This window comes from Nanhaiella sioensis (genome assembly GCF_046557775.1).
GTDB classification, from domain to species: Bacteria; Bacillota; Bacilli; order Bacillales; family SM2101; genus Nanhaiella; species Nanhaiella sioensis.
This window is the reverse complement of sequence record NZ_JBKAEG010000001.1, coordinates 3794801-3852471: the sequence shown is the minus strand read 5'-3', so window position 1 is coordinate 3852471 and position 57671 is coordinate 3794801. Positions and strand designations below refer to the sequence as shown.

52 protein-coding genes and 1 other annotated feature (1 of these 53 cut by a window edge) are annotated in these 57671 nt (G+C 36.1%); of the genes, 1 reads left to right on the top strand and 51 read right to left on the bottom strand.

Translation table 11 applies throughout. The annotated features are described in order from the left end of the window. From priA to V1503_RS17940, 7 genes are all read right to left on the bottom strand, one after another. Window positions 1-764: the start of a primosomal protein N' gene (gene priA, locus V1503_RS17970; RefSeq protein ID WP_410628575.1), read on the bottom strand. 1648 nt of this gene lie to the left of the window's left edge; 764 of the gene's 2412 nt are visible here — the first part of the coding sequence; the start codon lies at window positions 762-764; its stop codon lies off the left edge, out of view. Further along, window positions 761-1966, bottom strand: coding sequence for a bifunctional phosphopantothenoylcysteine decarboxylase/phosphopantothenate--cysteine ligase CoaBC (gene coaBC, locus V1503_RS17965; protein WP_410628574.1), 1206 nt, complete (start codon window positions 1964-1966; stop codon window positions 761-763). The genes priA and coaBC overlap by 4 nt, the downstream gene beginning before the upstream one ends. 601 nt (window positions 1967-2567) lie before the next feature. After that, entirely contained in the window at window positions 2568-2762 is a 195-nt protein-coding gene (gene rpoZ / locus V1503_RS17960) for a DNA-directed RNA polymerase subunit omega (RefSeq protein WP_214482777.1), read from the bottom strand. A 4-nt stretch (window positions 2763-2766) separates the two neighbouring features. Continuing rightward, the gene (gmk, locus tag V1503_RS17955) at window positions 2767-3381 is read right to left on the bottom strand and encodes a guanylate kinase (protein ID WP_214482633.1); all 615 of its coding nucleotides are present in this window, start codon (window positions 3379-3381) and stop codon (window positions 2767-2769) included. A gap of 15 nt (window positions 3382-3396) precedes the next feature. After that, window positions 3397-3660, bottom strand: a complete 264-nt coding sequence (gene remA / locus V1503_RS17950; RefSeq protein WP_214482632.1) for an extracellular matrix/biofilm regulator RemA — start codon at window positions 3658-3660, stop codon at window positions 3397-3399. Window positions 3661-3725: 65 nt separating this feature from the next. Further along, complete coding sequence (locus V1503_RS17945; protein WP_320258963.1) at window positions 3726-4601, bottom strand: YicC/YloC family endoribonuclease; 876 nt, start codon at window positions 4599-4601, stop codon at window positions 3726-3728. Between the two features lie 156 nt (window positions 4602-4757). After that, window positions 4758-7430, bottom strand: coding sequence for a calcium-translocating P-type ATPase, SERCA-type (locus V1503_RS17940; protein ID WP_410628573.1), 2673 nt, complete (start codon window positions 7428-7430; stop codon window positions 4758-4760). A 182-nt stretch (window positions 7431-7612) separates the two neighbouring features. Here V1503_RS17940 and V1503_RS17935 point away from each other — a divergent pair, with 182 nt between their 5' ends. Continuing rightward, entirely contained in the window at window positions 7613-9322 is a 1710-nt protein-coding gene (locus V1503_RS17935) for an Rqc2 family fibronectin-binding protein (RefSeq protein ID WP_410628572.1), read from the top strand. 148 nt (window positions 9323-9470) lie between these two features. Here the strand turns inward: V1503_RS17935 and V1503_RS17930 are convergent, their stop codons facing one another. The 44 genes from V1503_RS17930 to mraZ all read right to left on the bottom strand — a co-directional run bounded on the left by V1503_RS17930 (window position 9471) and on the right by mraZ (window position 57517). Next, on the bottom strand, window positions 9471-10550 hold the full coding sequence (locus tag V1503_RS17930; protein WP_410628571.1) for an RNA-guided endonuclease TnpB family protein: 1080 nt from the start codon (window positions 10548-10550) through the stop codon (window positions 9471-9473). A gap of 4 nt (window positions 10551-10554) precedes the next feature. After that, window positions 10555-10953 carry an IS200/IS605 family transposase gene (gene tnpA / locus V1503_RS17925; RefSeq protein WP_214484953.1) on the bottom strand — a complete coding sequence of 133 codons (399 nt, stop codon included), beginning with the start codon at window positions 10951-10953 and terminating at the stop codon, window positions 10555-10557. 420 nt (window positions 10954-11373) lie between these two features. After that, window positions 11374-12846 (bottom strand): alanine/glycine:cation symporter family protein, encoded by a 1473-nt coding sequence (locus V1503_RS17920; protein WP_410628570.1) that lies wholly within the window; start codon window positions 12844-12846, stop codon window positions 11374-11376. A gap of 213 nt (window positions 12847-13059) precedes the next feature. Then, window positions 13060-13692 (bottom strand): orotate phosphoribosyltransferase, encoded by a 633-nt coding sequence (gene pyrE / locus V1503_RS17915; protein WP_214483276.1) that lies wholly within the window; start codon window positions 13690-13692, stop codon window positions 13060-13062. Continuing rightward, complete coding sequence (gene pyrF, locus V1503_RS17910; protein ID WP_410628569.1) at window positions 13689-14405, bottom strand: orotidine-5'-phosphate decarboxylase; 717 nt, start codon at window positions 14403-14405, stop codon at window positions 13689-13691. The genes pyrE and pyrF overlap by 4 nt, the downstream gene beginning before the upstream one ends. Continuing rightward, entirely contained in the window at window positions 14377-15318 is a 942-nt protein-coding gene (locus tag V1503_RS17905; RefSeq protein ID WP_214483274.1) for a dihydroorotate dehydrogenase, read from the bottom strand. Before V1503_RS17905 ends, pyrF begins: the two co-directional genes overlap by 29 nt. After that, complete coding sequence (locus tag V1503_RS17900; RefSeq protein WP_410628568.1) at window positions 15315-16091, bottom strand: dihydroorotate dehydrogenase electron transfer subunit; 777 nt, start codon at window positions 16089-16091, stop codon at window positions 15315-15317. The genes V1503_RS17905 and V1503_RS17900 overlap by 4 nt, the downstream gene beginning before the upstream one ends. Then, the gene (carB, locus tag V1503_RS17895) at window positions 16088-19300 is read right to left on the bottom strand and encodes a carbamoyl-phosphate synthase large subunit (RefSeq protein ID WP_410628567.1); all 3213 of its coding nucleotides are present in this window, start codon (window positions 19298-19300) and stop codon (window positions 16088-16090) included. Before carB ends, V1503_RS17900 begins: the two co-directional genes overlap by 4 nt. Further along, window positions 19285-20385: a carbamoyl phosphate synthase small subunit gene (locus tag V1503_RS17890; protein WP_410628566.1), complete on the bottom strand. Its 1101-nt coding sequence runs from the start codon at window positions 20383-20385 to the stop codon at window positions 19285-19287. The genes carB and V1503_RS17890 overlap by 16 nt, the downstream gene beginning before the upstream one ends. An 8-nt stretch (window positions 20386-20393) precedes the next feature. Next, window positions 20394-21668: a dihydroorotase gene (gene pyrC, locus V1503_RS17885; protein WP_214483270.1), complete on the bottom strand. Its 1275-nt coding sequence runs from the start codon at window positions 21666-21668 to the stop codon at window positions 20394-20396. Further along, complete coding sequence (locus tag V1503_RS17880) at window positions 21649-22566, bottom strand: aspartate carbamoyltransferase catalytic subunit (protein WP_410628565.1); 918 nt, start codon at window positions 22564-22566, stop codon at window positions 21649-21651. Before V1503_RS17880 ends, pyrC begins: the two co-directional genes overlap by 20 nt. 179 nt (window positions 22567-22745) lie before the next feature. Then, on the bottom strand, window positions 22746-24080 hold the full coding sequence (locus V1503_RS17875) for a solute carrier family 23 protein (protein WP_410629465.1): 1335 nt from the start codon (window positions 24078-24080) through the stop codon (window positions 22746-22748). Between the two features lie 160 nt (window positions 24081-24240). Further along, window positions 24241-24780 carry a bifunctional pyr operon transcriptional regulator/uracil phosphoribosyltransferase PyrR gene (pyrR, locus tag V1503_RS17870; protein WP_214483268.1) on the bottom strand — a complete coding sequence of 180 codons (540 nt, stop codon included), beginning with the start codon at window positions 24778-24780 and terminating at the stop codon, window positions 24241-24243. 198 nt (window positions 24781-24978) lie between these two features. Continuing rightward, window positions 24979-25887 (bottom strand): RluA family pseudouridine synthase, encoded by a 909-nt coding sequence (locus tag V1503_RS17865; protein WP_410628564.1) that lies wholly within the window; start codon window positions 25885-25887, stop codon window positions 24979-24981. Next, entirely contained in the window at window positions 25887-26351 is a 465-nt protein-coding gene (lspA, locus tag V1503_RS17860; RefSeq protein WP_214483266.1) for a signal peptidase II, read from the bottom strand. The genes V1503_RS17865 and lspA overlap by 1 nt, the downstream gene beginning before the upstream one ends. Window positions 26352-26473: 122 nt before the next feature. Then, complete coding sequence (locus tag V1503_RS17855) at window positions 26474-26776, bottom strand: TraR/DksA family transcriptional regulator (protein WP_214483265.1); 303 nt, start codon at window positions 26774-26776, stop codon at window positions 26474-26476. Between the two features lie 148 nt (window positions 26777-26924). Further along, the gene (gene ileS, locus V1503_RS17850) at window positions 26925-29693 is read right to left on the bottom strand and encodes an isoleucine--tRNA ligase (RefSeq protein ID WP_410628563.1); all 2769 of its coding nucleotides are present in this window, start codon (window positions 29691-29693) and stop codon (window positions 26925-26927) included. Window positions 29694-30067: 374 nt separating this feature from the next. After that, window positions 30068-30309, bottom strand: a binding site (T-box leader). A 66-nt stretch (window positions 30310-30375) separates the two neighbouring features. Next, the gene (locus tag V1503_RS17845) at window positions 30376-30867 is read right to left on the bottom strand and encodes a DivIVA domain-containing protein (protein ID WP_214483263.1); all 492 of its coding nucleotides are present in this window, start codon (window positions 30865-30867) and stop codon (window positions 30376-30378) included. 120 nt (window positions 30868-30987) lie between these two features. After that, the gene (locus tag V1503_RS17840) at window positions 30988-31761 is read right to left on the bottom strand and encodes a YlmH family RNA-binding protein (RefSeq protein WP_410628562.1); all 774 of its coding nucleotides are present in this window, start codon (window positions 31759-31761) and stop codon (window positions 30988-30990) included. A 71-nt stretch (window positions 31762-31832) separates the two neighbouring features. Continuing rightward, window positions 31833-32099 (bottom strand): YggT family protein, encoded by a 267-nt coding sequence (locus V1503_RS17835; protein ID WP_214483261.1) that lies wholly within the window; start codon window positions 32097-32099, stop codon window positions 31833-31835. A 6-nt stretch (window positions 32100-32105) separates the two neighbouring features. Further along, the gene (locus tag V1503_RS17830) at window positions 32106-32549 is read right to left on the bottom strand and encodes a cell division protein SepF (RefSeq protein WP_214483260.1); all 444 of its coding nucleotides are present in this window, start codon (window positions 32547-32549) and stop codon (window positions 32106-32108) included. A gap of 111 nt (window positions 32550-32660) precedes the next feature. After that, window positions 32661-33338 (bottom strand): YggS family pyridoxal phosphate-dependent enzyme, encoded by a 678-nt coding sequence (locus V1503_RS17825; protein ID WP_410628561.1) that lies wholly within the window; start codon window positions 33336-33338, stop codon window positions 32661-32663. Between the two features lie 7 nt (window positions 33339-33345). Continuing rightward, window positions 33346-34170: a peptidoglycan editing factor PgeF gene (gene pgeF, locus V1503_RS17820; RefSeq protein ID WP_410628560.1), complete on the bottom strand. Its 825-nt coding sequence runs from the start codon at window positions 34168-34170 to the stop codon at window positions 33346-33348. Window positions 34171-34274: 104 nt separating this feature from the next. Then, a complete protein-coding gene (locus tag V1503_RS17815) occupies window positions 34275-34535 on the bottom strand; it encodes a YlmC/YmxH family sporulation protein (RefSeq protein WP_214483257.1) in 261 nt (86 codons plus the stop codon). A gap of 362 nt (window positions 34536-34897) precedes the next feature. Continuing rightward, window positions 34898-35719, bottom strand: a complete 822-nt coding sequence (gene sigG, locus V1503_RS17810; RefSeq protein WP_413785390.1) for an RNA polymerase sporulation sigma factor SigG — start codon at window positions 35717-35719, stop codon at window positions 34898-34900. Window positions 35720-35784: 65 nt separating this feature from the next. After that, window positions 35785-36495 carry an RNA polymerase sporulation sigma factor SigE gene (sigE, locus tag V1503_RS17805; RefSeq protein WP_410629464.1) on the bottom strand — a complete coding sequence of 237 codons (711 nt, stop codon included), beginning with the start codon at window positions 36493-36495 and terminating at the stop codon, window positions 35785-35787. Window positions 36496-36550: 55 nt separating this feature from the next. Continuing rightward, the gene (gene spoIIGA, locus V1503_RS17800; protein WP_410628559.1) at window positions 36551-37474 is read right to left on the bottom strand and encodes a sigma-E processing peptidase SpoIIGA; all 924 of its coding nucleotides are present in this window, start codon (window positions 37472-37474) and stop codon (window positions 36551-36553) included. Between the two features lie 398 nt (window positions 37475-37872). Then, window positions 37873-39000, bottom strand: coding sequence for a cell division protein FtsZ (gene ftsZ / locus V1503_RS17795; RefSeq protein WP_410628558.1), 1128 nt, complete (start codon window positions 38998-39000; stop codon window positions 37873-37875). Between the two features lie 46 nt (window positions 39001-39046). Beyond that, the gene (ftsA, locus tag V1503_RS17790) at window positions 39047-40333 is read right to left on the bottom strand and encodes a cell division protein FtsA (protein ID WP_410628557.1); all 1287 of its coding nucleotides are present in this window, start codon (window positions 40331-40333) and stop codon (window positions 39047-39049) included. Between the two features lie 426 nt (window positions 40334-40759). Further along, window positions 40760-41122, bottom strand: coding sequence for a small basic family protein (locus tag V1503_RS17785; protein ID WP_214483251.1), 363 nt, complete (start codon window positions 41120-41122; stop codon window positions 40760-40762). Between the two features lies 1 nt (window position 41123). Beyond that, entirely contained in the window at window positions 41124-41846 is a 723-nt protein-coding gene (locus tag V1503_RS17780; protein ID WP_410628556.1) for a DUF881 domain-containing protein, read from the bottom strand. Window positions 41847-41964: 118 nt separating this feature from the next. Beyond that, window positions 41965-42669, bottom strand: coding sequence for a DUF881 domain-containing protein (locus V1503_RS17775; protein ID WP_410628555.1), 705 nt, complete (start codon window positions 42667-42669; stop codon window positions 41965-41967). Next, on the bottom strand, window positions 42653-43435 hold the full coding sequence (locus V1503_RS17770; protein WP_410628554.1) for a cell division protein FtsQ/DivIB: 783 nt from the start codon (window positions 43433-43435) through the stop codon (window positions 42653-42655). The genes V1503_RS17775 and V1503_RS17770 overlap by 17 nt, the downstream gene beginning before the upstream one ends. A 333-nt stretch (window positions 43436-43768) precedes the next feature. After that, window positions 43769-44677, bottom strand: coding sequence for a UDP-N-acetylmuramate dehydrogenase (gene murB / locus V1503_RS17765; RefSeq protein WP_410628553.1), 909 nt, complete (start codon window positions 44675-44677; stop codon window positions 43769-43771). 670 nt (window positions 44678-45347) lie between these two features. Next, on the bottom strand, window positions 45348-46448 hold the full coding sequence (spoVE, locus tag V1503_RS17760) for a stage V sporulation protein E (RefSeq protein WP_214483246.1): 1101 nt from the start codon (window positions 46446-46448) through the stop codon (window positions 45348-45350). Window positions 46449-46489: 41 nt separating this feature from the next. Continuing rightward, a complete protein-coding gene (gene murD / locus V1503_RS17755) occupies window positions 46490-47842 on the bottom strand; it encodes a UDP-N-acetylmuramoyl-L-alanine--D-glutamate ligase (RefSeq protein WP_410628552.1) in 1353 nt (450 codons plus the stop codon). Further along, window positions 47843-48817, bottom strand: coding sequence for a phospho-N-acetylmuramoyl-pentapeptide-transferase (gene mraY / locus V1503_RS17750; RefSeq protein WP_410628551.1), 975 nt, complete (start codon window positions 48815-48817; stop codon window positions 47843-47845). After that, complete coding sequence (locus V1503_RS17745; RefSeq protein WP_410628550.1) at window positions 48810-49235, bottom strand: hypothetical protein; 426 nt, start codon at window positions 49233-49235, stop codon at window positions 48810-48812. The genes mraY and V1503_RS17745 overlap by 8 nt, the downstream gene beginning before the upstream one ends. A 2-nt stretch (window positions 49236-49237) precedes the next feature. Continuing rightward, the gene (locus tag V1503_RS17740; protein ID WP_410628549.1) at window positions 49238-50701 is read right to left on the bottom strand and encodes a UDP-N-acetylmuramoyl-L-alanyl-D-glutamate--2,6-diaminopimelate ligase; all 1464 of its coding nucleotides are present in this window, start codon (window positions 50699-50701) and stop codon (window positions 49238-49240) included. A gap of 285 nt (window positions 50702-50986) precedes the next feature. Beyond that, window positions 50987-52921, bottom strand: a complete 1935-nt coding sequence (locus V1503_RS17735; protein ID WP_320257105.1) for a stage V sporulation protein D — start codon at window positions 52919-52921, stop codon at window positions 50987-50989. Window positions 52922-52992: 71 nt separating this feature from the next. After that, window positions 52993-55251, bottom strand: a complete 2259-nt coding sequence (locus V1503_RS17730) for a penicillin-binding protein (protein WP_410628548.1) — start codon at window positions 55249-55251, stop codon at window positions 52993-52995. A 4-nt stretch (window positions 55252-55255) separates the two neighbouring features. Beyond that, window positions 55256-55609: a cell division protein FtsL gene (gene ftsL / locus V1503_RS17725; RefSeq protein WP_214483239.1), complete on the bottom strand. Its 354-nt coding sequence runs from the start codon at window positions 55607-55609 to the stop codon at window positions 55256-55258. 256 nt (window positions 55610-55865) lie between these two features. Further along, window positions 55866-56798 (bottom strand): 16S rRNA (cytosine(1402)-N(4))-methyltransferase RsmH, encoded by a 933-nt coding sequence (gene rsmH, locus V1503_RS17720; protein ID WP_410628547.1) that lies wholly within the window; start codon window positions 56796-56798, stop codon window positions 55866-55868. A 287-nt stretch (window positions 56799-57085) separates the two neighbouring features. Continuing rightward, complete coding sequence (gene mraZ / locus V1503_RS17715) at window positions 57086-57517, bottom strand: division/cell wall cluster transcriptional repressor MraZ (RefSeq protein WP_320208603.1); 432 nt, start codon at window positions 57515-57517, stop codon at window positions 57086-57088. Window positions 57518-57671: the final 154 nt, after the last annotated feature.

The window sequence follows — 57671 nt, the reverse complement described above, 5'->3', positions numbered from 1 at the left end:
CCTTCAAACGGATTTCGATACACTTCTTTTTCACGCTCGATTAGGAAGCTTTTATCCAATAATGATTTAATAGCAGAAGTGTTCCCAAACATTTGAGCTAGCTCCTTTTTGGAGATCTCAAAAGAATGTTCACGAAAATAGCTGAGTATTTCCTTTTGCTTACCAGCTTGCTTTGGTAAACTCTCTACAATGCGATCAATTTCATCAATAGAGATTCCCAAGCTAATTACTTTGTTTTTTTTCATTTTGGCACGATCTTTGACTTGATAAATCACTTCTAAATTACCTTGCCGCACTTCATTTTGAATATCATACAATATATCTGATTGTTCAAGTTCTTTCCATAGCACTGTCTGTTTGCTGCTAAACAATTGTTGTAATTGGTTTGGTAAGTCCTTTAAGCTTGCTGACGAGCTCAACTTTATTTCTTTATCATATTTTGCCCTCAACGCTGCTGGGAGCATTGCTTGATAAGCTGAAATAGTATAACAAAGTGCATAATTCGATAACCAAGACCCCAAATTAAGTAACTCATTATTCAACACTGGCGTAACGTCTAATATTGTTTGAATAGGCTTTAATTTATCAAAGTCTGAGTGGTTTTTTATTTCTACTACAAAACCTTGTACCTTTCTTGAGCCGAACGGAACAATCACTCTCATCCCTGCTTGAATAATCACAGTCCATTTAGCAGGGATTTCATAATCAAATGTTTTGTCAGTTTGATGTGCTGGAACATCAACAATTACGCTTGCTATTTTCATAGATGAACATCAACCATGTTTCTTATTTCTAATAATAAAGATTCAGCAACCTCTTTTTTAGTTAATAAAGGGAGCGCTATTTTCGTATGATCTTGTTTATAAATTGTGACGATATTCGTATCTACACCAAAACCAGCACCGTGATCATCAACCTTATTCGCTACGATCATATCTAGATTCTTTTTCTTCATCTTGGCTAGGGCATACTCTTCAACACGATCGGTTTCAGCTGCAAAGCCAATTAGTAATTGATGCTCTTTTCTTTCACCTAATGTTTTTAAGATATCTGTTGTACGTTCCATTTCAACAATGTAATCATCAGGTTGTTTTTTTATTTTCTGCTTCCGCTCATTCTTTGGACGATAATCTGCTACAGCTGCACATTTAACGACAATATCACTTTGATCATATAATTTCAGTATCTCATTCAACATATCTTGAGCAGATTCTACTTTTATGGTTTCAACATTTAACGGTGGATCAATGTTTGTAGGTCCAGATATTAAAACGACGTCTGCACCTAAACGAGCTGCTTCTTCAGCAATTGCATAACCCATTTTCCCAGAAGAGTAATTTGTGAAATAACGTACCGGGTCAATTCTTTCCCGTGTTGGTCCAGCAGTCACAATCATTTTTTTCCCTTTTAAAGGCTTTTTACTGTTAGAAAAATGTTCAGTTAATAGTTTAACGATATTTTCCGGTTCTTCTAACCTTCCTTTTCCAACGTATCCACACGCTAAATATCCTTCACTAGGCTCAATAAATTCATATCCAAAGCTTGCTAACTTGCTAATATTTTGTGTTACAGCTGGATGATCATACATATGGACATTCATAGCTGGAGCAACCCACACTGGCACAGTGGTTGCTAATAACGTAGTAGTTAACATATCATCAGCTATCCCATTTGCAAGTTTGCCGATAACATTTGCCGTAGCGGGAGCAATTAAGACGATGTCAGCCCAATCAGCTACATCAATATGAGAAATCTTAGACGGGTTTTTTTCATCAAAAGTGTCAATATATACATCATTTCTAGTAAGTGCCTGAAATGTCAGTGGTGTTACAAATTCACAAGCAGATTCTGTCATTATAACTTTTACATTTGCCTCAGCTTGAGTCAGCTTACTAGCTAAAGCCGCTGCTTTATACACAGCAATGCCTCCACTCACACATAACAATATATTTTTATTTAACAACATAATTCTCGCCACCTTGGAATGAAATTACTATTTCTGTATTTAAAAAGGCTCTTTTTTTTGTACTTTGTACTAATATTACCAAATTGGCATTCTAAAAAGTGGTTTATGTGTAGGTCATCGTTGTATTGAAGAAAAGATGCCACGAATGCTATCTATATAAGTGTTAAGCTCTTAATACGAAAAACAATCAATGTTGAAAAAAGCCATTTAAAAAGGCTCTTTTCATATACTTTGTACTAATATTACCAAATTGGCATTCTAAAAAGTGGTTTATGTGTAGGTCATCGTTGTATTGAAGAAAAGATGCCACGAATGCTATCTATTTAAGTGTTAAGCTCTTAATACGAAAAAACAATCAATGTTGAAAAAAGCCATTTAAAAAGGCTCTTTTCATATATTTTGTACTAATGTTACCAAATTGGCATTCTAAAAGTGGTTTTATGAGTCATCGTTGTACTGAAGAAAAGATGCCACGATCGTTAGCCATATTCATGTTAAGCTCTTAAAAAAGCTAAGATAAAAATAAAAAATGTATGAAAAACTATTGTTGATAAAAAAACAACCTAAGAATATAGGTTGTCATTGATCTATTTGAAATTTCTTATTTATTCTTATATGTTAGAATACCTTCATTTATTTCTTCTAGCGCCTTACCTACATATTTCTCTGATACCGTCTTTTCAAGCATTGCATTATTATTTTCTTGCATATCACGAGCCCTCTTTGACGCAACAGTTACAAGGGTATATTTTGAATGTAACTTCCCCATTAAAGAATCAATAGATGGATATAACATTTTTTTATTCAACCTCCAGCATTTTTCTATATCGGTTAGCAATTCTATCTCTGCGACAATGTTCTGCCGTAACGATTGCTTTTATGCGTTCACACGCTAGTTCAACCTCATCGTTTTCTACAACGTAGTCGTAAGCGTTCATCATTTCAATTTCTTGCCTAGCAGCGTTCATTCGATTATTAATTACCTCATTTGATTCAGTACCTCGAGTAGTAATTCTATTTTCTAATTCAGTTAAACTCGGAGGCATAAGGAAAATAAACAAGCCCTCAGGAAATGCTTTACGAACCTGCATAGCACCTTGAACTTCAATTTCTAAAAAGACATCCTTACCTTCTTGAAGAGTCTTTTCAACATAATCTACAGGAGTTCCATAGTAATTCCCTACAAACTCTGCCCATTCGAGCAGTTTAGATTGTGCTATTAACGATTCAAACTCTTCTCTTGATTTAAAAAAGTAATCCACCCCATCGACTTCCCCTTCACGCGGCTTACGGGTAGTCATTGAAATTGAATAATGTAACTTTATATCAGATTGTGAAAATAATGCCTTACGTACTGTACCTTTTCCAACACCAGAAGGTCCCGAAAGTACTATTAATAAACCTCTTTCTTTCATAACTTATTTTTGAACCTACCCTTCATCAGATAAATCATCCTTGTTTATTAAACGTTGTGCCACTGTCTCAGGCTGCACCGCAGAAAGAATAACATGTTCGCTATCCATCACAAGGACAGCTCTCGTTCTTCTACCGTAAGTTGCATCAATAAGCTTTCCACGATCACGAGCTTCTTGAATAATCCTTTTTATAGGAGCAGATTCAGGGCTGACAATAGAAATGATACGATTTGCTGAAACGATGTTACCGAAACCTATATTAATTAATTTTATATACATAACGGTTCCTCCTATATGTTACTTAATTAGTTTAGCCGTCATAGCTCTGCTGTAACCACTGAAACTTATTCAATGTTTTGTACTTGCTCCTTTATTTTTTCCAGAAAGCTTTTCATTTCAACAACATGCTGAGCAATTAATACGTCATTTGCTTTTGAGCCAATTGTATTTATCTCACGATTTAATTCTTGCACGAAAAAATCTAGTTTCCTGCCAATTTCTTGCTTACGTTGCATCGTGTCGAAAAAATGGCTAATATGGCTATTAATTCGTGTTAATTCTTCATTAATATCCGCTTTATCGGCGAAAATAGCAACTTCAGTTAGTAGTCGCTGTTCATCGACTGTACCTGATAAAAATTCAGAAATACGTTTCGTTATTTTTTCTCGGTATAAATCATACACAATTTCTGATCTTTTTGAAACGACATTCACGCTATTTTGCATTTTTTCTAATTGAGTTGATATATCAATTAGCAGTTGCTGTCCTTCGGAATAACGTGTTCTTTTCAACTGTACTACAGCATCCTCAATCGCTTCAAGTACTGTGTTCTCAATTTGTTCATTTCCACCGTCTTTTTCTTTAATCATGACGACATCATGTAATGAAAACAATTGCTTTATCGTTATTTGCTCTGGAAGCTTATATTTATCTATTGCAGTTTTAATCGTTTCGTAATATTGATCTAGTAAATGCCAGTCAACTTGAAGCGACCGCTCTACTAATTCATCACCTTCTATAGTAATAAATACTTCTATACGACCACGTTTTACATATGTAGAAATTAATTTTTTAATTTTTTTTTCTAATGCATATATGTATTTTGGCCCTTTAATGCTAACATCACTAAACCGATGATTTACTGATTTCATTTCAACAGTTACAGAATAATGCTCCAACTCAACTGTCGCTCTTCCAAAGCCAGTCATACTGTATACCATATAAACACACACCCATTTCAAGAGAACTTGTCTAAGCAAAGTTTAATGGTAGAGCTAGCCTCTATTCCACTATTTTACACATATAGATTCACGCATTAAGATAAAAAGGTAATAGAGTACACTCCATTACCAATTGTATTATATCATATAATTAAATTATTTTCTTGAAAAATGTGTAGTAGCAAGTAAAAAAGTTGGAATTGCAGATAATCCTAAAATTAGCAACCAATCGATTAACATGATTGAGGAAGTGTGAAAAATGACTTGTAGAGATGGTAAATAGATAACAACCATTAATAGTAAAATTGAAGATAGTACTGCAAACACTAGATAAATGTTTTCAAATGGCTTCCGTTCAAATATTGATCGTTCAGAACGACAATCAAATACATGAATTAATTGAGCCATGACTAACGTTGCAAAAGCAATTGATTGTGCATATTGTAATTCATTTGGATTACGGGAATATGTGATGATAAATGCTATTAAAGTAACTATCCCAATTAAAAAGCCTCTACTAATCACCTTCCATGCTAAACCTCTTGCAAAGACACCTTCAGTAGCACTTCTAGGTCTCCTTTTCATCACATTTTCTTCAGGCTGATCTAATCCGAGCGCCATAGCTGGTAAGCCGTCCGTTACTAAATTAACCCATAAAATTTGTATCGGAACTAACGGTAGCGGAAGGGCTAAAATCATAGCAAAAAGCATAACTAAAATTTCCCCTACATTGGAAGCTAGTAGATAACGTATAAACTTCCTAATGTTCTCATAAATATTTCTTCCTTCTTTTATCGCAGCTTTAATCGTTGCAAAGTTATCATCAACGAGAACTAAAGAGGAGGATTCTTTAGCTACATCTGTGCCGGTAATACCCATCGATATTCCAATATCGGCCGCTTTAATTGCTGGTGCATCATTTACTCCATCACCGGTCATAGCTACAATGTGACCTTGTTGTTGTAACGCTTTGACTATCTTCAGCTTATGCTCAGGAGATACACGAGCAAAAACATAGACATCATCAACAATTTCTTCTAATTCTTCAACGCTCATAGATGATAATGATGAGCCATCGAGGACTAAACCATGCTCAGGTAAAATATTAATCTGTTTTGCGATCGCTTGTGCAGTATTTACATGATCCCCTGTAATCATAATTGTTTTGATCCCTGCTTCATGACATTCCTTCACAGCCTGCTTCACTTCCGGACGAGGTGGATCAATCATTCCTTGTAACCCTATGAAAACTAAGTCTTTTTCCGCTTCAGTCTCCATACTTATTTTGTTATTTGAAGGGATTGGCTTGTAAGCTATCGCAATTGTTCTTAAAGCTTGATTGGCTAAACGCGCTATCGACTTTTCCACTTCATTACGATAATTGTTATTTAGTAGCTGTTTTTTATCATTCCACAAAATTGAATCACATTGTTTTAACAGGACGTCAGGAGCACCTTTTGTGATTACATATTGTTTTCCTTGTTTATCACTAGCAATAATAGACATCATTTTCCGAGAAGAATCAAATGGGAACTCTTTAATTATCTTAAACTCTTCTTGTAGTTGGTGCTTTGAAAGCTTCCCTTTCATCGCAGCTACAGCTAAAGCACCTTCAGTTGGATCACCATCAACAATAAATTGATTATCCTTCTCATTAATTTGAGCATGATTACATAATAATCCGAACGTAAGTAGTTGATAAAATGATTTGCTGGTTGTTGGGTCTACCTCTGTATCCCCATCAAAAAAACTGCCTTTAGGCTCATATCCTGTCCCTGTTACATTCCAGGTTCCCCCACCTGTCCACAAATGTGTAACTGTCATTTTATTTTGTGTTAACGTTCCAGTTTTGTCTGAGCAAATGACTGATGCACACCCTAAAGTTTCAATTGCAGGTAGTTTACGTACAATTGATTTCTGCTTTATCATCCGTTGAACCCCAAGAGATAATGCTACAGTTACGATTGCAGGTAGTCCTTCTGGAATAGCAGCTACAGCTAAGGATACTCCAGCCAAAAACATACTGTATAGATCGTGCCCTTGAAGCACACCAACAATTACAACAAGAAAAGTTAATATTAATGCAACACCAATTAAGATTTTTCCTAATTGTTCAAGGCGGCGTTGCAATGGTGTTTCAAGCGTTTGTTGCGACTGGAGTAAATTGGCAATCTTCCCCATTTCTGTTTTCATTCCAGTACCAATTACAATGCCAGTTCCACTGCCCCTTGTTACCATCGTTCCCATAAATGCCATGTTGCTTTTGTCACCTAGTGCAGTTTTTGAACCTAAAATTGGATTTATATCCTTCATAACTGGTACAGATTCTCCAGTTAGAGCAGATTCCTCTATTTCAAGACTGTTTGATTGTAATAACCTGACATCGGCACCAATCCGATCTCCGCTAACAAATTGGATTATATCCCCTGACACAAGTTCCTTAGATGGAATTCGACACCATTGTTTATTTCTTAACACATGTACTTGTGGGGCTGCTAACTCCTTCAGTGCCTCCATTGACCTCTCTGCTCTTCTTTCTTGATAATAACCAAGAAAACCATTAATTAAGACAATAGCAATGATTGCAATGGCATCAATATACTCACCTAACAATCCAGAGATAAAAGTAGCAATCAAAAGTATTAAAACCATAAAATCTTTAAATTGTGCTAAAAACAATAAAAAAGCAGAAGGTCGCTCGGCTTCATCCAATTCATTCAAACCACTTTTTTGTTGCCGTTGATTTACTTCTTGCTCAGTTAAGCCTGTTTCAGAGTTGGAATTCATCACTTTTTCCACTTCTTCTAAGCGCATTTCATGCCAGTTCATCCAACCTTCACCCCTTATACTATACGGTTATTTCAATTATCTCTAAGGACAGCTTATTCGCACTTGTCCAAAAAAATGCTATACTTTTCATGTTAATGAGTATTCAAATGATGGACAGGGTTTGTTTTCATAGCTAAGAAATTACGCAAAACAAAATTAGAAATAGAATTGGGTGAATGACAATGTCCTTTGATGGTCTGTTTACATATGCGATAACTAACGAATTACAACAATTATTATTAAATGGCCGTATTAGCCGTATTTATCAACCTTTTCAAAATGAATTAATACTACAAATTCGTTCGCAAGGAAAAAATCATAAGTTACTGATTTCTGCCCATCCCACATACGCGAGAATACATTTGACAGAAGAGCAATACAACAACCCACCTGAGCCACCGATGTTTTGTATGTTGCTAAGAAAGCATATAGAAGGTAGTATAATCCAAAGCATTCGGCAGGTTGGGCTTGATAGAATTATGATTATTGAATTAAAAGGGAAGAATGAAATAGGTGATGTTTCTCATAAACAATTAATTATTGAATTGATGGGAAGGCATAGTAACATTATTCTTGTTGATAAAGATGAGCAGGTGATTCTTGATTCCATTAAGCATATAACACCAGCCTTAAATCGTCACAGAACAATCTTACCTGGATTTGAGTATGTGGCACCACCGTCACAAGATAAGGAAAACCCTTTTTCAGTAACTGAAGATCGTATATTGAAAAAACTCGATTTTAACGCTGGTAAGCTTGATCAACAACTAGTTAATACGTTTGCTGGAGTTTCTCCCATGTTCGCTAAAGAAGTGATGTTACATGCTGGAATTGCAAACAGAAATTCATTACCTAAAGCGTTTATGACTCTCATATTAAAAGTGAAAAATATGGATATTTGCCCTCAAATAACAAGGGATGACTCGAAAGAGAGTTTTTATTTATTTCCCTTAGACCATATAAAGGGAGAGGTTAAAACATATTCATCACTCAGTACATTGCTCGATCGATACTACTATGGCAAGGCCGACCGAGAGAGGGTCAGGCAAAGAGCTGTAGACCTAGAGCGTTTTATTGATAATGAAAAAAAGAAAAACGAAAAAAAGATAAAAAAATTAACTAACTCATTAAATAAAGCCAAAAATGCTGATCAATATAAACTACTCGGTGAGTTGTTGACAGCGAATATATTTATGGTTAACCAAGGTGATAGTGAAGTTGACGTAGTGAACTATTATGACGAAAACGGAACTACTATAACAATACCTTTAGATCCAAGAAAAACACCTGCAGATAATGCCCAAAGCTACTACACTAAGTATCAAAAAGCAAAAAAATCCATAGCCTTCATTCATGAACAAATTAGCCATGCTGAGGAAGAAGTGATATATTTCGATTCACTTAAGCAACAAATTCAATCTGCAACTGCTAGCGATATCGAAGAAATCCGTGAAGAGCTTGTTGAAGGAAGATATATTAGATCTAAAAAGCACAAGGGCCAAAAGAAAAATAAACTAGACAAGCCCCAAATTGAACGTTATAAAGCAAGTGACGGGACAGAAATACTTGTGGGGAAAAACAATAAGCAGAATGATTATTTAACAAGTAAAGTCGCAAGAAAGGAAGAAGTATGGCTACACACAAAAGGTATACCAGGTTCACATGTTGTTATACGACATGACCAACCTTCCGATCAAACGATTTTAGAAGCAGCTAATCTCGCAGCATATTTTAGTAAAGCAAAGCATTCAAGTTCTGTACCTGTTGATTACACAAAAATTCGAAACGTGAAAAAACCAAATGGATCAAAACCAGGCTATGTTATTTATGACAACCAGCAAACGGTCTTTGTCACACCAGATGAAGATCTATTAATAACAATGAGGGTTTGACACTCCCACCCCTAAAGGAGCAAGCTGATAGTCTTACGGCATCAGTGGGATTCTCGAGTGATTAAACCGAAGTGCATTTCTGCTATCGGAGTATGACCTCGAGATTAGGGTATGCCATTACCCTTCCTAAGACAGTGCATATAGCATCTTAGGCTGATTGACTATTACCATCAATCACAGGTGCATAACGAATGTTCATTGCACCGACTCTATCTCGATGGGTTTCGAACCCACACGAACACTTATAGTTTCTGTCTTTAGCTTTATTTTGTTTCGAACAATTAGGGCAAGCTTGCGACGTATAAGCTGGATTGACATACTCGACTTTGATACCAACTAAATTCGCTTTATATTCAATGAATTGAGCCAAACGATAAAAAGACCATGTATGTAGATTCTTTTCGTTTTTACGGCTTGTTCTTGCCGTTTGCCTAATATTCGTTAATTGTTCTAAACGAATAACAGAAATTTGATTATCAATCGCAAAATTAACAATTGCGCGACTTATTTTGTGGTCTTGGTCTTTCATATATCGTTGTTCCTTATCATCGAGTTTGCGAATAGCTTGTAGTTTTTTAGCCTTACCCAAGCGTTGTCTGTTCTTTCTAAAATACCGTTTAACATACTTATTTTTTCTACCATTACCAAAGAATTTAGTTTTGTTGTTATCTGTTACAGCTACGGCAGGGACTTTCAACCCTAAATCAACGCCCATCACTTTTGTTCCATTCCTATATTCAGTAGGAATAGTGACAGAAATTTGGGCAATCCATTTGTTTGATTTTTTAGTGATACGAAGTGTGCCTAACTTATGTTTTAACAAGTCAAAGTTACGATTCTTTTTATCTACTAATAAAGCACGAACAGGGACTTTTTTAGATTTACCGTTCAACATTAATGGTAGATAAATATTTTCAAAATCGAATGAATAGTTTTGGTTATTCCATACACAAACAGGCTGTTTAAGAACAGGAATTATTTTATATTTACTTTTCTTTATCTTTGTAGAAAATACACTTTTCGCATCCTTAATAGCTTGGTTTTTTACAGCACTCGGTAGGATGGCATTTACGTGCTTACTTGTTTTCTTTGTACTTTTCTTTTCTTCTACCATTTCTGAAATGAGTGTATTAATTGCAGAAATATACTCATAGCTCATCTTGGTTAAAACATGGGCTTGTTCTTTTGTTGGAAGCAATTTAATTTTCACAGTGATTGTTTGTTTCACAGTCTCACCCCCTTGTTTTTTGTTGTTCAACGTATCTTTTAATCGTTTGACTTGATACATTTCCAGCAGTTGAAACGAAATAAGAACGTGTCCATAAGCTCGGCAAGTGTTGAAGATGAGGAAACTCCTTCCTCAATGTACTAGAAGTCACTCCTTTAATTTTTGCCATAATATCAGCAGGACTTAATGTCGGCAAAGCATTAAGAAATAAATGAGAGTGGTCTTTATCACATTCAATAGCAATAATTTGAATGTCCAATTCTTCACATATTTCTTGAACCAACTGCTTAAAACGTTCTTCAACCTTTGTTTGAAGGAATATCTTTCGCCTATACCGTGGGCAGAAAACAAAATGATAGTTAATTAATGAAACAGTAGTCTTGGTTCTTCTATATTCTTCCATAACATTAATTTATCAGTTTTAGTGTTTTACTGCAACAAAAAATGTAGGGAATTTCAGATACTTAATGTAGCAGAGGCTACACCGTATCTGATCTCACTACCATCCCACACCTTAAGGAGTGGGCTTTCCCGTTCGTGAAAATCTGTAAGTTTCTTTACCATTTTCTATAAGCACAAGGACATGCGTAGCATTCGAAGCCGTACCTTTTAGGTTTAAGGATTGAAACTAAACAAAAAAATTAGAAAATAGTAAACTTAGAAATAACAAAAGGGGGCCTGCGGCCCCCTCTACTTTTTTCATTTAGTTGCTTTCACATTAATTGTTACTCTTCGTTTTTTCATTAAAGCACGTATACATCCAGTGTTCTCATTCATACTGTCAGTAAACATAGCAACAATTTTTTCGAAAAGAACCTTACAATTAGACAGCTTTAGTTGATTTTGACTCATCAGCTTCGTGATTTTTGTATTCCTCTTCCCAAAAATCAGCACCTTCAATACCTAACTTGCTAGGGTTAAATACTGGATCCTTACCTGCTCTTTTCTGAGTTTCATAATCTTTAAGTACTCTTAACGCTGGTTTCGTCAACAGTAATATTGCTATTATATTTAACCATGCCATACTACCAACACCAACATCACCTAAGCCCCAAGCTAAATCTGCAGTTTTTACACTTCCATAAAAGACAACAAATAACAGCGCAACTTTTAATAAATATTCAGACCAAACCCGTCGCACTTTACGGTTAAGATACGCTAGGTTTGTTTCAGCCATATAGTAGTATGCCATAATTGTTGTAAAAGCGAAGAAGAGAAGTGAAATCGAAACAAACGGTGCTCCGAAGCCAGGTATTTGTGATTCTATTGCTTGTTGTGTATATACTGGTCCTGGTTCTACATCTGCTAAATTATTGACAATCGGCGCTTCCCCTTCTGGTGTAACATTATACATACCAGTAATAATAATCATAAATGCCGTTGCTGAGCATACAAACAACGTGTCTATGTATACTGAGAACGCCTGAACAAGTCCTTGTTTTGCAGGGTGTGAAACTTCAGCTGCTGCTGCTGCATGAGGTCCCGTACCTTGACCAGCCTCATTAGAGTAAATACCTCGTTTGACTCCCCATGCAATAGCTGCACCTAAAATACCACCAAAAGTAGCATCTGTCCCAAAAGCACTGCTAAAGATAAGACTAAACACTTCAGGAACCTGTGAGATGTTTGTAATTAAGATGTACATAGAAACTAAAATATACCCTATAGCCATAAATGGTACAACTACTTGAGCAACATTGACAATACGTTTAATTCCACCGAAAATAATTAACGCTAGGAATACAACTAAAAACACACCTGTAATCGTAGGGTTTATCCCAAATGCATTATCCATTCCTGCCGCTATACTGTTAGCTTGTACACCTGGTAAAAGCATTCCAGTTGCAATAACAGTAACAAGCGCAAATAAAATTGCGTACCATTTTATTTTAAGACCTTTTTCGATATAGAACGCTGGTCCACCACGATATTCACCATCTTGTTTTGTTTTAAAAACTTGCCCCAAAGATGATTCTACGAAAGCGGAGCCTGCACCTAAAAAGGCAATTAGCCACATCCAGAACACTGCTCCAGGCCCTCCATATGCTATCGCAGAAGCAACACCAGCAATATTCCCGGTACCTACGCGCCCAGATAAAGATAGTGCTAACGCTTGGAAGGATGATACTCCTGATTTGGAGCTTTTTCCCTCAAACATTAATTTAATCATTTCTTTAAAGTATCTGACTTGAACAAATCTCGTAGCAATCGTAAAGAATAAGCCTGCTCCTAAACATAAATAAATCAGATAATTACTCCAAATATGATCATTTAGCCATCCTACAACACTTGTCATTACATTTTATCCCCCTTGTTTTTTAGTTTAGTAGAATAATAATAAAGTTTTATTCAAAAATCTTTGCAATGAAGATTTTTATAACTAAGTAGTGTATTAGTATGATTATTCATAATTCTCAGTTTATCAAAAACAATAGGGATATTTATTCATATAATAACATTATTATTCAAATTGTAAGAAGTGTCAAATAAAAGAAAATTTTGACTATTATTAGATATTCATCCATGTTTCGTCTTGAGGATTTTCACTCCATTTCAACAGTTTCGAAATATCTTCTTGAGTTATATACCCGTTCTTAGCAGCTACTTCAGTTAAAGCCGCAAAATCTGTTAACGAATAAGCTCTTACATTAGCTTCATCTAATTTTTGTTGACCTGCAAGCAGTCCATACGTAAAAATTGAAGCGATTCCTAACACATTACAGCCTTCTGCTCTAAGTGCCTCAACAACTGTTAACGCGCTTCCTCCAGTAGAGATTAAATCTTCAACCACGACAACATTTTGGCCTTCAGACACGACACCTTCTATTTGGTTTCCTTTCCCATGGCCTTTGGCCTTACCTCGAACGTAGCACATAGGTAGATTCATTCTTTCACTTACCAAAGCAGCATGTGCAATGCCGCCTGTAGCTGCACCAGCTATGACATCTGTTTCAGGGAAATGTTCTTTAATTAATTCTACTAAACCGTCCGCTATATCTGTTCGAACACGAGGATAAGATAACGTTAAGCGATTATCACAGTAGATCGGTGATTTCATTCCTGAAGACCATGTAAAAGGATTATTTGGTTGTAAAAAAACCGCTTTAATTTCTAATAAATGTTCAGCTATTTTTGCTTTCATATGGAGGCTCCTTCCCATTCTGCTTTCATTTTTTTATATGCTGCTATCGGATCTTGCGCTTTCGTAATACTTCTCCCGACGACTATAGCGGTGGAACCTAACTGGCGAGCCTTTTCTGGAGTTGCAATACGGACTTGATCGTCTTGATTGTCTGTTAATTGACGAATGCCTGGTGTTACAGTAGCAAACCCTTTTCCTAGTTCTTTCTGAATCATCGGTACTTCTAGAGTTGAACAAACAATACCATCTAACCCACTTTGTTTTGCGTTACTTGCATAATGAAGCACAACATTATCAAGTGAATGATCAATAAGTAGTTGCTCACTTAACATTTGTTGTGAGGTGCTGGTCAGTTGTGTAACAGCAATACAACTCGGACGATCATTCCCAGAAGGCGTACCCGCTTCAAGACCTTCCATCGCCGCTTCCATCATTTGCTTCCCACCAGCAGCATGAACATTGATAATATCGACACCTAATCGTGCGATTCCTTTCATGGCAGACTTTACTGTATTAGGAATATCATGTAGTTTTAAATCTAAAAAGATGTTGTGACCGGCATTTTTTAACTGTGAAACAATTTGAGGACCTTCCTGATAGAAAAGTTCCATACCTACCTTGAGATAAAGGTTTTCACCATGAAAATTCACTAAAAATTGATTTACTTGCTCCTGTTCTGCAAAATCAAGAGCAATGATTAATGGTCTTTTCACGCTCTTTCCAGCTCCTTCCTATGCAGTCTGATATATGATCAATACCAAGCTTATCAAGTAATAATGGCAGTTCTTCAATGATATTTGGACATACGAATGGATCCACGAAATTTGCTGTTCCTACAGCGACAGCACTTGCACCTGCATATAAATATTCAATAACGTCCTCAGCTGTTTGCACTCCTCCCATCCCAATGATTGGTATGGAGACCTTTTGACTCACTTCGTAAATCATTCTAATTGCAACAGGTTTAATCGCTGGCCCAGACAACCCACCTGTACGATTCGCTAAAATTGGCTTAGCCGTTCTTAGGTCAAGACGCATCCCTAAAAGTGTATTAATCATCGTTAAGCCATCAGCTCCGGCTTCTTCAACTGCTGTTGCCATATCAACGATATTCGCTACATTCGGTGAAAGCTTCACATATACTGGCACAGTAGATACTTCTTTTACTTGTTTTGTTAAATCATGCGCAACCTCAGGTATTGTTCCAAATGCTATGCCACCAGTTTTCACATTTGGGCAAGAAATATTCAGCTCCAGCGCATGAACATTTTTCGCTTTAGATATCTCTTGAGCAACTTCAACATAGTCTTCGACTTGTGAACCTGCTACATTCGCAATAATTGGGACATCATATTGTTCCAACCATGGTAATTCCTCAGCTAACACTTTTTCAAGCCCTGGATTCTGTAAGCCTATGGCATTTAACATGCCTGCTGAAGTTTCAGCGACACGTGGAGTAGAATTACCAAAGCGTGGCTCGAGTGTAGTTGCTTTAATCATTATCGCTCCAAGGTTACTTAAATCATATAGATTTGCATATTCCTTACCAAAGCCAAAGCAACCGGAAGCTGGCATAATTGGATTTTTCAACTTCAGTCCTGGTAACTCTATGTTAAGTCGATTCATAATACCACCTCTCCAACCTTAAACACTGGACCATCGCTACAAACCTTCTTGTACGATGTACCTTCAGGATCTTCTTGTGTATGACAAACGCATGCAAAACATGCACCGATCCCACAGCCCATACGTTCTTCAAGAGAAATAAAGGCCTTCTTATCTTGATAGCGGTCTTCTATCACTTTTAACATTGGGGTAGGACCACATGAGAAAAGAACATCAAAAGATAATTGATATTGATCGATTACATCAGTCACAAAACCTTTTATACCTAACGATCCATCTACCGTTGCAATATGTGTTGAGCCAAGCTCTGAAAACTGCTGTTCATAAAAAGCTACCTGTTTATCTTGAAAACCTAAAACATGTATAACCTTCACACCTTTTGCAACGAGTTGCTTTGAAAGCTCATATAATGGTGGAACTCCGATACCGCCACCTACTAATAGAGCTGTGTTTCCTCGTTTAGTTTCGTTAATTGGGAAACCATTGCCCAATGGCCCTAATACATTGACTGTCCCATTGTTTATTCTAGAAAGGACTCGTGTGCCGAGTCCTTCCTTACGATAAATCATTGTAAATTGGCTATTCTTTTTATCAACATTCGCAATACTAATTGGACGACGTAGCAAAGGCTCTGCCCCTTCTGAAACTTTAATATGCACGAACTGTCCTGGCTCTCCCATTTGTGTTACTAGTTCACCTTGTAATACCAATTCAAAAATATCTTGTGCAATTTCTCTTTGAGAAACTACCTGCATGTCCTCTTGCATTATCATGAATGTGTCACCTCTTTAGCTTGCTCAAATTGAGGCATCGCTTCTGCTGAAAATGTCATCGACTCGAGAACACGTAATATTGCTTGTGCTGTGTCAAGACTTGTCAAGCATGGTACATTATTTTCAACTGATTCCCTTCTAATTCTAAAACCGTCTCGAGCAGGCTGCTTACCTTTCGTTAATGTGTTAATGACAAACTGGGCTTTTCCTTGTCTAATAACATCAAGCAAATTAGGTTTATCTGTTCCGATTTTGTTAACGACAGTCACAGGAATATTTTCTTTTGCTAGAAAATCAGCAGTACCACTTGTCGCTAATACTTGATAACCTATACGGTGAAATCTTTTAGCGATCATTAAAGCTTCTTCTTTATCTTTATCTGCTACAGTTAGAAGGACCGAACCAAATTGTTGGACTCTCATACCAGCTGCAACAAGCCCTTTATACAAAGCTTTTTCTAATGTATTGTCTTTACCCATTACTTCTCCAGTTGACTTCATTTCTGGTCCTAATGTAATATCAACGCGACGTAATTTCGCAAACGAAAAGACTGGTACTTTTACAAATACCCCTTTGCTTTCCTCATGTAAACCAGTTGAATAACCAAGCTGTTCTAGTTTCGCACCTAGTATTACTTTTGTTGCGATATTAGCCATAGGCACACCTGTGATTTTACTTAAAAACGGTACCGTACGACTTGATCGTGGATTTACTTCTATGACGTATACATCTTGCTTATACACGATAAATTGGATATTCAGTAGCCCGACGATGTTTAAACCTTTAGCCAGTGACGTTGTATAATCAACTATTTTCTGTTTTACATCAGACGATAATGTTTGTGGTGGATACACAGCGATCGAGTCACCTGAGTGTACACCAGCTCGTTCAATATGTTCCATAATGCCAGGAATGTATACACTTTCCCCATCAGAAATCGCGTCAACCTCTATTTCTTTACCAATCATATACCTATCAATTAGTACTGGATGCTGTGGATTTACTTTGACAGCATTTTTCATGTAATGAAGCAGCTCTTCCTTTTTATATACAATTTCCATTGCTCTTCCACCTAAAACGTAAGATGGACGAACAAGTACTGGATAACCGATTCTGTCAGCTACTTGTACAGCTTCCTCTACAGAAGTAGCCGTTTTTCCTTTAGGTTGTGGTATACCTAACTGTGTTATTGTATGTTCAAACTTATCTCGATCTTCAGCGCGATCCAAGTCTTCAAGAGATGTTCCTAAAATTTTCACTCCACGTTCTGCAAGTTCATTCGCTAAATTAATCGCTGTTTGTCCGCCAAACTGGACAACAACACCGATAGGCTTCTCTAAATCAATAATATGCATGACATCTTCAATCGTTAACGGTTCGAAATAGAGCTTATCTGATACACTAAAATCTGTTGAAACCGTTTCTGGGTTGTTATTAATTATGATTGATTCATATCCTGCTTCTTTAATAGCCCAAACTGAATGAACTGTTGCGTAATCAAATTCCACACCTTGTCCGATACGTATAGGACCAGAACCTAAAACAACCACGCTCTCTTTCTCAGAAACAATTGATTCATTTTCTTCCTCATATGTTCCATAATAATATGGTGTTGTTGATTCAAATTCTGCAGCGCATGTATCAACCATTTTATATACAGGAATGATGTTCGACTGTTTTCTAAATTCATATACTTGATGTTCTGTTTGATTCCATAGTTTAGCGATTGTTATGTCTGCAAAGCCCAGCTCTTTTGCTTCATGTAACACGTCTTTATCACCGATGTTATTCTGCAAAACAGATTCAAAACGAACGATGTTTTGAAATTTTTGTAAGAAAAATAAGTCAATTGCACTCCATTCATGGAGCTGCTCAATTGTAATACCACGACGGAGTGCCTCTCCTACATAAAATAACCGCTCATCGCCAGCCTTACGGATGCGTTTTTCAATCGTTTTATCACTATGAGTACTTGCTTCATCTAGCTCTAGATGAAATACATCAGCTTCTAGTGAACGAACAGCTTTTAAGATCGATTCTTCAAAGTTTCTACCGATTGCCATTACTTCCCCAGTAGCTTTCATTTGTGTGCCAAGATGACGATTCGCTGATTCAAATTTATCGAATGGCCATCTTGGAATTTTTGAAACGATATAATCTAACGCTGGTTCAAAACAAGCATAGGTTTTCCCAGTAACAGGGTTAATCATTTCATCCAATGTTAGTCCAACTGCTATTTTTGCAGCTAGTTTAGCAATCGGATAGCCAGTTGCTTTTGATGCCAATGCGGATGAGCGACTTACACGAGGGTTTACCTCGATGATAAAATAGTCAAAGCTGTGCGGGTCTATAGCAAGCTGAACATTACATCCACCTTCAATTTTTAACGCACGAATAATTTTTAAAGAAGTATTCCGTAACAATTGATACTCACGATCACTAAGAGTTTGGCTTGGCGCTACAACAATAGAGTCCCCTGTATGAATGCCGACTGGGTCAATATTTTCCATATTACATACTACGATGGCATTATCATTTGAATCACGCATTACTTCATATTCGATTTCTTTAAAGCCTGCAATACTTCTTTCCAGTAAACATTGATTAACTGGACTCATCTTTATACCGCTAGATACGATTTCATGGAGCTCTTCCTCGTTATGACAAATACCTCCGCCAGTGCCACCTAACGTATATGCGGGTCTAACGATGATTGGATAGCCTACTTCTTCAACAAAACTTTGCGCCTCTTCAAGTGTATGAATAATTTCACTTTGTGGTACAGGCTCATTTAATTCATTCATTAGATTACGAAACAGTTCACGATCTTCTGCTTTTTCAATAGCATCCAGTTTTGTACCTAATATCTCAACATTGCATTCTTCTAACACACCTGACTTTGAGAGCTCAACAGCTAAGTTTAAGCCAGTTTGTCCCCCTAATGTTGGTACTAATGCATCCGGTCTTTCTTTGCGAATAATTCTACTCACAAATTCGGGAGTAAGTGGTTCAATGTAAACTTTATCTGCAATTTCTGTGTCGGTCATGATTGTAGCTGGATTAGAGTTAACTAAGATAACACGGTATCCTTCCTCTTTTAAGGCTAGACAAGCTTGCGTTCCTGCATAATCAAATTCTGCTGCTTGTCCAATAATGATCGGTCCTGATCCAATTACTAAAATCGTCTCAATGTCTACACGTTTTGGCATACTTTTTCTCCCTCTCTCTTGTATGTTTCAATTAGGCTCATAAATTCATCGAATAAACCGTTCGCATCTTCTGGACCCGGTGAAGCTTCAGGGTGATATTGAACTGTAAAAGCTGGATAATCTTGATGAGCTAAGCCTTCTATTGTTCCATCATTTAAAGCAATGTGAGTAACATTTAATTTTGTATTTGAAATTGACTGTTCATTTACTGTATATCCATGGTTTTGTGAAGTAATATCTACTTTTCCAGTTTCAAGATTTTTAACTGGATGATTCGATCCACGATGACCAAACTTCATTTTTTCTGTGCTTGCTCCACAAGCTAGAGCAAATAATTGATGCCCTAAACAAATTCCAAATAGCGGTACTTTGCCGATAATGCCGTTAATCATATCGATTGCTTCAGGTACATCCATCGGGTCTCCTGGTCCATTACTTAACATGACACCATCAGGGCTAAGTCTTAATATCTCTTCAGCTGTAACATTATACGGAACGACAATTACATCACAATTACGATTGTTTAATTCTCGTAAAATCCCATGTTTCATCCCATAATCCACTAATACGACCTTATAACCACGGCCTGGGCTAGGGTATGGACTTTTCGTTGATACCTTCTGTACTTGATTTGTAGGAAGTGTAGTTGAAGATAAACGCTTGATCATTTCAGCTACATCAACGTCCATGGAGCAAATAGCACCTTTTAAAGCTCCATGATGACGAATAATTCTCGTTAGTTTCCTAGTATCTATTCCTGCTATCCCTGGAATGTTTTGCTCTTTAAAAAATTCATTTATTGTATATTGATTTCTCCAGTTAGAAGGATGTTCACTAAATTCTTTCACAATGAACCCGTTTATCGCAGGAGTAATTGACTCAAAATCATCTCGATTTATGCCATAATTTCCGATTAAAGGGTAAGTCAAAGTTACGATTTGGCCACAATATGATGGATCTGAAAGTATCTCTTGATATCCTGTCATACCTGTATTAAAAACTACCTCACCAACCGTATCTTTCTCACTACCAAATGCTTTTCCAACAAACACTGTTCCATCTTCTAAAATTAATTGTCGTTTCATATAAGAATTCATCCCTTCTGCCATACAATTTTTCCGTTAACTAATGTCATTACAGGCCAACCTTTACAAGTCCATTCAGCAAATGGCGTATTTTTCCCTTTTGAAGCAAATGTTTCAGGGTCAATTGTTTGTTCCAATTCAAGATCTATAATTGTTAAATCTGCATGGGATCCTACTTGTAAGCTTCCAAACGGAAGATTAAACACTTCTGCTGGCTTTTTAGTTAAATAATTTATTAGCTCCTCTAAGGTAATAATGCCTTTTTCAACAAAATGTGTATAAAGAAGCGGAAACGCTGTTTCTAGACCTACAATTCCAAATGGTGCAAGCTCCATTCCTTCTGATTTTTCTTCTGCAGTGTGAGGAGCATGATCTGTAGCAATAAAATCTATTGTCCCATCTAACAATCCTTCAATTAATGCTTCTTTATCAGCCTTTGATCTAAGTGGTGGGTTCATTTTATAATTTGAATCTAGCCCTGGGATATCGTCATCTGTTAACAGTAGATGATGTGGAGTCACTTCGGCTGTAACATTAATTCCAGCGCGTTTCGCATCTCTAACTACTCTTACTGATTCCTTTGTACTAATATGACAAACGTGATAATGACAATTCGCTGCCTCTGCTAATAGTACGTCCCTCGCAATATGAACTGATTCACATACTGACGGAATGCCATTCAAGTGATGTTTTGCTGAAAAATCTCCTTCGTGCACAGCACCTTTATTAATCAACGTATTTTCCTCACAATGCGCAACGATCGACATATTTAAATCGGCTGCCCTTTTCATTGCCTCAAGCATCTTATGTGCTGATTGCACCCCTACTCCGTCATCTGTGAAGGCAAATGCGCCTGCCTCTTTTAGCTGTTCAAAATCCGTTAGCTCCTCTCCAAGCTGACGAGTTGTTATAGCTGCGTACGGTAAGACACGGACATGTGCTGTTTCTTCGATTCGTTTTTGGAGCCAATTCATTTGATCTTTCGTATCAGGAACAGGACGGGTATTAGGCATCGCTGCAATCGTCGTAAACCCACCTTTAGCTGCTGCTAACGAACCTGTCTCAATTGTTTCTTTATGTTCACCACCAGGCTCACGCAAATGTACATGTAAGTCAACAAATCCTGGTGATATGACCTTACCCTTAACATCAATCACCTGTGTATTTGTCGTATCAATACCCTCGCCAATTTCCACGATTTTCCCATCTTCAATTTTTAAATTTATCGATTCTAATGCCCCATTTTCGTTGAACCACTTACCATTAGTTAGTACAATACTCATTTGTTAATCCCCCTTGTACAGATTGTAATGCTCTTTGAATAACAGCCATACGAATATATACACCATTTTCCATTTGCTTAAAGATTCTAGATCGACCACATTCCACTAATTCACTAGCTATTTCCACTCCACGGTTCACTGGGGCTGGATGTAAAATAATACTATGTGCTTGCATTTGCTTTTCTCTCTCAATTGTTAATCCGTAAGATTCATGATAGCTTTGTGAAGCATGATCATTTCCTTCTTGATGACGTTCATGTTGAATACGTAATAGCATCAATACATCACTTGTCTGTACCGCCTCATCTATGTCAACATACTTACCAAATTGATTCGTTTCATCTCGCCATTCATCTGGTGCAGAGAACATCACATTAGCTCCAAGTCTTGTTAATACTTCAGAGTTAGAACGTGCTACACGACTATGACGAATATCGCCAATGATCGCAACTTTCAACCCTTTAAATGTTCCAAACTCCTCTTTAATCGTGTATAAATCAAGCAATGATTGTGTTGGATGATGACCACATCCATCGCCTGCATTAATGATAGGGATGCTGATTTTTTTACGTAATTCATCATAATATTGGTCTTCTTCGTGTCTAATGACAACCGCATTTGCTCCAATTGCTTGTAACGTTCTCACAGTATCGTATAAGCTTTCGCCTTTTTGGACACTTGTGTTTGACGCATCGAAATTTAACACATGCGCTCCAAGCTTTTTCTCTGCTACTTCAAAGCTAAACTTCGTTCTTGTGCTAGGTTCGTAAAACAAATTAGCAATAAATTTGTTCTGCGCAATATCAGTCCATTCACCACTAGAAAACCGATGCGCATCTTGCAATATCATTTCAATATCATTCGTTGATAGCTCATTCATCGCGAGTAAATGTTTCATATTATGATCCCCTTTTTGGTTTTTAGTGTTACATTTATTTAAGAAAAAACACCCTACAAATTTGTGTAGGGTGTTTGAAAGACATTTCAGTGTTATGATACGATCATGATTCATTTTGCGTATCAAATACACTTATTACCTTACACCCTTACTAGTCTCACAGGACTCATTTAAAAGGTTTAGCCGCTTATTTGTTGCTTATCTTCCGATAGTTCAAACATTTCATTAGTACCATAACTAGACTCTTTGCCAGGTAGTATAAGATGAAGTATAACACCACAAATTGCTGCTAATGCCATACCAGCAATTTGCAACTGATCTGTAACTTGAACAAAAGCTCCACCAACACCGATGACAATAATAACTGACGAAATGATTAAGTTTCTTGTATTTCCTAAATCAACTTTATTATCTATTAACATACGTAAGCCTGATGATGCAATAATTCCAAATAATAATATTGATACACCGCCCATGACAGGAGATGGAATTGAACCAATCAATGCTGTTATTTTACCGATAAATCCAAAACATATTGCAAACACGGCTGCGCCTCCGATAACAAATACACTGAACACTTTCGTAATTGCTAAGACACCTATATTTTCTCCGTAAGTAGTATTATGAGGCCCCCCTAATGTTGCTGCAATCATTGTTGCAATACCATCACCTAAGATTGAGCGATGGAGCCCAGGTTTTTCTATAAAATTCCGCCCTACAACTTTACTTAAGACCATCTGATCACCGATATGCTCTGCAATTGTTACTATAGCGACTGGAACCATGATAAGAGCAATTTCCCAGTCTAAGCTTGGTGTATAGTTTACAAAGGGAATATAGAAATCTGGCACTTCGAAGAGCTTTGCTTCACGAATCGGAGTGAGATCAACAATGCCCATAAAAAATGCATATGTGTACCCGCCAACAATACCTATTAAAATGGGAATGAGTCCAAAGAAGCCTTTTAAAAACACTGAACAAATAATTGTTAATGCGAGTGTCACTATAGCCACTGAGAAATACGTTGGATTGTAAATTAACTCGTTTGATGGTGCACCTGCATTTTCATACATTGCCATTCCAACAGCAACATTCGCTAAGCCTAGACCTATTACAATGATCACAGGACCTACAACTACAGGTGGTAAGATGCGCATAATCCACTTCAAACCAAAACCTTTAATAAGTAAAGCTACAATCCCATAGACGACACCTGCTAAAAAACTTCCTAACATTGCAGCCTGTGGACCTCCGGCTGTTTTTGCTAAAATAATAGGTACAATAAATGCGAATGAGGAGCCTAAATATGCAGGTATTTGACCTCTAGTTATTAATAAGTAGGCTAGAGTTCCGAGACCACTTGAAACAAGTGCTACTCCAGGACTTAAATCGACTAAAAAGGGAACTAGTATTGTAGCTCCAAACATTGCAAATAAGTGTTGGATACTAAATATAATCCATTTACTTAAGGGTGGGACTTCATGTACATTAAGAGTTACATCCTTTTGCTTCATCTCCAACTTTGTCTCCTCCTCTGTAAAACACTCACTAGAAAAATCCATATAAAAACCCTCTTTGTTTTATATACAAAGAGGGTGTGCAAACTACTCAAGTATCCACATACTTGAGGTTGTACCCTCTTAGTTATCTCACAGGATAACCTTAAAAAGGGGATTAAATTTCATAAATACCTACTTGATCAACTTGATCAACTTCTTCTAATTTAACGACTATTTTTTCGGCATTAGAAGTTGGAATGTTTTTACCTACAAAATCTGCTCTTATCGGTAGCTCTCTATGGCCTCGATCAACTAAGACTGCCAATTGTATTTGAGCTGGCCTACCTACATCGATTAACGCGTCCATTGCTGCACGAACTGTGCGTCCAGTAAACAACACATCATCGACTAATATTACCTTTTTATTTGTAATATCTATCGGTAAATGAGAACCTTTCACAAGCGGTTCTTTATTCGATGTCGTGTTTGTTAGATCATCTCTATATAATGTGATATCTAGTTCACCTATTGCGATTTTGTCTCCTTCGATTTGCTCAATCTTTTCTGCCAACCTATTAACAAGATATATACCCCGAGTTTTAATTCCAACGAGGACACAATCCTTGATACCTTTGTTCTTTTCAATAATCTCATGTGCAATACGAGTTAGTGCTCTGCGAATAGCTTGATTATCCAATACTACAGCTTTTTGCATCGTTATCACCTCTGATTATAAATGGTGGTCAACAGCATAAAAAAATCCTCACACCTGTGGCGAGAGGATTCATAATTGTAGCGCTACTACAATTATTCTTAAATAAAATTCCGTATCCTTCTCAGCCTCACGGGACTGGGTTAAAGATCTAGTATGCAACTACATTTAGAATATATTAACGGTTAGGTAATGTCAATATTATTTTTTAATCTCATTTAATACTGTGACAAATTCTGAAGGCAAAGGAGCTTCAAATTCCATATATTTATTCGTTCTAGGATGATCAAAACCTAGAATTGCCGCATGAAGTACTTGTCCATTTGTTTTTATTGTTTTCTTTGGACCATATTTTGGGTCTCCAACTAGAGGGTAGCCAATATATTTCATATGAACACGAATCTGGTGGGTTCTTCCTGTTTCAAGTTGGCATTCAATTAGAGTGTAATTATTAAATCTTTCAAGTACTTTAAAGTGCGTAACTGCATCTTTTGAATGCTCGTCAGTTACTGTCATACTTTGGCGATCACGTTTATCTCGTCCAATTGGTGCATCAATCGTTCCCTTATCATGAGGAATAACACCATGAACGATCGCCTTGTATTTACGTGTGACAGTTTTATTTACTAACTGATTGACTAATGATTCATGGGCTATATCATTTTTGGCTACCATTAAAAGCCCTGATGTATCTTTATCAATTCTATGAACAATTCCTGGCCTTAGCACCCCGTTAATACCAGACAAATCTGTACAATGTGCTAAAAGTCCATTTACTAATGTACCTTCCATATGTCCTGGTGCAGGGTGAACAACCATTCCACTATCCTTATTAACTACGATTACATCTGCATCCTCATAGTAAATATCTAATTCCATATCCTGTGGAATCACATCTAGTTCTTCAGCTGCTGGTACAATTATTTTCACAGCGTCCTCTATATTACATTTATAATTAGGTTTAACATTCTTGTCATTAACCGTAATATTTCCAGCTTTAATCCATTGCTGTACTTGAGAACGAGACCATTCATTTTCATGCTCTGAAATTACTTTGTCAAGCCTTTCGTTACGCTGTTCATTCGTTACAATTAACTCAATAACATCCATTAATTTTTCTCCTTCTCTCGTCCATCTAGTAGTGTATGGATAATTACCAGTATGACTCCAACAACTAATGCAGCATCTGCAATATTAAAGATTGGGTAATCATAACTAAAAATATTCGTAAAATTAATAAAATCAACAACTTCTTTTCTAAACAGACGGTCAATAAAATTACCGACGGCTCCTCCAAGCATTAATGCTAGTGCAACACGTATCAACACCTGTGTTTGAGGGAGTTTTTTCATATAATAAATAATACCAATGATGACAATCGTTGTGACAATATAAAAGAACCAAAGCTGTCCTTCCAATATACCCCAAGCCGCTCCTCTATTACGATGTGAAGTTATGTATAAAAAATTTTCTATAACTGGTAGATGATCACCATACTCCATTTTTGTAACAATCATCCACTTTGTTACTTGGTCCATTAAAATAACGATTAATGCTAAGATATAATAATACACAGAAGTACCTCCATGAAATATAATGTACTTCTGCATTTTAGCATATTGTCTTGAAAAGAAACAACGAATTCATAATAATATATTCACCAATAATGCTATTGTTAAAATAATACGGTTATATTTTAATGTATATAATTGTTTGGATAATTTACTTCATCAATTGTTCTAACAGTCGGGAAGATTCGCAGTTTGTCTAGGGGGATTCTTTTACCTGTTGATTCGCATAAGCCATAAAGGCCTAAATCAATTTTCGCTAATGCTCTATTTACATCATCTAGGTCTTCTTTGACATAATGAATAATCTCCATATGTTTCTCATCATTTAATGTACATTCGTCATCTTTATCTACTTGCCCTAACCTTGTTTCTAGTTCCAACTTTGCAAGCTCTAATTCTGCTTTTATCTCTGCTGTTTGTTCATACATACATAAACCTCCTAAGATACGAAGCAGTTGTTATTGATGACAATAGTATATGCTTATTTACAACATATCCTGTAAACTACATTTTTCCATTACATTAACGGACAACAAAGAAAACCTTAGCAGATAAAACACTGCTAAGGTTGTTCATTTATTCAGTATAATGTTCCTTAACTACCGTCGCGCACCTTGAGCATATCGTTGGATGATCTTTATCCTCACCTACTGTTTGTGAAACAACCCAACAGCGTTCACACGTCTCTCCTTCAGCTGGTGATACAACAATTGCAGTCTGATCAATTTTTTGTGCATTCGCAGGTGCATCTTCTAGCATTCCTGCAATGTTAAATCCTGAAACGATAAATAGTTGCTTCACATCTTCTTCAATGGCATTTAAGAGATGTTTAGTATCATCAGTAGTATATAATGCAATATGAGCATTTAATGATTTACCTATCACTTTTTCATTCCGAGCCACTTCTAATGCCTTTAACACATCGTCACGAAGAGACATAAATGCATCCCATTTCTCTTCAATTTGTGTAGCATTTTGTAATTCCATTGCTTCAGGCATGTCGACTAACTGCACACTTTGCTCTGATACTGTATTAATATGCGACCATACCTCGTCTGCTGTATGAGGTAGTATAGGTGCTACAAGCTTCGTAAGTGCTAATAAAGACTCATACATAACTGTTTGAATTGCACGACGGTTCATATCATTTGGTGCATCAATGTATAAAATATCCTTAGCAAAATCTAAATAGAATGAACTTAAATCAATCGTACAAAAATTATGAACATCGTGGAAAATACTCGCAAATTCATATGTTTCATAAGATTTCTTTACTTTGTTAATGATTTTGTTGAGTTTAATGAGCATATATCGATCAACTTCTCTTAAATCTTCATATGCCACTGTGTCTTTAGTTGGTTCAAAATCGAATAGATTCCCTAATAAGAAGCGGAATGTATTACGAATTTTGCGATATACTTCAGCTACTTGCTTTAATATAGCATCTGAGATGCGAACGTCTGATTGATAATCAACTGAAGCTACCCATAAGCGTAAAATATCGCCACCTAATTGTTTCATAACTTTCTCTGGAACGACAACATTCCCGATAGACTTACTCATTTTTCTACCTTCTCCATCAAGCACAAAGCCGTGGCTCAATACACCTTTATATGGAGCATGTCCAGTAACCGCAACAGATGTAGATAAGGAAGAATTAAACCAACCGCGATATTGGTCAGACCCTTCTAAATACAAATCTGCTGGACGTTGTAGGTCGTCTCTTTCGAGAAGAACGGCTTGATGAGAAGATCCTGAATCAAACCATACATCCATAATGTCTTGTTCCTTTGAAAACTTTCCATTTGGACTAGAAGGATGTGAAAAGCCTTCTGGGAGCAAGCCTTTTGCATCTTGTTCAAACCAAATATTTGAGCCGTGCTCTCTAAATAGGTCAGATACATGATTAATCGTTTCATCTGTAATAATAGGCTCTCCGTTCTCCCCATAGAACACAGGAATAGGTACACCCCAGGCACGTTGTCTAGAAATACACCAATCCCCACGATCTCTCACCATGTTATGCAAGCGGGTTTCGCCCCATTCCGGCACCCATTTTGTTTCTTTTACTGAGTTAAGTAAATCTTCTCGTATTTTATCTATTGAAGCAAACCATTGCGCTGTCGCTCTAAATATTGTAGGCTTTTTAGTTCTCCAGTCATGTGGATATGAATGCGTGATAAAATTAAGTTTGAGTAGAGCTCCAACTTCCTCTAATTTCTCAGTAATTGGCTTATTCGCTTGATCATAGAACAACCCTTCAAATCCTGGTGCCTCAGCAGTCATATAACCCATTTCATTTACAGGGCAAAGCACATCTAAACCGTATTTTTTTCCTACGATAAAGTCATCTTCCCCATGACCAGGTGCAGTATGGACACATCCAGTACCTGCATCTGTCGTTACATGATCTCCTAACATGACAAGACTATCACGCTCATAAAACGGATGTGCAGCAACGACATTCTCTAAAAGATGTCCTTTTATGGATTTTACTGTTGTCGTATTCTCCCAGCCAATTTCATTTTGTACAACTTCTAGTAAATCAGTTGCAATAACAAATTTTTGTCCATCTGCTTGAACAATACTATAATCAAGATCAGGATGAACAGTTATGCCAAGATTTGCAGGAAGAGTCCAAGGTGTCGTTGTCCAAATAATTATTTTTTCATCCCCTTGGAGTACCCCTTTCCCATGTTTTACTTCAAATGCTACATAAATAGAAGGTGATCTTTTATCTTTATATTCAATCTCAGCTTCTGCAAGAGCTGATTCACTTGATGGTGACCAATTGACAGGTTTTAAGCCTTTATAAATTAGGCCCTTTTTAGCCATTTCGCCAAATACTTTAATTTGTTGTGCTTCATACGCAGGCTCTAATGTAATATACGGATTTTCCCAATCTCCACGAACACCTAAGCGTTTAAATTGCTCGCGTTGATTATTGATTTGTTTATACGCATATTCTTCACAAAGCTTACGAAATTCAGCAATACTCATTTCCTTACGTTTTATTTTTTTATTTTTTGTTAGGGCGGTTTCTATAGGTAAACCATGTGTATCCCAACCTGGTACATATGGCGCATTATAACCGCTCATTGATTTGTAACGTACGATAAAATCTTTTAATATTTTGTTTAAAGCATGCCCCATATGAATATCACCATTTGCATATGGAGGGCCGTCATGTAGAACATATAATGGTCTATCTTTTGTCCGTTCTTGAACCATTTCATATATATGTTGCTCATCCCATTGCTGTTGAATTTGTGGCTCTCGATTCGGAAGATTTCCACGCATTGGAAAGCTTGTTTTCGGCATAAGTAATGTATCTTTATACTCCATTTTCCATTCCTCCAAAACTAACATAAAATAATTATCAAAAAGCTGTTTTCCATATGTAACTGTTTTTCGCTATAAAAGCATACAACTAGCAATCGTTGTGATACCTTGTGTTCTTTAGTATGCACAATACATTACATAGATGGCTTTTTTATTAAGAAGCTGTTTCCACATTAATTGTTGCTTTTCGTAATAAGAGCTATAGTGAAAATAACTAACGTAAATAACACCTTATCTTCTCTTCAGACTATAAAAATCATATCAGCCACATTAGTTAATCAAATTTAAGTAACAATAGGCAACAAAGTTAACGAAAAAAGCCTTATAATAACACCAAGTAACGGATCAGAGCCTAAAAAAAGACCTTCTCATCCCTAAATAGGGACGAGAAGGTCTCCCGCGGTACCACCCTTGTAGACTGTTACTTGTTATAATACAAAAAACAATTAGTCCGCTTTCTATTCGTAACGTGAATAAACGCCATTGCTTACTTTATAATTTCAGCTAGGAACTCAAGGGTGATGTTCATTCCTTTTGTTTATATCGAGCTTCCACCGTCCTCGATTCGCTTTTTATAATAAACTCGTTAAAGAATTACTGTCCCTATCATCGTCTACATTTAAAGTTATGACACATATTTAGAAATTATATGCTATCGTGCTTCAGTTAGTCAAGTCCAGTTTTCCTATTTCACAACCGATTGTGGATCTTCTTCATACTCCATTAGGCTATCCCAATCGTTATGTTGAAGCATATCAAGTTGAGCTTCTATGAGCATTTTAAAACGATTTCTAAATACTTTTGATTGCTTCTTCAATTCCTCTATTTCCAAGGTAATCTTACGAGACTTAGAAAGTGATTCATTAATTATTCTATCAGCATTCTTTTCAGCTTCCTTAATAATTAACTTTGCTTCCTTTTCAGCATTTCTTTTAACTTCCTCTGCTGTCTCTTGAGCAATAATGATTGATTTATTAAGTGTTTCTTCAATGCTTGTAAAATGGTTTATTCTCTCAGTTAAATCTGTAACCTTGTCTTCTAACTCTTTTTTTTGTCTAATTACAATTTCATAATCTTTAATAACCTGATCTAAAAATTCATTTACTTCATCTTCATCATAACCTCGGAATCCTTTACTAAATTCCTTATTATGAATATCTAATGGTGTTAAAGGCACATGTGCCACCTCCACAAAATCGTATGTATGTTTTATGACGAAAAACTCTTGTTATACACTACGTAAATGTTTTTTTAAGTTATTCGACATATTATTAATAATTCCTGCTCTTATCGCAATTTATTTTTGTATTCCCACAACAATTCGCCATTTTTCTTTTTTTGTCTTACCTTCAATTGACAAAAGCTTCCCTCTACCAACTCCACGTACAGAGATGATATCCCCTTCTTTACATTCAAATGAAGTTTGCTCGATCATTTTCCAATTCATGCGAACAAGACCATTTTTAATAAGCTGTTGAGCTTTTTGTCTAGAAATTGAGAATATTGTTGCGATCATAATATCTAGCCGAAGTGAGGATGCAGTGACTACATTTTCTCTCCACAATTCCTTACGGTTTACTATGCTTGAAAAATTAATTCTTTTAACTGAGACTTTACTCTTACCAACTGATTGGAGATTCAACTGTATATAGTTTTCGACCTCTTCTGCGACGATGAATTGAACAACACGATCCTGTATCATTACATCACCAAATTTAGCTCTTCTCATCCCTAGCCCCATTAGCGAACCTAACATTTGTGGATGTTCAATCGTTACAAATTTTTCAGGGTATCCAAGTTCAAAAATAGCAAGCTTGAAGTCATCATTACTAGGAACATAATAATCAGGATAGATAAGCGCCCTCTTTCTTTCGGTCCACTCAGCACCACCAAATAATTGCACGTGAACATCTTGATTCTCGCCTACAATAGATTTCGTAATTTCTTGTTCTCTAGGGTCTAAAAAGTCTGTAAGTTTGTAGCTATACGTATTTTGAACTGTATTCTTCCAATCTATCACCTGGTCTATAAAATTGTGCTCCTCTTTGCGAAAATGTTGGTAAATATTCATGTGCAACTCAGTCCTTATCTTGCGTAAGAAAAAGGAATCTAAGAAAGATTCCTTACATCTATACTGCTATATTAAAGTAAAAAAGAGCTAAATAAAAATTGTAAACCATAACTTGCATACCGCAATACAAGAATTGCAACGATTGGTGATATATCAATCATACCAAGAGGTGGGATTATTTTTCTAAATGGTTCTAAATAGGGTTCACAAATAGAAGTTAAAACTTGACCGATACTTGTTTCTTTTGCATTTGGAAACCAAGACATTAATATGTAAATAAAAAGAGCATAAAAATATATATCTACTGCAAATAAAATAATACTAAGTAATAGTTCCATATAAGTTTACCACCTCTGTCCTAAAGAGTCTTCATCAATTGACAACTCAGAAATTGTTCCAGAAACATCAACATTGTCAGGTGTACATAGAAAAATATTAGATCCTACCTTTTGTATATCCCCACCGAGAGCATACACTGTCCCACTTAAAAAATCAACAATTCTTTTTGCTTGGTCATGCTGGTTTCGTTGTAAATTTACTACAACAGAACGTCTATTTTTTAATTGATCAGCTATATCTTGAACTTCACTATACGCTCTTGGTTCAATTAATACGACTTTAGAAGATTTTTGTACGCTTTGTAAACTCACAATATTTTGTTTCTGATTAGCTTTTGGCTGCTTTGATACGTCTATTTCATCATCATGCTCATATTCTTCTTGCTCATCAACATAATCATATTCATCTTCAAGTGCAAAAAAGTTCTTAAACTTTGACATTATGCTCATATTGACACTCCCCTCTCACCTCGTGAACTAGCCTTTTAGACGATAATCCATATAAGCTTCCAAAATCAAACCTTTTGCTAAATACAAAAGTACTCCTCACTGTGCTCTTAATCACTGCTCATTGCCAACTAAAGAAGAACCTATACGTAAATATGTTGCCCCTTCTTCGATCGCAATTTCGTAATCATTTGACATACCCATTGATAGATCTAAACAAGGTGCATATGCTAAGGAAAGAGCTTGTACTTGTTGTTGAAGTTCTTTTAATTTATTAAAGCACAAACGAATGATTGAAACATCATCTGTATGTGGTGCCATTGTCATCAGTCCAACGATGGAAACATTTGAAAAATCTTTTATTTTTTCAATAAATGGTAATACTTCATCGGGAGACATACCATGTTTTGAGCCCTCGCCTGAAGTGTTCACCTGGATGAAACATTTAATTGGCTTTGTAGCCCGCTTTTGAATTTCTTCAGCTAACGAAAGTCTGTCTAAAGAATGGATGTAGTCAACCTTATTAATAATATTCTTTACCTTTCTCGTTTGTAACGTCCCAATAAAATGCCAGGTAACCTTTGCTCCAATTTGTTCCCATTTATCGTTGAAACCTTGATCTCTGTTCTCACCAAAATGAGTAATTCCTGCTTGTATGGCTTCTTCGACCCGTTCAACAGTTACATATTTCGTCACCGCTATGATATTTATATCATTCCTGTCACGATTAACTTTTGCAGACGCTTCGGTTATTTTTTCTTCAATAATAGCTAAATTTACCTCAACAGACAATCTGACATTATACCTCCTTCATACCAATAAAGCTCATCATTCTACCAGTCTTACCATTGTCCCGTCTGTAAGAATAAAATAACTCTTCTTGACAACTCGTACAATAATTTGAAACTTCAATATTGTCAACTAGTATACCAGCTTCAACCAATAATTGTTGGTTTAATTGTTTTAAATCTAAACTATATTCTCCATTACCAATAAAAGTATAAGGAAGGAGATCATGATTTTGTAAGATAGCATCTACTTGCTTAATTACACGTTCATCCACTTTATAGCAGCAACTTCCTATTGAAGGTCCAATAGCAACATAAATGTCATTTCTTTTAACTTCTTCATTTTCAGTCCATTGCTGTACCATCTTCCCAACAATATTTTTCACTGAACCTTTCCATCCTGCATGTGCCACGCCTATTATATCCTTATTGTTAGCCCGAAAATAAATAGGGACACAATCTGCATAGCATAATGTTAACAATATACCGGCATCAGTAGTATATAAGCCGTCTGTACCATCTATAGATGTAGAATAGGAGTAGATGCCTTTCCCTATATCCTTCTTTGTTACTTTAGTAATGGTATGATCATGAATTTGTTCAGCACATACCCAGTTTTCAATAGGGAAATTAATTAGTTTTGCTACCGCCTCTCTATTTTTTACCACCGTATCAGGTTTATCATTAACATGTAAACCTGTATTTAACGTCTCATACGGATATTTACTATATCCACCATTTTTCGTTGTAAACCCGGCTACTACTTTAGAATTAAAAACATGCCATGGTAAATAAAGAATTTCTTCATGTTCGATTTGTTGAAAAGGTTCGTACATAACAGTCAGTCCTCACTATGAGCCTCATTACTTTTGTTTATTTTAACACAAATTGTTGTATTTCGTTAGTTTTGTTTTCACAACGTTTTACATATTTTGTATTCTTACTCTATCAGCTTAGCTGCTTCGTGTGATTGATATCTAACTAAAATAACATCCTTACCAACTTTCACAATATTTGCCCACGGTATTACTACTTCTTCCTCTCGTCCAAAAAACCCTAAAACTTTGCCATTAGCAAAAATAACAATTGACTCTATTTCTCCTGTATTTAAATTTATATCGATATCACCAATATGGCCTAAATTTGTACCATCAGCTACATTAACTACACTTTTTGCTTGAAATTCAGAGATTTTTACCATAAAAAACTCTCCCCTGTCTTCTTATTCTGGCATTCCACAAAAATTAACACCCCTTAATAGTCAATATATGTGTAAACTACTATAGTTCATGAGCAATTTTTTGTTGAACAATTAGATGACATCAAAATGTGGAATTTTTTTCATACGCTTTTGTTAATACATTTGAAGAGTTAGTGCCTGTTCTCCGACAATAGAGATTTAAAGAAGAAGGATGCTACTACCGCTCGTAGTTTTTTGAGAGCTTATTAATTCTAAAAAGAAAAAAAATGCCACGAACGTATGATATATACGTGTTCAACTCCTATTACGAAAAGCAACCTTACGTAAAAAAGAGCTGTTCTTTATTGAACAGCCCTTTGACATCAGCTTTGAATATTCTTATTCATTTGCTTTATTGCTGCTTTTTCTAATCTTGATACTTGTGCTTGAGAAATTCCTATTTCCTCAGCAACTTCCATTTGGGTTTTGCCTTGAAAAAAACGTTTCCTTAAAATGAGCTTTTCTCGGTCATTTAATCTTCGCATACCTTCCTTTAAAGCTATTTCTTCAATCCATTGTGAATCTTTATTTTTTTCATCACTTAGCTGATCCATTACAAAGATTGGATCCCCTCCATCATTATAAATTGGTTCAAATAATGATACTGGGTCTTGTATTGCATCAAGAGCAAACACTATTTCCTCATAAGGAACTTCTAACACTTTGGATATTTCCTCTGCTGTAGGCTCTTTCGATGTCTTCCCCATTAATTCTTCCCTTACTTGTAACGCTTTATATGCAATATCGCGTAATGAACGTGAAACTCTAATTGGATTATTATCACGTAAATATCTCCGAATTTCACCTATGATCATCGGCACAGCATATGTGGAAAATTTAACGTTTTGACCTAAATCAAAGTTGTCGATGGACTTCATTAACCCGATGCAACCAACCTGGAATAGGTCGTCTACATATTCTCCTCTATTGTTGAATCTTTGAATAACACTTAATACAAGTCGCAAGTTCCCATTAACTAATTTTTCACGAGCTTGTATGTCCCCACTTTGCATTAAACGGAATAGTTCTCTCATCTCTACATTTTTTAGTACTGGAAGCTTTGACGTATCAACGCCACAAATTTCAACTTTATTTCTAGTCAATTCTTTCCCCCCTAACAGGAGTAGATGTCCTAAGTTAAGTATCTCCTTAGGAGGGAAAAATATGCACAACGTTCATATTGAAGAAAAAAAGTAATGATCGAAAATGCTTAAACCATTTTATTAAACTCTTTTCTAAGCCTCTTTATAATTCTTTTCTCTAGTCGAGATATATATGATTGAGAAATTCCTAACATATCAGCAACATCCTTTTGTGTTTTTTCTTCACCACCTATAAGTCCGAACCTAAGCTCCATAATCTGTTTTTCACGATCATTTAACTGATGTAAAGCTTTCAGCAATAATTTTCGGTCTACATTTGCCTCCAAATTCTTCGTGATAACATCGTCTTCAGTTCCTAATACATCTGATAACAACAGTTCATTTCCATCCCAGTCAATATTGAGGGGTTCGTCAAATGATACTTCAGAGCGTATTTTATTATTTCTTCTTAAATACATCAAAATTTCATTTTCAATACATCTTGATGCGTATGTAGCTAGCTTAATTTTTTTCTCTGGATTAAAAGTATTTACAGCTTTAATTAAACCTATCGTACCGATACTAATTAAATCCTCAATATTAATTCCTGTATTTTCGAATTTTCTAGCAATGTAAACGACTAAACGAAGGTTTCTTTCAATTAGAATAGATCTAGCAGCTTTATCGCCTTTCGTAAGTTTTTGCAATAAGAGCCCTTCCTCTTCTTTTGATAATGGGGGCGGCAAAGCTTCACTTCCGCCTATATAATAAATCTCATCAGTTTTGATACCAAGTTTCATTAATAATTTGTACCAATAATATGTAAAACGAACAGTCATATTTCTCAAAATTGTTCCTCCTTCAATTTTTACAGGGATATAGATCAAGGTCATACTAGGCTGATTGTACTGAGGATGATTGGATCATCTTAGGATGAACGATACATTGATACTCATCATCACTTGAAAGTTTGACATGATTTAAGGCAATGAGCCCTTTATTCACGTCTAACCAATTATTTTCATAACGAAGTGAAATATTATCTGGTTTGATTGCTAATAGTATTTGATGATCTTGTCCTACACCTCTATATGGAATTAGTCGAAGTCGTTTTTCCCATTGAGGATCATCAACAGTCATCTCATTCATTAACATATCAACGTTTTTTGATAGTTCAATAATTCCTGTAGGGACATGTTCAACTAAACATGTACTATCGATAATCATTACTGGTGACCGAGAAATTGGATCGTATAGCTGATTACCACTATCAATTAATCCCTTAATGGTTATTTTGATATTGGTGATAACTATAGTAACATCAATAATTTCCTCGTATTTCAGCTTATTACTTTTAATCCCATCAATTTGCGACCTTGAAAAATACCATAAAGATGGAAACGCAATAATTACAAATACCCAACTAACTGGATCACCGTATCCAGTTGACGTCGTAAGAAAGATACCATTATTTATGTTAAATTCCTTTTGTAATAAATAATGGAAAGCAATAATACCACCTCCGACTACAAACGTTGCGAAATAAAAAGTGCAAAGATTCTTGATAAAATAAGAAAAACGCTTGTATCCAAAAGCAGCCCAAATGATAATCAGTGAAAATAAAAATTTGATTAATGGATTGGATACAAAAGAAGCTAGTGGAGAAACGATTAATAGAACGAGAGATGAGCCTATTAACGAGCCAACCACAAGTCGCCAAAACTTAATTTTTCTCTTTAGAATTACTGCAGTTAGAAGCAGTAATGAACCATCAAATAACAAATTAAGAAACCATATAATGTCAATATAAATAGACACTCAAGTTCCCCTTCCTTGTAGCTCCTTCGTTAGTATATTTATTTGAAACTAGTATATATATAATGTGTTGTGATGTCTGTCAATCTTTGTAGGAATTAATGAGGAATTTTTTGTTGGATTTAAGCTTATATTGTCAAACAACTGACGAATCTAGAAGCAATCACTTTTTAATGTGAGGATCTTTTCTTAAACTTTGTTGCAATCCTATTTAAATAGCACATCTATTTAGATTTTTCACACTATCATTACCATGATAAATAAGAAAAAAACATCGCACGATAGTAAACTTATTTACACCTTGCGCCAATTACAACACTCTAAGTGAAACCTAATATAAAAAAGCACGAATCAATAAATACGATTCATGCTCTCTCTTAGAAGTATAAAATATAAAGTTGTTAGCGTCTGCGGTTTCGATTACGTAAAAATGTAGGGATGTCTAATGTGTCCTCAGTCTGCTGAGGATTATAGTTCGATACATTTTCGCTTTCCTTTTCACGGCTAGTTGCTGCAGTTGCTTTTTGGGTATTCGCACCTACTGATTGACGAATTTGTCTACCTTGAGGAATTTCGGTTTCGTTAAATCCTGTGGCAATCACCGTTACTACTATTTCGTCTTTTAAGCTCTCATTGATTACTGAGCCAAAAATCATATTAACTTCTTGATCTGATGCAGAAGCTACAATATCAGCCGCTTCTTGTACTTCGTATAAGCTTAAGTTCATGCCACCAGTTATATTCATTAGGACTCCTTGAGCACCATCAATAGGAATTTCAAGTAATGGACTTGAAATAGCCTTCTTTGCAGCTTCAGCTGCACGGTTTTCACCTGTTGCGATACCGATACCCATTAATGCTGAACCCCTGTTTGACATTATTGTCTTAACATCAGCAAAATCAAGGTTTATTAAACCTGGCGTTGCGATTAAGTCCGAAATACCTTGTACACCTTGACGTAATACATTGTCAGCCTCACGGAATGCTTCTAACATTGGTGTGTTTTTATCAACGATTTCTAACAATCTATCATTCGGGATAACAATCAAAGTATCTACAGAGTCTTTCATTGCTGCAATACCGCCGCCAGCTTGAGTAGATCTCTTTCTACCCTCAAATGTAAAAGGACGTGTTACAACTCCTACAGTCAATGCGCCTAAATCTTTTGCAATTTGGGCTATAACAGGTGCTGCACCAGTCCCAGTACCTCCACCCATTCCTGCTGTAACAAAAACCATATCAGCTCCGTTTAACACTTCTTCTAGCTGTTCTTTACTTTCTTCAGCTGCTTTTTTTCCTACTTCAGGATTTGCGCCTGCTCCAAGACCTCGAGTTAACTTTGCCCCGATTTGCATTTTAATCTCTGCTTTTGAAAGATTTAGCGCTTGTGCATCAGTATTTACAGCTATAAATTCAACACCTTGAACTCCATGCTCAATCATTCGATTTACGGCGTTATTTCCTCCACCACCGACACCGATTACTTTTATTGTCGCTAATTGATCAAGATTTGTCTCAAAATCTAACATCACAAATCCTCCTAATTTATCGATTTACTAAGAAGTTTTCATCCTGTTATTCCCAAAATAACCCGAAAAATTTCTTGACTTTTTCACTCAGATTTTCTTCATTTTTTTGCTTAGACTTTTGCTTTAACTGCTGAGGTTTCTTTGCTACTCTTTTTTCTGCTAGATCTATAGGGCGATTTTCCTCAACAATACTTTTCCCTTGAAGCTTGGCATTTCTATATGCAAATTGAATTAATCCTACTCCGGTAGTATATTGAGGTTCTCTTACACCAATGTAATCAGGAATTGCTACCCTCACGTTATTTGCTAAAATTTGTTGTGCCAATTCCAATGATCCAGAAATATTAACAGCACCACCAGTAAGTACATAACCTCCAGGCAATTCACGAATTCCTAATTGTCTTACTTCATTTTTAATCATGTCAAACATTTCTTCAAATCTAGCTTCAATAATGTCTGAGATTATTAGTTGATTATATTGTTCTTCTTTATCACTACCAATAATCGGAACATTAAATGTTTCTTCTTCTGAGGCTGTATCATAAAAAGCATGTCCATACTTTGTTTTTATCTTTTCAGCGTCATCAGTAGAGGTTCTTAAACCAATAGAAAGGTCCTTTGTTATATTATCCCCTCCTATCGGTAAAACCGTTGTGGCTTTTAAATGTCCATTTTCAAAAAAAGCTATAGTTGTGGAGCCGCCACCGATATCAACTAGGGCTACACCAAACTCCATTTCATCCCGAGATAAAGAGATAGAACCCGCAGCGAGTGGTTGTAAACAAATAGCCGTTATTTCTAAACCTGCACGCTCTACACATCTAAGTAAATTATGTAATATCGTCTTTGATCCAGTAACAATGGTTCCTTCCATTTCAAGACGGACTCCTAACATTCCTCTCGGGTCGTTAATTTCATCAAGCCCATCGACGATAAATTGTTTTGGAATGACATCTATAATTTCTCTCTCTGGAGGGATTGATACAACTTGCGCTGCCTCAATGACTCTAGCTACATCTTGGTCATTAATTTCCCTATTTTCACTCGATACAGCTACAACACCGTGTGCATCTTGTAATTGCACACTATTAGCAGACACACCCACAACAACGCTTTGGATGGGAATACCAACCATTCTTTCGGCTTGTTCTATTGCCTTTTTAATAGAATGAACGGTTTCGTCTATATCAACAATTGAACCTTTTCTTAATCCATGAGAATTAACATTACCTACCCCAATAACATTTAAAGTATCATTTGCCATTTCACCTATGATCACTTTAACATTGGATGTACCGATGTCAAGACTAACAAAAACTTCATTGCTGTTCATTCTTTGGCACCTCCTTTTTCAAACATAAATAATAACTGTTCATGTTGAGCATATGTCCTTTATTAATCCATTCAATAAATGGTACATCAAACTTTACAAATCAATCTTCAAAGAAAGTTTAAAGGTCTGGGAAAATTGAACTCGAACAAGGTGTGCTGTGCACGTTTGCAATTGACGTGGTAGACACGATAGTGAGCCGCCTTTCTGTATCCTTACGTATGGCTTTATATGCAGTCTACAAATGAAGCAAAGGTCAGAAAGACTACTTGATACAAGGCAACAATAGCGCCTTTCATGAACTTGAGCCTTACTCTAGCCTTCAAGGCTTCACCGCCTTGTTCTTCTCAGTCCTTTTTATCCTCCCTATTGAACACATTCTTATATGGAAAATATTCAACAAATCCTATCTATTCCCTTTAATAAAAATTAATTTTTTTCAGTTTTTTTGTGAGTAATCTTCCATTTAGACAATAAAGTTCGTCTAATCACTGCAATATTTTGAAACAATCTTACCCCAAATGCAAATACTGCCGCTAAATACAAGTCTACACCAAGATGAACACCTAGAAAAGCCAAACTTGTAGCTAAAAGTAGATTAAAGATAAAACCGGACACAAAGACTTTCTCATCGTATACATTTTGTAAGTGTGCTCGGATTCCTCCAAAGAGCGTATCTAACGCTGCAAGTATAGCAATTGATAAATAATTAGAATATTCATCTGGTATGCGTATATCTGTTAGCAAACCTAGTGTTATTCCAAGAATTAAGCCGACAAGTGGAAGCCACATACTATTTCTCCTCCTCTTCGGCATTTACAGGCTTCATATTTTTGATACGAGGTATTTCTGAAAAAGCCGGTACTTCAATCGATGCTAATGGATCAGAAATCACAACTTGTAAATTATCATAAACGAAAGCATCAATCATGCTAGAGACCTGTAATCTGTTATATAATTTTTCTGCTCCTTCTTCACTCTTAGCAATTACTTTAATTTCAAATGGAAATCTATTAAGAGGATACCCATCTATTTTTGTGATGCCATTAATGTCTCTAATAACTGTAGTATTTATTACCCGTTGTTCAGCTATAGAAATATTTACTGCGTTATATTGATTTAATTCATTAATCAACCTTTTTAATAGTTCTGGCGATACTGTATGAACACGTTCACCTGGCATGATTTCATCGAAAAACGGCTTCACTGTCAAAATAACACCTGGTCCACTTACATCAGTTAAACCAGCCTTTACTTTTAACTCGTCTAACGTTTCTTTAAGTACCGCATCATCTTGTCGCTCTGTTTTATATTTCTCCAACTTATCGTTATAATTTGAAATCTCTTGATGTAACTGAAATGTAAGCTCTTGCTCTTTCTTAATATCCTCACGAATTTCCCAAGTATCCCTTGTATCACGGACAACAGGCTTGTTAATACTTTGAAATTGAACTGCAATCATAAATCCAATAACTATTGTGATTATTGTTATTGAGATAACTTTTTTGTTGCCCAATGAAAATCACCTGACCTTAATAATTGCCTGTTTTCGCATGGTTATTACCTGTCTTATTTTGGCACCCACTTTGTATAATCATTAGCAACAAATTATAAAAAATAGCCTAATAACACAACTATTGTGCACTTACACCTAAAAGGGGTTCAAACATGATATTTTCCTTTTTGTCTATATTTACAAAAATATTATCACTCACTAATTGATCGTAAATACCACCAATAATATAAAGAGCTTCATAAAGCGTGTTTGCTTCTCCAATAGCTGTAATGACAAATGGTTCAGCATGTTGATTACCATCCACTTCAATAACAGGTCCATTACATAATATATACGAATTTCGAGAAATTCTTTGTCCGTTGATCGCAATTGCTGAAGCACCTGAAATGAGTAATTCATTAATTACTTTAAATACATGCCCTTCATGAACTATGTAATTATTCACGTTCTCTTCATCAGGTACATATTCGGCATCCGACAAAGTAACTTCAATACCTTCACCTTGCACATCGATTTCTCCAACAAACATTCTATACTTTTCCACATCTTCAACTAAATTAAAATAAATACCTTCCTGTTTAGCTAATTCCTCTTCGTATTCCCTTACTTCATCTTGCTTTTCTTTAATTGTATTAAATAATTCTCGGTTTTTTTCCTCTAGTGCTATCAATTGTTCTCGATATCTAAAGTCTCTCTCCCACTGCTTGTCCGATATACGAGGAGTACCATTGTTACTTGTAGTAACATGATAAGAAAATGCGATAAGAAAACCGATAACTAAAGAAACAAAGGATAAGATGACATGTTTACCCCTGATTTTCACTCTCCTGCTCCTCCTCTGGCTGGTTGTATGGTGAAAAGAAACTCCCAACTTCAATGTCAATAATCCCCTTCACTGAAGGGTCAAGGTGATTTACAATTGATGGATAAAAAGCCATTTTCCTAGAGAAATTTGTTATTGTACCACTTACCTCAAACCCGTCATTCATATAAAGGGTAATATGCAATGGGTCTGATGGTGTTGGTGTATGATGAATTTCTGAAATTGAATTGCTCACTTCATCAGATAACTGAACTAATTCTTCTATCATCCTGTCAACATCATCACTGTTCGACCAATTTACAAATACAGGAGCATCTGGGGATGATACAGATTGTTTTTCATCAGTAAGGGATTTACCATTTTCTAGAATCGGATAAAAGCGACTTTCGTTTAACATGTAACCGATCCGCTTTGTTTCTGTGACTAATATAAGTACTTTGTTTGGAAATTGCTTTTGAACAGATACATCTGCTATTTCTTCATGTGCAGAAATGGACTGTGTTATGCTGCTTTCATTGACGCTCCAAAAGCTATTTTTTGTCGAAACGCCACTCAAATCAATGATTTCTTCAGTTGAAACATGGTGATTCCCACTTACTGATATTGAAGAAACTTTACTTAAGGGGGACTGAAAATACACAATTGTAATGATCATAAGAAAAAAAAATAGAATATAATAAATAAGCCTTCTATTTACCTTTTGTTTTCGTTGCTGTTTTAGCTTGGGAACCCGATCTTCAAGTACAACAACTTTTTCTTTCCCCAAAAAAAGTCACCCCGATCTATATTAAAAGCTCATTTCATGATTTTGTTACTCATGTTACTATGTAAGAACAGAAAATAGTGGTTTTATGCAATCGCATCGTTAAAGAAGAAAATGCTAATTAAACTCTAGTTGTAGGCGTGGTAATTTCTTAAGCCAAAAAACAACGATTTGAAAACAGCTAATGTTAAGAAAAATTTTCGCAACGTCATTACCAACAGGGTTGGATAAGAGAAACAAAACGGCATAGGTTATATATGCCGTTTAACATTTTCAATAGTTTGTATTGTTAATTATTATATCACAATATATACTTGAAATCAGAGAAAAAACATGCTACTTTTTTCCTATTATTTCAACTTCTGTCTTCATTTCAATATCGTAAAGATCGTATATTGTTCGTTTAACATGTTGTATTAAATTCAATACATCCTCTGCTTTTGCCTTACCAGTGTTAACGATAAAGTTAGCATGTTGTTCAGAGATTTGCGCACCACCTATTGCATGCCCTTTTAGGCCAGCAACTTCTATTAGTTGTCCTGCATAATTTGGTAGAGGGTTTCTAAAAACACTTCCACAGTTAGGGAAATGAAATGGTTGTGTATCACGTCGATAATCTTTGTTTTTTTGCATCTCAGCGACAATAAGTTCACGGTCACCTGACTCAAAAGTGAACTGGGCTTCCACACAAATTCCCGGGCGCTTACTTTGCAAAATAGAAGTTCGATAGGAAAATTCCAACTCTTCACATGATAACCATTCAATTGTACCGTCTTCAAACAGTATGCGCGCTCTTAAGAGTATTTTCGAAATATCAGATCCGTGTGCACCAGCATTCATATAAACGGCACCACCAATTGAACCTGGTATACCTCCTGCAAACTCTAAACCTGATAGACCCTTTTTACTAATGATGGTAGCTAGTTTTATAATAGAATAACCTGCTCCAACAGTAACCTTTGTAACATCTATATCCAAATGATCAAGGCCTTCTCCAAGCTTTATTACTACTCCTTCGATTCCCAAATCTGAGACCAATAAATTTGATCCCCTACCAATTGCTCGCCATGTTACTCCATATTTCTTTACTATTTCCATCGTTTTGTATAAAGCTGGTATGTCTTTTGGCTCGACAAATAAGTCTACTGGCCCCCCAATTTTTATTGTCGTATGATTAGCAAGCGGTTCATTTAACCGAACTTTTCCGACATTTTCATGAAGCAACTCCGCAGCTATTTTTTCCATCTTGGCAACCTCCTTCTGTACTAGTGAATACTACTACGTGCTTATAAACTAGCTTGATATGATTAAGTTCATTGAATATATTGTAGAATTTCGTATATACATCTATACAATTAGTCCTTTCTCTTGGTTGTTTTCGCATTGATTGTAGTTTTTCGTACTAAGAAATAAACACGTACACAACTAGAGTTCGTGGATTTTTTCTTCTGTACAGCAATTAACTAACAGTATAAAACCATTGTTTATAGTACTAATTTGATAACAATTGCAACAATGTTTACGAAAAGAGGCTATCAACCTCAGCGCTCTTTTAATTCTATTACAGCAGCAACAAAGTTTGTTATAAAGAGCCTATAATACTTTATTATACAGTTTCGTAACACCACCTGAAACAACAAGTTTTCGTTTATTTATGAAACATAATGACCCCTATTACACTATTTTATAATAAAGCTTTTTTTCGAATGAGCTAAGTGCAAATATAACTACCGTTCTTGGCATCTTTTTTTCTCTAAAGACTGTAAAAATTATGTATTAGCATCTGTTACTCACGTAGGTGAAAAAGCAAAACTGTTTACAAAAAGAGCCTATAATAAAATACGAGAAACCCCGTTATATTAACAGGGTCTCTTGAAAAAATCTATTGTTAACGTCTACTCTTCGAACGTATACACTAATACCTTGAATGCTTACTCACATTAAGTAAGACACCGATAGCCATTAGCATTAAAGTTAGTGAAGAGCCACCGTAGCTTAAAAACGGCAATGTAATCCCAGTAACAGGCATTAGACCGGTTACAACACCAATATTAATAATAACTTGTAGAGCTATCATGGAGATAATTCCTATCGCAAGGAAGCTACCAAATAAGTCAGGTGCACCAAGCGCTATTCTAATACCTCTCCATAATAAGAGACTGAAAAGCAAAATGACAAATGACGCTCCAATAAAACCAAGCTCTTCAGATATAATAGCAAAAATAAAATCCGTCTGTGGTTCAGGTAGATAAAAGAATTTTTGACGACTTTGCCCTAAGCCTAAGCCAAATAACCCCCCTGGACCTATTGCATATAGTGACTGGATGATTTGAAAACCGGTACCTTGTGGGTCTTGCCATGGATCAATAAAAGAAGTAATTCTATTCATGCGGTAAGGTGCTGATATAATCAATCCAGCAAAACCTGCAATTCCTAACAAGCCAAGCCAAACGAAATGACTGATCCGAGCTCCAGCTACATAAATGATAACGATACAAGTCCCTAACATCACAGTCCCTGTTCCCAAATCAGGCTGAAGCATAATTAAAGCAAAGGCACTAAAAACTAAGGTCAGCGATGGTAAAAGGCCTCTTTTAAAAGAAGTAATCTCCTTCTGATTTTCGGAAAGATATTTTGCTAGAAATGCAATCATTGCTAATTTAGTGAACTCTGAAGGTTGAATTGAAAACGCTCCAACACCGATCCAACTCTGTGACCCATTTCTTTCAACACCAACACCAGGAATTAATACGACTATGAGTAGCAAAAAGCAGAAAAGTAAAATGACTTTTGCCCACTTACGCCATGTCCAATAGTCAATACTCATGAGGAAGAACATCGCTATCACACCAATACCAGCAAATAATAGCTGCCGTTTAGCGAAAAAAAATGAGTCATTAAACTTATATTCTGCCCAAATTGCACTGGCGCTGTATACCATGATTAGACCTACTGCTAATAATGACAAAGTTACAAGAATTAAAATAAAATCCGGAGTAGCTTTTTTGGGGGACAATAGAAACACCTCAACGTCCTAAATTAAGAGCGGCCAAGCCCTTAGTTAAGCATATGCACTGCGTCTATAAAAATGTCTCCTCTTTCCTCAAATGTTGTATATTGATCCCAACTTGCACATGCAGGAGATAACAGAATGATATCACCTTTATCGGAGTTGTCATAGGCTACAGAAACAGCCTTTTCAACATTATCGACACGAACCATGTTTTTTATTCCTGCTTCCACTCCAGCTTCTTCTAACAACTCAGCTGTTTGACCAAATGTCACTAGTGTTTTCACATTTTGTAAATAGGGGACAAGGTCTTTAAAATGATTCCCTCGATCAAGTCCACCTGCTAATAAAATGATTGGTGCTGAAAAAGCGTTGAGTGCCTTTTGTGTTGCTAAAATATTTGTTGCTTTTGAATCATTATAAAATTTCCGACCATGATATGTTTTAACATACTGTAAGCGGTGTTTAACCCCTGAAAATCTTTTCAATACATCACCTATTGCATCATTTGTTATATTTAAAAGCTTACACACAGCAACAGCAGCCAAAATATTTTCCAAGCTATGTTCACCAGGAAGTACAATTTCATCAGTACTAATAATTTCTTCATCATTAAAGAAAATCGTATGATTATTTACATACGCTCCGGTTTTTAACTTTTGCTTTGTTGAAAAAAATACTTTCTTAGCTTGAGCTACTTTAGATAGTTCTACAAGTATATTATCGTCAGCATTAAGAACAACAAAATCTGTTGGAGTTTGCTGTTGAAATATTTTCGCTTTCGCTTTAACATAAGCTTCCTTCGTACCATGATAATCAAGGTGTGCATCAAAAATGTTTAATATTACTGATATTTTGGGACGAAACTGATCAACCCCTTGCAATTGGAAGGAGGATAATTCAGTTACAATCATTTGCTCGCTTGTTGCTATTTGTGCAACATCAGAAGCAACAGTCCCGATATTTCCGGCAATGAGAGGGTTCTTCTGTGCTTGCATCATGATGTCATAAATTAATGTTGTCGTCGTTGTTTTCCCGTTCGAACCTGTGATACCAATAAACTCTGCTTCTGAAATTGAATAAGCTAATTCAACTTCGGTAATGATTGGAATAGCTCTTTTTAATGCTTCTACCACAATGGGATTTGTATAAGGAATCCCTGGATTTTTTACGATTAAATCAAAATTTTCTTCGAGCAAGTCTACTGGATGACTTCCACAAATAATGTCCACACCTAAATGTAACAAATTTCGCGTATTTTCATTTTCTTCGTAAGGCTTTTTATCGTTGATTGTTACTTCGGCACCTAGTTCTATTAATAGCTTAGCCGCAGATAAACCACTTTTAGCTAAACCTAAAACAAGTATTTTTTTATCGCGAAAACGTTCAGTATTCTTCAATTACAACCACACCTCAATATATAATCCAAGCATTGCAAATAATAAACCTACCGTCCAAAAAGTAACGACAACTCTCCACTCTGACCACCCTACTAACTCATAATGATGATGTAGGGGACTCATTTTAAACACCCTTTTACCAGTTGTTTTAAATGATATGACTTGGATGATGACAGATAGTGTTTCAATGACAAAAACACCACCTATAATTAGCAATATAATTTCAAGCTTTGTTAGAATGGCCACAGTTGCTAAAGCCCCTCCGAGAGCAAGTGAACCAGTATCCCCCATAAAAACTTTAGCTGGATGTGCATTAAACACTAAAAAGCCAAGTACCGCACCAACTACCGCAACAGCAAAAATAGCTATATCGTATTGTGTTTGATTCCAAGCTAATACTGCAAACGCTCCAAAGGCTACTGCAGCTGTACCTGAAACAAGCCCATCCAAACCGTCAGTTAAATTAACTGCGTTTGAAAAGCCTACTAACCAAAAAATAAGTAGGATAATATATGCCCAAGATAAATCGATAGAAACATCAAATCCAGGAATAGCAACTGTAGTAGAAATATTATTCTGCATTAATACTACATAGAAGATTACAGCAATAATAATTTGTCCTGCTAATTTTTGTTTAGACGTTAAACCTAGATTTCTTTTCATCACTACCTTAATGAAATCATCCAAAAACCCTAACAAACCATAACCTAATGTAACAAATAGTAACAGATATGTATTTACCGTTACCTCTGTATATTTTGATGTCATAATAACTACAGTAAGTATAATGGATAGCAAAATGACAATTCCACCCATCGTAGGTGTACCAGATTTCTTTTGATGTGATTTGGGTCCCTCATCACGAATGCTCTGTCCAAATTTAAGTCTACGTAAGAAGGGAATAAAAACTGGAGATAATAATACACTTATTAAAAATGCCATCAATATTGAAAATAGCACTACTTTTTCAAGCAAGATTATCCCCCCCTTTCATTAGTTTTAATATTTTTATATTCAACTCATTTTCCTCAATTGGTATATCGCCCTTAAATACCGAACGATTAGTTTCACCTATATCTTCCAATTGCAACAAATTATCATAAAAAACAAGTAATTTCTTTAAGGCTATATACGAATCATGAACAATAAAAACAGGAAAATGATTTGGTATATATTTTGGTAATTCCCGTTCTTCGTTCCATAATGATCCTACTGCTCCATTTTCTATTGCTGTGAATAAATCTCTGTTATCATCACCCTGGCTATTGATTGGTACATATAACCCTTTATTCACTAATATATTACAATCTGTAAAGACATATTTGAAATGGATATCATCCTCAACACCCCTAGTATGCGGGTATAATTTTTTTAGATGATGGTATCGAAGCATAGCTATAGTCGCTCCTTTATACGTTGGAGTACGATTTCACGATCATCAAAGTCAAGCCTCTGGCCACCAATCTCTTGGTATGTCTCATGCCCCTTACCAGCGATTAAAACGATATCATCTTTATTTGCATGGCCAATCGCATAAGAAATTGCTTCCTTACGATCTATGATCGATATATAATCTTTTCCTTTTACTCCGTCTTCCATCTCCGCTAAGATTTTCTCAGGATCTTCTGAACGAGGGTTATCTGAAGTGAATATCGGCAAGTTACTATATTTTTCAGCTACCTTAGCCATTAACGGACGTTTAGTTCTATCTCTATCCCCTCCACACCCTACTACAACGTATACATCGGAGCTAGCAAATTCATTGATTGTCTTTAACACATTTTCTAAGCTATCAGGTGTATGGGCATAATCAACAATGACTGTGTAGTCTTGCCCCCCATCAACTACTTCAAAACGACCACTTACTCCTTCTAAAGTTTCTATTGTACTAATAATTGAAGTGAGGGAGATCCCTGAAACAAAACAAGCTGCTGTTGCAGCCAGCACATTGTATACATTGAAAAGACCTATTAATTTCATTGAAACTTTAAATGTTTCATAAGGGGTTATTAGTTCAAAATTCGTCCCAAAAGGAGTCATTTTTATATTTTTTGCCATAAAATCACTTTGATTTTGCACCCCATAAGTAATCACTGTTCCAGCTGTGCTTCTTCTATATTCATCACTTGCATCGTCATCAGCATTTAATATTGCATACTTAGGATTACTGTGATTATAGCTATTACCTAATTGAGCAAATAATAACCCTTTTGTACGGCGATATTCAGCCATTGTCTCGTGATAATCTAAATGATCTTGGCTTAAATTCGTAAAAACTGCCACATCAAAATCACACCCAAAAGTTCTTCCTAAATCGAGGGCATGTGAAGATACCTCCATGATTGCAGTATCAACTTGATTATCAACCATTTCTTTAAATGTTTTTTGAAGCGTTAAGGCTTCTGGTGTTGTATTCTTTACGCCATAAGTTTGATTATTAATTTTTATAGTATTCGTCCCAATTAATCCAGTCTTTTGTTTAGCATGTTGGAAAACTTCCTCAATAATATGAGTAGTTGTCGTTTTGCCGTTCGTCCCCGTGACACCGATCAGCCTAAACCGTTTAGTAGGCTGTTCATAGAAGGCATCTGCAATAACTGATACTGCACGTGTTGTATCCTGTACAACGACTACCGGCACATCCACATCTAATGATTTTTCGGCAATGATAGCTACGGCACCTTTATTAATCGCTTCTTGTGCAAAATCATGTCCATCAACCGTATTCCCTTTTATACAAATAAACAGACTTCCTTGCTTTACGTCACGTGAGTTCGTTTCTATTGAGGTAATCGTTGGATTTTCCGCAACCTTCTTTGGAAAATCATACAACAATGATTGCAAAGTTTGTAAGTCCATAAAACCAATTCCTCTCAGTATTATATCTATATAGATATGACTATCATCGTATTCAAAGTTATGTATATATGTATACTATATAATTTAAACACAAAAAAAATTATAAAACGAATTATCTTTTTCATCAATACTTGTTTCTAATGTATCTTAGATCACCATCTCGATCACACTTATTTGAACAACCATTACAACTTGATGATTAATGACCCCACCTTTAAAGGTGGGGAGGATAATTTCTATATTCAATAATCATAAACTAAAATGGAGTGATAGATCAAAATTTTTTTACTCTCGTTCTTTGTCTGTATCACCAAAAAACACTCTAATGGTGGAACCTTGCTTTACTTTTGCACCAGCAGCTGGAGCTTGTTGTATGACTTCATCGCCTTCCCCGCTACTGTCAATCTTTAAATTTACGAGTTGCGTATGAAGGTCCTTCTTAGTTAATCCTACAAGATTAGGTACTGTAATTTGCGGTTCATCTAACCACGTTGCTTCTTTCTCAATTTGTCCGTCTCTTTGTTTAATGTCTAAAGCCCTTAAACTATCATCCATAATATTGCCAACAATAGGAGCAGCTACCACTCCACCGAATTGAACTGTATTTTTTGGGTTATCTACTGCAATGTACACAACAATCTGTGGATCATCTGCTGGGGCAAAACCTATGAATGATACAACATAATTATTCTCTAAATAACGACCGTCTACTGCCTTTTGAGCAGTTCCTGTTTTTCCACCTACTCTATAACCATCAACATATGCACCTTTTCCTGTCCCTAGCGCTACAACACTTTCCAGAGCGTATCGTACTTGTTCTGAGACCTCTTCTGAAATGACACGGCGCTTTTCATCAGGAGTATTGCGACTTATCACATCTCCTGTGATTGGATCAATCCATTCCTTCGCGATATAGGGTGTGTACAATATTCCACCATTGACCGCAGCAGCTACTGCTGCAACTTGTTGAATAGGTGTAACAGAGACCCCTTGACCAAAAGCAGTTGTAGCGAGTTCGACTGGCCCTACCTTTTCCAAATCAAACAAAATGCCAGTCCCTTCCCCAGCCAAATCTATTCCAGTTTTTTCTCCAAAACCAAATGCAGTAATGTAAGAAAATAATTTATCTTTTCCCAATCTTTGACCCAGCTCTACAAAGCCTGGGTTACATGAATTTTGTACAACTTCCAAAAATGACTGACTGCCATGACCTCCGCTTTTCCAACACCGAAGCTTAGATCCTCCTACAGAAATTGAGCCCGAATCATAAAAATGATCTTCAATTAAATTAACTTCTTCCTCTTGTAAAGCAGCTGCTAGAGTAATAATTTTAAAGGTTGAACCTGGTTCATACGTACTCCAAACTGGCAAATTTCGGTTGTAAATTTCTGGAGCAACATTTTGAAAATTAGCTGGGTCAAAATCTGGTCTAGACGCCATACCAAGTATCTCTCCGTTGTTTGGGTCCATAGCAATTGCAATAATCCCATCTGGATTATAAGCAGCTTCAGCAATGTCTAATTCACGTTCAATGATCGTCTGAACCCTCGTATCAATGGTTAGCTTCAAATCATTTCCATCAATTGGTGGGTTGTAATCATCTGCCATATCAGGCATCCTTTTCCCTTTCGCATCAGCATAAAATTGCACAGAGCCTTGTTCACCATTTAACTGTTTGTCATAATAAAGTTCAAGACCCATTAACCCTTGATTATCAATGCCTGCAAACCCTAATACATGCGATAAATAGCTGCCAAATGGATAATGACGCTTGGAGTCTTCACCGATATATACACCTGCTAGGTCTAACTCCTGAATCTCATTTGCCTTCTCATGAGATATTTTTCTACCCTCTGGGTGAATTCTGACATTCACTTCTTCCGCAGTGACAAGTTTGTATGCTTTTTCTTTTGACATGTCTAATGCTTCAGCTAGTTTAGTAGCCGTGTGTACAGGATCTTCTATCTGTCTAGGGACAACCCAAACAGTAGGAGCACTGATGTTTGTTGCTAAAGGAACGCCATTTCGGTCTAGTATTTCGCCACGTTTAGGTTCAAATTTTATATCCCGACTCCATAAGCCTTCAGCCTTTTCAGTCAATTCATTACCTAATAAAAATTGAACATACCCTAAGCGTACATCAATGATAAAAAAGATGAGTAAACCTACTAATAATGTTAAAGTTAACCTTTTTCTTACTGTAACTTGAGACACACGCATATAAGTGAACCTCCCATAAAATTGCTCGTTCAAATATATGCTTGTACATCATTGTTTAGAACAGATCTCCTTTAGTCTAACACTTCAATTGTTTCCTCATCTTCACCTTGTTCTAAATCGGCGCCTTCACCATCCATTGATGATTCATTTGCTAATTCCGCTGTTACTGCCGGTTGTTGAAGATCGATGATAAGCAAATCACCTTTCTGAACGACCGAATGAGGGAAGATATTTTGTTTCGTAACATAACCACTACCTACTATATTTGGCTGCAATTCTAATAGTTCAACAACCTTTAAGACGTCCCGTAATGACCAACCCATCATATCAGGCATTAATAATTCTCCATCGGTAACTAAAATTACTTTTTCATCAGCGATCACTTCGATTTGACTGTTAGGATATTGCGCTATAATTTTTTCCCCATTCCCAACTAATATTGGGGATAGGCCACTTTTTTCAATACTATTAACAGCTTCCTGTGGAGACTTTCCAATATAAGATTTTATCGTAACAGCTGTGTTTTGTAGATTTCTTTGTTCGTCCTCTACTTCAGTAGGAAGTATATTTAAATATTTCAAACTACTTTCCATAACAGGATTAAATATTTTTGAAACGGGTGCTGACCCTTTTTCGTTTGGTGCTATGTTCGGCATTTTCACCGAAACATACATGATTAATTCAGGGTCTTCTTTTGGGGCCATACCGAGGAAGGAAAAAATATAATTTCCGTGTCCTTTTAGATACCCTCCGCCGTTAGGGTTAGGTATTTCAGCGGTTCCTGTTTTTCCAGCAACTTGATAGCCCTCTATATCATAAGCTGCTCCAGTCCCATGTTCACCTACAACAACTTGCTCAAGCAAATCTAATACTTCTTCAGAAGTATTGTTAGATACAGGCTTCCCCACAACTTTTGATTCACCTTGCTCTATTACTTCATTCGTACTTGAATCAACTATTCTATCGATAATATACGGCTGTAACATTTCACCACCATTAGTAATAGCAGTTGCGGCTTGAACGAGTTGGATAGGTGTTACAGTTGTTCCTTGACCAAAGGCTGTCGTTACTTGTTCAATTGGATAGTTAAACAAAATGCTACCTGCTACCTCCCCAGGTAAATCAATACCTGTAGGCTGATCAAAATGAAAAGCTTGCAAATATTCGTAGAATTTATCAGGACCTAATTTCTCATAAGCAAGGATGGCAAAACCAACATTAGAAGATCGCCTAACCGCTTCATTAAAATTGATAACACCCCAGGTAGTGTTTATATCATTTATCGGTTTACTCCCAGGAACTGAATAGGAACCAGATTTAAATCTTTCTTCGCCATCATATACACCGCCATCAATTGCGGCAGCAAGTGTAAATATTTTCATCGTTGAACCTGGTTCATAAGGGTAGGAAATAGCATCATTTAAATAGTTCTCAATATCCCTTACGTTAGGATCAAACGAAGGTCTTGTACTCATTGCTAAGATTTCACCAGTCTTAGCGTTTGCAATAACGCCAATCATTTTTTCTGGTGTATATTCTTCATTCACCTTGTTCATAGCATCTTCCAAGAAACTTTGAATTTTCCTGTCAATCGTTAAATATACATCATTCCCATTTTCCGGTGGTACAATCTTAGTCTCTTTATTAGGGAGTCGGAAGCCTTGTTGATCACCTTCGTACGTAATATACCCATCTTCATCATGCAAGTAATCATTTAGTGATTGCTCAAGTCCTAACATTCCCACTGTTTGTTTACGAATTTGTGTATCGTCTTCAATTTCTTCTTTCACTGTATACCCAATCACACTGGATGCAAATACGCCATTTGGATAATAACGCTTCTCATCTCGAATAAATGTGATACCAGGTAATTTTAACTCCTCAATCTCATTTTTCAATTGATGGCTAATATTGCGACCATAACGTCCAAACTCAACTTGCTTCCTATCCAACTCTAAAATCCCTACCATCTCATGTACATTCATGCCAATTAGTGGTGCTAATTTTTCAGCAGTATCGCGTGGATCAACTACATGATTTGGCTCGTCTTCATCAGTTGTTAAGCTTTCATCAACCACAGCCGCAATTGTATAAGAAGGGATGTCTTCTGCAATTACTTCACCATTTCTATCGTAGATTGAGCCTCTTCTTGCCTCTATCGTTCTTTGTCTCTTATACTTCTCTTCAGCTTTAATCGCTAATACTTCACCGCCTGCTTCCCCTGACCATTGAATAAACACAAAACGTATCAACAACATAAAAAAGAGCAGTGTGAAAACAATACTTAACAACGCTGCTCCTTTGTTAATATTTTTTCTTTTTATCGTCATAATATCAATCCTGCACTACTTTTACATTTTTTTCGTTTAGTTGTAACCCTAGCTCCTGTGCTTTTTGCCATATCCTTTCGTATGTACTAAGCTCTTGAATTTCCACCTGTAAATCTGTGTTTACTCTTCCTTGTTCAGCTATGGAAGTCTCAGTTTGTTGAATCTCTTTATTTAAAGCGTATATCGAAGCTGTATTTGATATGATGGTTATGCCACCAACTAATATTGCAGTTGCAAACATTAGCAATATACATTTTTCACCTAATGATATCTTCGCGCTCTTCTTTTTGACTAATTTACGTTTATGTTTGACTTCGTGTTGACGCTGTTCTTGAACTCTGTGTGCTAAGTTACTCATTCATTTCTTCTCTCCTTTTTTAAAGGCTGTGATCGAATAAATTGTTGTTAATCGTACCTAAGTAACACGTATACAACAACATTTCGGGGCATCTTTTCGTTTTTATACATGTTATGAACCTCATAAAAATATACCAAGATGTTCTCACTAAGTAATTCTTTATACAAAAGTTACGAAAAGAGCCTTTTGAAAAGATAAGAAAATATAGCTTATTAGAGGTTCTTCAATTAGTCTTGGACAAATGATATCGAAAAAGTTACATTTTTTCCGCAATTCTAAGCTTTGCTGAACGTGCTCGGTTATTTAGTTCTAGTTCGTTAGCTGATGGTAAAATAGGTTTTCGTGTAACGAGCTTTAAGGTTGGCTTATACTCATCTGGTACTACAGGTAGTCCAGGGGGAAGAGGAGGACCTTCACTTGCTTTTTTATAAGCTACTTTACACATCCGGTCTTCTAATGAGTGAAATGTAATAACAGAAATTCTGCCACCAGACTTTAACATGTCAATAGCCTGTCCAAGTGCATCTTCAAACACTTGTAGTTCATCATTAACAGCAATTCGAATAGCTTGAAAAATTCTTTTCGCAGGATGTCCGCCAGTTCGACGTGCCGCTGCAGGAATTCCATCCTTTATAAGGTCAACTAATTGACTTGTCGTTTCAATTGGTTTCTTTTCTCGAGCAGCTTCAATCTTCCGAGCGATCTGTTTTGAAAAACGCTCCTCCCCGTATTGGAAAAATATTCTTACCAATTGTTCGTAGGGCCAATGATTTACAACATCATATGCAGATAAAGTTGCTTGATGGTCCATTCTCATATCTAATGGCGCATCGTAATTATAACTAAAACCTCTCTCAGGCGTATCCAATTGGGGAGAAGATACTCCTAAGTCAAATAAAATACCATCAACAGCATGAATATCTATTTCTACTAGTCTTTGTTGTATGTATCGAAAATTACTCTTGATGATTGTAATCTTATCTTGATGTTTTGCTAATTTTTTTTTCGCATGTTCGATCGCTGTTTCATCTTGGTCAAACGCAATTAACCTTCCACTATTAGATAGCTTGCTCACAATTAATTCACTATGACCTGCACCACCAAGAGTACAGTCAACATATATACCGTCTGGATTAATTCGTAAGCCATCTACTGCTTCGTCTAATAAAACTGTCTTATGTTTAAACATGTCTAGCACCACCTTGAGACAAATATACTTTGCCCATATTTTCTACTTATTGAGTAGTATTTGTCTCTCTGTTCAAATTATCAATTTAGTAAATAACTATGTTACGCATAGGCCGTTTTCACATCGATTGTTGTTTTTCATACTAAACAATGAACACGATATTAGTTAAAGTTTTTGGCAGCTTTTCTACTATAAATTCAAGAAGATCGCATAAAACCTCTTTTAATCAGTGGCCATGTAGTAGTAGCAACAATGTTTGAAAAAAGCACCTGCTTTAAACTCGTTCATTAAAAGTTAAAATCGATCATGTTTTCTGCGATTTCAGCGAATGATTCCTCAGACTCAGAAACATATTGATCCCAACTTATCTTACTCCAAATTTCAATGCGATTAGAGACACCAATTACTACACATTCCTTTTCAATTAAGGCGTATTTCCTCAGCGAAATAGGTATATTTATTCTACCTTGTTTATCAATTTCACAGTCTATAGCGCCGGAAAAAAAGAAACGAGTAAAAGCACGTGCATCTTTTTTTGTTAATGGGAGGCTTTTTAACTTCTCTTCAATAATGCTCCATTCACTCAAGGGGTAAGCAAATAAACACTGATCTAACCCTCTTGTAAGGACAAAAGAATCGCCCAGATTATCTCTAAACTTAACAGGGATAATCATTCGACCTTTTTGATCAATGTTGTGATGGAATTCTCCCATAAACATGATACACAACCCCACTTTCTAACAATAATGTACCACATCTCCCCACTTCTCTCCACCCTTTTTTTTGTAATTTAGCCATAAAAGCATATGTAGTCAAATATCGACTTTGTTTGCTTCAGTACAAAATAAGTAAATATTTGTTATACAAGACAAC

What these genes read in the sequence shown, in the direction of transcription:
- V1503_RS17740 (WP_410628549.1), bottom strand. Translation starts at nt 50,701, where the DNA reads ATGGACTTACAAACTTTGCAATCATTGTTGTATGATTTTCCAAAGAAG.
- V1503_RS17875 (WP_410629465.1), bottom strand. Translation starts at nt 24,080, where the DNA reads ATGAAGCAAAAGGATGTAACTCTTAATGTACATGAAGTCCCACCCTTA.
- V1503_RS17815 (WP_214483257.1), bottom strand. Translation starts at nt 34,535, where the DNA reads ATGGTAAAAATCTCTGAATTTCAAGCAAAAAGTGTAGTTAATGTAGCT.
- ileS (WP_410628563.1), bottom strand. Translation starts at nt 29,693, where the DNA reads ATGGAGTATAAAGATACATTACTTATGCCGAAAACAAGCTTTCCAATG.
- pyrR (WP_214483268.1), bottom strand. Translation starts at nt 24,780, where the DNA reads ATGCAAAAAGCTGTAGTATTGGATAATCAAGCTATTCGCAGAGCACTA.
- pyrE (WP_214483276.1), bottom strand. Translation starts at nt 13,692, where the DNA reads ATGAAAGCAAAAATAGCTGAACATTTATTAGAAATTAAAGCGGTTTTT.
- V1503_RS17905 (WP_214483274.1), bottom strand. Translation starts at nt 15,318, where the DNA reads ATGAATCGACTTAACATAGAGTTACCAGGACTGAAGTTGAAAAATCCA.
- coaBC (WP_410628574.1), bottom strand. Translation starts at nt 1,966, where the DNA reads ATGTTGTTAAATAAAAATATATTGTTATGTGTGAGTGGAGGCATTGCT.
- V1503_RS17890 (WP_410628566.1), bottom strand. Translation starts at nt 20,385, where the DNA reads ATGAAACGACAATTAATTTTAGAAGATGGAACAGTGTTTGTTGGAAAA.
- carB (WP_410628567.1), bottom strand. Translation starts at nt 19,300, where the DNA reads ATGCCAAAACGTGTAGACATTGAGACGATTTTAGTAATTGGATCAGGA.
- V1503_RS17920 (WP_410628570.1), bottom strand. Translation starts at nt 12,846, where the DNA reads ATGACAAGTGTTGTAGGATGGCTAAATGATCATATTTGGAGTAATTAT.
- V1503_RS17730 (WP_410628548.1), bottom strand. Translation starts at nt 55,251, where the DNA reads ATGACGATAAAAAGAAAAAATATTAACAAAGGAGCAGCGTTGTTAAGT.
- V1503_RS17830 (WP_214483260.1), bottom strand. Translation starts at nt 32,549, where the DNA reads ATGAGCATAATGTCAAAGTTTAAGAACTTTTTTGCACTTGAAGATGAA.
- V1503_RS17945 (WP_320258963.1), bottom strand. Translation starts at nt 4,601, where the DNA reads ATGGTATACAGTATGACTGGCTTTGGAAGAGCGACAGTTGAGTTGGAG.
- V1503_RS17935 (WP_410628572.1), top strand. Translation starts at nt 7,613, where the DNA reads ATGTCCTTTGATGGTCTGTTTACATATGCGATAACTAACGAATTACAA.
- ftsA (WP_410628557.1), bottom strand. Translation starts at nt 40,333, where the DNA reads ATGAACAGCAATGAAGTTTTTGTTAGTCTTGACATCGGTACATCCAAT.
- V1503_RS17855 (WP_214483265.1), bottom strand. Translation starts at nt 26,776, where the DNA reads ATGTATGAACAAACAGCAGAGATAAAAGCAGAATTAGAGCTTGCAAAG.
- ftsZ (WP_410628558.1), bottom strand. Translation starts at nt 39,000, where the DNA reads ATGTTAGATTTTGAGACAAATCTTGATCAATTAGCGACAATAAAAGTA.
- rsmH (WP_410628547.1), bottom strand. Translation starts at nt 56,798, where the DNA reads ATGTTTAAACATAAGACAGTTTTATTAGACGAAGCAGTAGATGGCTTA.
- sigE (WP_410629464.1), bottom strand. Translation starts at nt 36,495, where the DNA reads ATGACTGTTCGTTTTACATATTATTGGTACAAATTATTAATGAAACTT.
- mraZ (WP_320208603.1), bottom strand. Translation starts at nt 57,517, where the DNA reads ATGTTTATGGGAGAATTCCATCACAACATTGATCAAAAAGGTCGAATG.
- V1503_RS17940 (WP_410628573.1), bottom strand. Translation starts at nt 7,430, where the DNA reads ATGAACTGGCATGAAATGCGCTTAGAAGAAGTGGAAAAAGTGATGAAT.
- remA (WP_214482632.1), bottom strand. Translation starts at nt 3,660, where the DNA reads ATGTATATAAAATTAATTAATATAGGTTTCGGTAACATCGTTTCAGCA.
- V1503_RS17835 (WP_214483261.1), bottom strand. Translation starts at nt 32,099, where the DNA reads ATGGAACTATTACTTAGTATTATTTTATTTGCAGTAGATATATATTTT.
- tnpA (WP_214484953.1), bottom strand. Translation starts at nt 10,953, where the DNA reads ATGGAAGAATATAGAAGAACCAAGACTACTGTTTCATTAATTAACTAT.
- V1503_RS17880 (WP_410628565.1), bottom strand. Translation starts at nt 22,566, where the DNA reads ATGAAACATTTACTCGCGATGAATGAGCTATCAACGAATGATATTGAA.
- pgeF (WP_410628560.1), bottom strand. Translation starts at nt 34,170, where the DNA reads ATGTACGAACCTTTTCAACAAATCGAACATGAAGAAATTCTTTATTTA.
- V1503_RS17785 (WP_214483251.1), bottom strand. Translation starts at nt 41,122, where the DNA reads ATGTGGCTTCCACTTGTCGGCTTAATTCTTGGAATAACACTAGGTTTG.
- V1503_RS17745 (WP_410628550.1), bottom strand. Translation starts at nt 49,235, where the DNA reads ATGCTTCGATACCATCATCTAAAAAAATTATACCCGCATACTAGGGGT.
- V1503_RS17735 (WP_320257105.1), bottom strand. Translation starts at nt 52,921, where the DNA reads ATGCGTGTGTCTCAAGTTACAGTAAGAAAAAGGTTAACTTTAACATTA.
- ftsL (WP_214483239.1), bottom strand. Translation starts at nt 55,609, where the DNA reads ATGAGTAACTTAGCACACAGAGTTCAAGAACAGCGTCAACACGAAGTC.
- murB (WP_410628553.1), bottom strand. Translation starts at nt 44,677, where the DNA reads ATGGAAAAAATAGCTGCGGAGTTGCTTCATGAAAATGTCGGAAAAGTT.
- V1503_RS17900 (WP_410628568.1), bottom strand. Translation starts at nt 16,091, where the DNA reads ATGATAATGCAAGAGGACATGCAGGTAGTTTCTCAAAGAGAAATTGCA.
- V1503_RS17865 (WP_410628564.1), bottom strand. Translation starts at nt 25,887, where the DNA reads ATGGATGTTATTGAGTTAATTGTAACGAATGAACAGCGTAACGAAAGG.
- gmk (WP_214482633.1), bottom strand. Translation starts at nt 3,381, where the DNA reads ATGAAAGAAAGAGGTTTATTAATAGTACTTTCGGGACCTTCTGGTGTT.
- V1503_RS17840 (WP_410628562.1), bottom strand. Translation starts at nt 31,761, where the DNA reads ATGAATATTTACCAACATTTTCGCAAAGAGGAGCACAATTTTATAGAC.
- pyrC (WP_214483270.1), bottom strand. Translation starts at nt 21,668, where the DNA reads ATGAGTATTGTACTAACTAATGGTAAGTGGTTCAACGAAAATGGGGCA.
- rpoZ (WP_214482777.1), bottom strand. Translation starts at nt 2,762, where the DNA reads ATGTTATATCCATCTATTGATTCTTTAATGGGGAAGTTACATTCAAAA.